Raw genomic sequence first — 55,912 nt, 5'->3', positions numbered from 1 at the left:
GCAACCGAACTCAGGCTGACGCCGCAGCAGACCATTCAGTCCGTCGAAGCCGCCGGGCTGAAACTCGTGAAGATGGTCGAACTGCCGTCCTATCACTATGGCGCCGTGTTCGCGTGAAGCGGCGTTATCAATCGAACCAGTCGGCGCGGTCGCCCGAAAACTTCCCGGGTCCGTTGGTCACCGCCTTGAACATCTCGCAGAGTTCGTACTCCAGAAATTCGTTGGCGAGGATCAGCGCGCGGATCGTTGAGCGCATGTCGCCGCCGCAGGCCGCGATGGCTTGATCGGCGGCAGCATCCAGCCGCTCGGATTCCGGCAGCGGGCCGGAGGCGAGTCTGTCCAACATGACGATGGTCCGTATTGATGAGTGGCGCGCATGTTCTCTTTTTGTTCTCGCGCCGTCAAGCAAACAATTTGCTGATCCAACACTTGTGTCGCGGCACAATGAACGCGTGATCACCTGCATCGGCGCGCGCGAGACGTCCGCGAAAATGCCCGCGCAAAAAAGCCCGGAGCAAGCTCCGGGCTTTTCGCATTCATGCGTTCGCCGTTACCAGGGATTGTACGGATTCATGTCCACCGGATTCGGATCGTTGCGGTGGTTATGCTGATAGGCGCGGGCGCGGTAATAGCCCGGTCCGTAAACCGGCTCGGCGTAAACAGGCCCGCCATACGCATATCCCGGTTCGCTGTAATAGACCGGTCCGCCGCCGTAATAAGCGGGACCGCCATAGTAGTTGTACGAGTTGGCGGCTGCGGCGCCGGCCACAAGCGCACCGGCGGCAATGCCGAGACCGATTGCGGCGGCGTTACGTCCGCCGCGGGCTTCGGCGGCGGGAGCGGACATCACGGCGACGGTGGCGACCGTGGCCAGTGCAACTGCAATCTTTTTCATGATCTCAATCCTTTCGTGACCACGCCATCAACCGGCCAGCCTTGGGAAAGTTCCATGCGCGGCGGCGGCAAGATGCCGGAAACAAGATGAACGGCGGTGGAACGAAATCCGCGCAGGCGGGCGCGGAGGTTAGTCGCAAATTCTTCGCGGGTGCCTGAAAGGAAAAAGCCCGGAGGTTCGCTCCGGGCTCTTTCATCAGTAGTAGTGATAGTATCTGGGCCGGTAATAGCGCGGCCCGTAATAGTAACGCGGCCCGCCGTAATAGACATAAGGCCCCGGTCCATAGACATAACGCGGGCCGTAATAGCCGTAGCCCGGTCCGTAGCCATAAGGTCCGTACGCGCCATAGGCGGCTCCGGCTGCGAGTGCACCGGCGGCAATGCCGAACCCGATGCCCGGTCCCCAGCCCCAGCCTCCGCCGCGATAGTAGCGGGCTTCGGCGGGAGCGGCGGCCAGCGTGGCACCCAGAGTGGCGACGGTCGCAAGAATGACTGCTGCTTTTCTCATGGTTCCGATCCCTTGTTGTCGCAGGTAGGTCAACGCGCGCGCCGGTAATTTGGTTGCCGGAAAAATGCGTGCTCGCGCGGAACAAAACCGCCGCCACTGTTTTGTCTTTTTTTACGGGGCAACCAAGGGCTCGCTCAATGAAGCTCATCGAGAAGATCGCGGAAGACCGCCCGCTGCGCTATGCGTTCGCCGGGCTGGCGGTTCTGCTCATGTTCGGCATGGTGATGAACTAGCGCGCGGCTTCCGCGTTAATGGTCGTCGGGATGCCGCCGGGACCACGTCTGCGCGGCGCGTCGAAGGAGCGAACCATGTCCTATGCGCTGTTTGTGGAAGACGTTCAGGTCAGCCGCGCGCTGCCGACCAGGAACGATGTCTGGCACTATGCCGACGTTGCCGGCCTCGTGGTCGATGCGCTGATTGAGGACGAGACCGGCACGCCCGAACGCGTGCTCGAGCAGGGCTACAGCATCCGTCAGGCCGAGCCGGATCAGGCCGAGAAGGAAGAAGCCACGCCGCTGCCGGGGCTGAAAAAGCCGAAACGCGTGGCTTGAAAAAGCGCGTGGCTTGAAATCCGCGTGGCTTGGAGCGCCTATCGGGGCCGGCGCCGGTTCGCGCACATTCACGAATTCCATGCCCCCAATCCCATGTCTTTAATTTCTTGTCTTTCCGCATGCCGTGATGATCGGCGCATGGCGATCCGTGGCGCGGGTGTGTAGGCTGCCCGGGTTTGAAATTCCGGGGCGGGCACCCATGATCCTTTTGACATGACGTTTCTGATCGTCGCTCTGTGGAGCATCATCGGCATGGCCGCCGGATCGGTGATCTTCGGCGAACTCGGCCCGCTGTTCGGCTTCCGCCATATGGAAGGCTCATCCGCCATCTTCGGCGTGTTTGTGGGCGCGCCGCTCGGGCTGATTGGCGGCGGGTTGTTCGGCTATCGGGTGTCGAAGGGCTACGGCGAGGACATCGCAAAGCGCAAACGTTTCTTTCTCATTACGCTCGGCGGCATCGCGGCGCTGATCGCGGGCGGTGTCATCTTCGAGATGATCCGCACCAGCGACTATATCGACACCAGCAACCAGAGCGCGATGTGGCTCAATGCGCAGATTCGCCTGCCGCCGGGCGTCGCCGCGCCGGATAAGAGCAAAAAGATCGTGATGGAGCTGCGCAGCGACAAGGAAACGCGCAAGTCGTCGCCCTACAGCGAGCCGGACTGGAAGCTCACGGACGGCCGCATGCAGGCCTATTCGAGCGTCGAGATTTATCGCGCCACCGACAACCGCACGCTGGCGGTGACCATCGGCGACGGCCCGACGTATCTGTTCAAGCTGAAAGTCCCCGCGCGCCCGAAGATCTATTCATACGAAGGCGACTGGCAGAAGCCCGATGCTGTCGAAGGCGCGGCCAGCGGCGCAGGCGAGGGGATGGAGATCAAGGTGGCGATGTAAGGGGCGATGCGGCAGTCACGACGCAGAGTCGCTCATCGCGAGTGGCCGGCCTGCGGGCTTCGAAGACGACACGGCGCTCGCAGGCATGTCGGGCAGAAACTCAAACCCCATCTGTCCGCCCTGACTCCAGATCAATCGCGACCGCCGCCGGACCGTTCCGTTCGGTGTCAGAACCAGAAAGCAGTTTTTTGAGTCGATCCGCGGATCAAGGGCCCCCGAGATAGACACCCTTGCGCCCGTAGCTGAGATATCCAGAACGAGGCAGGCCGTGGAGCGCGTGCCGTCGCTTGCAACGATCCGCGACTTGAAGGCGTGGCGAAACGTCACCCGGGGCTTTGCTCTCTGTTCCTTGCTCATCGTGTCCACCACATCATCTGTTCGGGTGTCAGCCGCGACGACAGATGCAGCGCGATGAATCGCGCAAGCACGACCTTGCACCAGAAGGCGCGATGTTCATCCAACGCGCGATCCGGCATGTCCGCGGAAATGCCGGTGTATGCCGGTTCGATATCGTCCAGAGCCTCGCGCAGGGTGTTGCTGGCCCGGGTCATGGCGACCGTAAGCCGCCGGTCGAGCGACTCGATCCGGTGAAGCGGGTCGTCGGCGTGAAGCGAGCTGCGATGGGCGGGTGTTTCCGGGAGATGTGTTGTCAATGCGGGGCTTCTTCGGGCTGGCGGAGCAACAGGTGCGATTTGTTCGAGCGATTGGCGAATGCTAACTTGGCCTATGTTTTAGGCGTGATTCGCGAATGGTGCTTTAATCCCGTCAGTGAAAGTGCTGCTCATGTCGCGTGCGCTTTATGAGTGGTGAGTGCATTTTTTGAGTAGTTGTCCACCTCTGTTGCCTCGAACGAGAGCCTCCAAATGTCCATCGCTGGACAGATCAGTCTCCTTCAAAAATTTCCCGTTGTGTCGACGCGCAATCCGGAGGAGATGGCGCATACTCTGAAGACGGTTTACGGAGCCGTTCGCTTCGATCTGATCACGAAGACGAACTTTGAGGCGCGCGCAAATTTCGTTCAGTTGCCGACGGTTTCGCTGGGCTTCTGTGCCTATGGCTCCGAAGTCGCGGTCGATTTTCCGGAAGCTGAATATGCCAGGCAGCAGATTTCACTGAGAGGCACAGCGCTGACATCGATCGGCGGCAAGGCTGTCGAGACGGACGGCGGAAAATCCTGCATCACATCGCCGGGGCAATCGGCGACGCTTGTGTTCGGCGAAGGTTATGAACAATTCGTCCTGCGCATCAGCAAACAGGGCATGATTCAGAAACTGCGGGCCATTCTTGGTGCGGAGCCGGCCGGAGCGCTTCGGTTCGAGGAAACGTCAGCGCGAGCCTCGCCCGATACACAAAACCTGCTGAGCGCGGTGTCCTTTCTGGCGCAGCAACTGGACTCCACCTCAGCGGAATTGTCGCCTCTTGTGCAGCATGAACTCGAACAGGTCGTTGTGGTCGCGTTCCTGTGTGCGAACCGCCACACGTTCAGTCATTTGCTCGAGCGCGGGGCAAAGGATGCCGCCCCGTGGACCGTTCGTCAGGTTGAAGCCTATATCGAGGCCAACTGGGATCAGCCTGTCCGCATCGAGGATCTGTCTGCGATGACGGGTGTCGGAGCGCGCGCGATTTTTGCCGCCTTCAGCCGGAGCCGCGGCTACACGCCGATGGCGTTTGCGAAATCGGTGCGGCTGAAGCACGCGCGCGCTCAACTCTCGCGTCCCGACGAGCATACATCGGTGACGGCTGTCGCATTCAGGTGCGGCTTCTCGAACCTCGGTCATTTCGCGCGGGACTACGGCAAGGCCTTTGGCGAGCGCCCCTCCGAGACGCTTCTCCGGTCGCGGCGGTCGCAACAGTAATCCGCGGCATGGGAGCATGCCGGGATCTGCCGCGCTGCCGACAACCGCACGCTGGCGGTAACCATCGGCGACGGCCCGACTCATCTGTTCAAGCTGAAAGCGGCCGCGCGACCGAAGATCTATTCATACGAGGGCGACTGGCAGAAGCCCGATGGCGTCGAGGGTGCAGCCCACGGAGTCGGGGAGGGGATGGAGATCAAGGTGGGCGATGTGCGGGGGTGGCAGCTTGTACTGCGTAGACGTGCTGACAAAAAAGCAAAAGCTCCTCGTGAGCTTGGCGACGATTAAAGCGTAAAGAGTTGGAGCGTACAATTTCAAAGGTTGAAGCATCTTGCCGATCAAAGGGAACGATAGCGTTGGCAAACACACAAACGGAATGGCTGACTCGGCTAACGGACAATGCAGTAGATTTTCTGAATCGCGCGATCGACGATTTCAGAGATAAACCAAAGTATTCAATCGTTAATTTCTATACAGCTGTAGAATTATTTTTGAAGGCGCGACTTTTGCATGAGCATTGGTCCTTGATTGTAGTCAAAGGACCCGACCGTCAGAAATTCGAGACGGGAGATTTTCAGTCGGTATCATTCGATGACGCCTGCGCACGACTTCAAAACATTGTTCAAAGCCCTGTTCCTGACGGAGCGCGCAAGAACTTTGACGCGATCCGTAAGCACCGTAATAAGATGGTCCACTTCTTTCACGAGGATGATGATCTTACCGGTCCAAAAATGGCAGCCATCGCGGGAGAGCAATTGCGCGCTTGGTACGATCTTCACAAGTTGCTGACGGAGCATTGGGCGCCGGTTTTTGCAAATCACGCCGAGCAGTTCTCATCAATTGAGAAAAGGCTGACGGGCCACCGAGAATTTTTGCAAGCGCGGTTTGACGATCTGAAGCCTGCGATAGAGACGGAAATTAGAAAAGGTGTGCAGTTCCGTAGGTGTGGCTCGTGCGGGTTTAAGGCTGCGCGCGCCAACTCAGTCTTAAGTTCTCTTTTCGAATCGGAGTGTCTGATTTGTCGATATAGAGACAAGTGGTTCGACTATGAGTGCTCTGATTGCAGCGCAGTTGGTACACTACGCGAGGGCGGAGATTTTGTCTGTCGCAAATGCGGGGCAGAAGATAATCAACACGCTATTTTTGATCGTATAAATCAGTTTGTTGTTACTTCCGACAACTATTTTGAAGCTCCGGTACCCGCGAATTGCTCAGAGTGTGATGGCTATCATTCGGTCGCTGAATACGAAGATAAATTCTTGTGTGTGGTCTGCCTCTCGGTCTCCGATGAGGTAAATGCGTGTGGGTGGTGTGGCGCGTTTGGCAATGGCGATATGGAGGATAGCAACATGGCTGGATGCACTGTTTGCGAAGGGAGCGTCGGACATCATATGAGTAAGGATGACTAGATTAGCGCTGGAGTATACCTTTCGTGTCGACTTAACGATCAACAATCAATCGTTGGGCGAGCAAAGGGTGACTTTAGGAAAGAAATCCTTGACATTCCTTTCCGCCTCATCCATCCTCACCTCATCCCGCCTCACTTGAGGGGCGTTGCCAGGGACGCTTGATAGCGCGGGGCGGGATGCGGCGCCTGCGCGCGCGAGAAGGGACGTCCTTCTCCGCTCCCGGGAGGCCTCGGGTCACCGTCCGGGCTCACTATGGGGCTCTGCCGTTCGCCGGCTGGACGCGGTGAGGACGAAGGCGGCGAAAGCCGGCCGGATCAGGGGTCGAGTTTCTCCCCCATCCTCACCCGGAAGTGCGGTCCCGAGGACAGAAATCGCCGCGGCGGAGCGTCGAAAGGCGTTTCGCGGCCAGCCTCTCGTGGCGACACGATGCCGGCCGCGCACTTGAATTGAAGGCGCGTCTTTCGGCGCTCCTCCTCCCTCTCTTCTTAGAGAGGCGCACGGTCTGACGACATCGCTGATCGGACATCCGCGTTTTCGCGCGGGAAAACGCTCACGCGTGCCCGCAAGCACATCTGCTCACAGGAAAGGGACCCCCATGCAAAAGACGAGACCCCAGACGGCAAAAGGGACGACGAACGAGGACGGCGACGCGCAGGAGGCGTTTCCCGAATTCTCCGACGAGACGCGCGCCTATCTTCTGTCCGACGCTGGCATCGAAAACATGATGCGCAAGCTGTCGGATGCTTGCGAGAACTGGCTCGACTGTCCCGTGAAGCGTTGCCGCCGCGCGCGGCGCTGCCAGGGCCCCGACATGGTGTGCCAGCTCAAGGAGCCGAGCCGCACCGCGCCGCCGGAGGAGCTTGCGCGCGTCAACGCGCGGATGCGGGAGATCGTTTTGCAGCGGCTGGAGCGGATCGGTGTCTGGTGAACGCGGCGGCACGATGCGCGCGGCTCGCACCGCTCGCGCGAAACGCTCACGGCGCAGTGATGAAGGCCGGGCCGGGAACTGTGAGCTGCCTCACACACGCTCACTTGCGGTCATGGGTAAATGCGAGGTGCGGGCTGAGCGAGACAGGGGCCGATTTCAGGACCGGAGATTTTCAGGAGAAGGAACAGCACCATGTCGACGGCCATCGAACGGGAGCAGGGCTCCCTCACGGCATTTGCCAACTTTATCGGACGGACACTGGCGCTGTGTTACGGCGGCGTGTCCTACCTGATTTTCTTCGGCACGTTTCTCTATGCCATCGGTTTCGTCTCGGGCCTCATGGTGCCGAAGACGGTCGACACCGGCGCCGAGACCTCGGTGCTGAACGCGGTCTGCATCAATCTCGCGCTGCTGACCCTGTTCGCCGTCCAGCACAGCGGCATGGCGCGGCAGGGCTTCAAGCGGCTGTTCGCGCGGTTCGCCTCGCCCGCGATCGAGCGCAGCACCTATGTGCTGCTGGCGAGCCTCGCGCTGGCGCTGCTGTTCTGGCAGTGGCGGCCGATCCCGGCCATCGTCTGGGACATCGAGAGCCCGCTGCTGGCCAACCTCGCCATAGGCGGCATGGGGCTCGGCTGGCTGATCGTTCTCTACAGCTCGTTCCTGATCAGCCACTTCGAGCTGTTCGGCCTGACGCAGGTGGTCAGCCACTTCGCCGGACGCGTGGTCGCGCCGATGACGTTCAAGACGCCGGGCCTCTATCGGCTGATCCGGCATCCGATCTATCTCGGCTTCCTCATTGCGTTCTGGTCGACGCCGACCATGACGGCGGGACATCTGCTGTTCGCCGCGGTGACGACGGCCTATATCTTCGTCGGCATCTATCTCGAAGAGCGCGATCTGGTTGCCCTGTTCGGCGACGACTACCGCCGCTATCGCGCACGCGTGGCGATGCTGATTCCCGGCATCAGATAGCGACCATCGGGCACGGGGGGCCGCAAGCCTCCGCGGGCCGCAATGCCGCTCACGTCTCCGTGATCCCGCTTTTTCCAAAGTGCACCGACACGGAAAGAGGAGTTTTGAGCTATGTCATACAGGTGCACAGGCAGCCGCGGTTAAATTCGAGCATCAGGTTTTGCATCAGGCCCGCCACTCGGAGGATTCAATGTCACGCAACGATCGCGCTGCCCCGCCGCTGGGTCTGGCCAGGATTCTGCGAGCCGGACTGGATGTTCAACGGCGGCGCGCGCAGGCCTTTTCAAGGCTTGAGGTCTTCCGTGCCACCGACAAGCGTTCCGGCCGTGACGACCGGCTGCGCCCCTGCCTGCCTGCGCAGACGGACAGCTCCCGCACGTCGGAAGATTAATTTGTGTGGCTGTGAGGAAGCCCGTTGGTTCGCGCGTCACAGCCGCGAAAAGGAGCCGCCTGGTTTGGCGGCTTCTTTCTTGGCTGAACGGATGCGGTAGATCATCCCGCAGCTGGGCATCTGGCGCGCCGCGCCGATGCGACATTTCGCCGGGTTACGGTTCGGTCACGCAACTTGCGCCGCAATCGGGCGTTCCTATGTAGGGCTGCTGTCCGTGCGTAGACCGCGCGGGTGTGTGCTAAACGAGGTGCCAGCAACCATGACGAGCGCCAGAATGACCGACGACATCTTCATAGACCGGACCGCGAAGCCCCGCACCGGCGGCAAGCGGCGGCCGCCGATCATCGATCAGGATGGCAACGAGGTGCATTCCGGCGGCTTCGGTGCCTCGGGGCCGTTCGGTGCTGGCGGATTCGATTTTCAGGGCGCGGATTTCCAGAACATCTCCGGCGCGCTCGGCGGAATTTCGTTCGGCCCGCTCACGCGCGAGCAGCGCTTTGCGCGCATCGAGGCCCTGTCGAAACTGCTTGATGTCGCGTTCGTCGTACCGGGCACCAAGATCCGCTACGGCATCGACGGCCTGATCGGCCTCGTGCCGGTGGTCGGCGATATTCTCACGACGGCGATTTCGCTGTGGATCGTGCGCGAGGCGCGTGCACTCGGCGCGCCGAAATATCTGGTGGCGCGGATGCTGGGCAATGTGGCGCTGGATGGCGTGGTGGGCCTGGTGCCGTTCGCCGGCGACGCATTCGACGTCATGTTCCGCGCCAACATGCGCAACATGCGGATCCTCAAGCGCTGGATGGACAAGCAGCCGCGCGGCGCATGATCCCGAAAAGTGGGAACCGGTTTTCGGATCGGATCATGCGCAGAAAAAAGCCTGAGCCCGGAACGGACGCGAGGGACGATCAGCCGGTCGCGGTCTGCTTCTCGTCTTCCGGTGCAGCCACCGGCTCCGGCCGGTTGCGCGCGAGCGGGAACGCTTCGCTTTCATACAGCGTGCGGATGCCGCTCTGGTCGAAACGGGCTTCGTCCACCTGGAGGTACGCCCCGTTCAGCGAGTCTGCGGGAAGCTGTTCGATCGCGAACTGCACGGCCTCGGCTGCGGTCGGGAACCGGCGGTACGCAAAGCCTGCGCGCTTTTTCTTGCGGATCGCCGCAGGAAAGAGTTCGGCTTCGGTGTTGTAATTGAACGCAGCCATGGTCTCGGCCTTCTCGATTTGGGATTCGATGGAAACGGACGGCCGGAGGCGGGTCCAGAGGAGAGCCGCGCGGCCAGAAGTCATTCATTCCAGAAGAAACTCTAATATAGGCCTTTTTTCGCCAATTGCGACCCGTCATGAGGCCTATGATGAATGGCATGGCGGGCCCGCGGGCGGGCCGAATAAGCGCTTGAATTTCAATGCATTAGGGAGCGCCAAAACCCGCGTTACGGCGGGTCCGGCTTCGCATGGCGGCCTGAGTGTTTTGCAGGGCGCGATTTTCCCGGATTTTCCCCGGCGCAAGCCGGACAACGACAAACGGCGGAAGTCCCCGCCGGTGCGCTACTGGATCGCTTCGGTCAGGATCTCATCGGTGACCGACACCACCTTCAGCGACGACGTGTAGTGTTCGATGTGGGTGTCAGGGCCCGCGGAAATCTCGATCTTGCGGACCGGCGCCTGCTCCGGCACGCCGCTGACGCCGCGGCGGACGCCGTACTGCCAGACCTGCAGCGCGCCTGCGCCGCGCAGCGCCTTTTCAACCGCATCGGGAGTCCGGCCATTCATCTGTGCCAGTTCGGCCTTGGTGAGGCCGATCACGATTTCAGTCTGCGGCGAGACGACCTTGAACAGCGTGACCTTGTTCGTGGCGAAGGCGGGATGGGACGAAACAGCGTCGACGAGAAGGCCTACAAGGCCGAGTGCCAGCACGGTCTGGCGCGATCTGGTGGACATCGTGAATTCCTTAAAATGCGGAAGTTCTTTGGAAACGTTTCTTGTTGGCGCTTTTTACCGCTCGCAACGCGAACGGAACGGAGAGATAGGAGCCGCGCGGCCTGAGACAAGCCGCGCGGATTTATTTTTTCTCTGAGGAAGGGCGCGCGTTGACGCGAGGTTTATTTGGGCTCGAGCTTCAATGCCGCGGAGTTGATGCAGTAACGCAATCCCGTCGGCCCCGGTCCGTCGGGGAAGACGTGGCCGAGATGGCCCTGGCAGTTCGAACACAGCACTTCGGTGCGAATCATGCCGTGCGAGATGTCGCGCTCTTCCGCGATGCTGCTCTCTGCGGCGGGCGCGGAGAACGCCGGCCAGCCGCAGCCGGAATCGAACTTGTCATCGGACTCGAACAGCGGCTGCCCGCATCCGGCGCACACATAGGTGCCCGGATCGAACGAATGGTCGTATTCGCCGGTGAACGGGCGCTCCGTCGCCTTCTCGCGCAGCACGGCGTACTGCATCGGCGTCAGCTCGTTGCGCCACTCGCTCTCGGACTTTTGAATCGTGCCGGAGCCGGTCTTCGTCTTGATGTCGGTCACTTCGCTAGCTCCTTTCGTGGCTTCGGTTGGTGTCTCACATCAAAGCGGCGAACCATCCGGGTCCGCCGCTTGTATCTCGCTTTTCGAAACGCCGCGATGGTCCGCGCGTTTCAGTTATTCGCCTTGTTCAGTTCGTCTTGGCCTCGCGCACCAGCGCGGGCTTTTCGCGATAGCTCTCGGCGAAGATCTTTTTCAGATTCTCGATCTTCGGCAAATCGTTGAACACAATATAGGGCTGGTTCGGGTGCAGCGTCAGGTAGTCCTGATGATAATCCTCCGCCGCATAGAAGCCCTGCAACGGTTCGAGCGTGGTGGCGATGGCCTTCTTGTAGACCTTCGCGGCGTTGAGCTGGGCGATGTAATCCTGCGCCAGCTTTTTCTCCGCCGGATCGGACGTGAAGATGGTCGAGCGATACTGCGTGCCGGTGTCCGGGCCCTGGCGGTTGAGCTGGGTCGGGTCGTGCACCACCGAGAAATAGATCTGCAGCAGCTTGCCGAGCGAGACCTGCTTCGGATCGTAGGTGATCTGCACCGCTTCGGCGTGCCCGGTATTGCCGCGCGTCGTTGCCTCGTAGTTCGCGGTCGAGGCCTTGCCGCCGGCATAACCCGACACGGCGTTGGTCACGCCCTTGGTGTGCTGGTAGACGCCCTGCACGCCCCAGAAGCAGCCGCCTGCGAGCACGAAGGTTTTCAGCCCCTCGCTGGGTGCGATGTCGGAGGCGGGCGGCGGAATCACCACCGCGTCCTCGGCGGCGACGCTCGGCGCGATGTACCACACCAGCGCGAGCATGAAGGCTGCGGCCAGGGCGAAGGTCCGTTGGAATGGCTTGCGATCCATGATGGTCCTCTGAATGGTCCTCTTGGCGAGTTCCGGCAATTGCGCCGTATGGGTGATACGCGGATAAGACCCCGCCGTTACGGCAAAATTCCACACAAAAACGTGAGCATGAACCTTGGTGCGCGCCCGCGCGTTGTTCCCTGCATGCGCCGGGTGACAACCGGCCGCAACGGGGACGATGGACGCAGCTTCTTTTGCCGGTTTCTGGCTGCGGCACCAACGCATCGGTACGCGTTTTGTCTAACCCGTTCCCGGCGCGTGCGCTGTTCGTCATGACCGGGCTCGTCCCGGCCATCCACGTTTTTCTTACCACGAAGAAAAGTCGTGGATCACCGGGTCAAGCCCGGTGATGACGATTGAGGGTGGGGCGAGCTGTGATGGTGCGGAAAAATCATCAACGTCATTGCGAGTAGCGGAGCGACGAAGCAATCCAGCTTCAAAAATCGATTGCTTCGCTTCGCGTAATGACGGCCGCGACGGCGGGGCTAGAACAGCTTTGGCCGTCCGCCCGCCGCCTTTTCCGTCGCCGTCATCAGCGTCGCCACCGCAATCATGACAGCGATGCCGAGCGCGCTGATGGCGAGCTGCATGGCAATGCCGCCGGACCACGCCTTCAGCATTTCCCCCGCGACAAAGGCCAGCGGCACGCCGAGGCAATAGATCGCCAGCGATTGCTCGCCGCAGCGGATCGCGCCACGCGCGGCCAGCGACGGCAGCCAGCGCCAGTCGTGCGGCATCAGCCGCAGCCCGACCACGGCCAGCGCCGCGAAATGCATGACGCGCAGCGGATCGAGGCCGCTCTTGTCGATCGGATAGATCAGCGCCTTGATGGCTTCGGGAATGAACGCTTCCAGCGGCTTGATATGCCAGCTCAGCACCACGACGAAGCTGAACAGCAGATAGGCGACGGCGAGCGCGAAGACCGCGCGCGAGCGCAGCAGCAGCGCCAGCCGCTGCGCGCCGCCCATCGCCGCCCATGCGCCGAACACGAACAGCAATTGCCAGGCCAGCGGATTGAAGAACCATTCGCCCTTCGGCCAGGTGGTGAGGTTGAATCCCGAGACCTGAACCAGAATATAGAGCACCAGCGATCCCGCGAACGCCACGAGCGTCGCGGCGCGCGACATCAGCCACAGCAGCGGCGCGCACAGGATATGCAGCAGGGCGAAGGCCGGCAGCACGTCGGTGTTGACCGGCATGTAATGCAGCAGGGCCGCGTGCAGCAATGCTTCGCCGGGGGCTGCGAACAGCACGGCGGTGTTGGTGTCGTCCAGCGTCGCGCGGTCCGCGCCGTTCACCGCATAGATGGTCGCGACGAAGACCACGACCAGCAGCAGGAAGGCGGCATAGATTTCAAGCCCGCGCCGCACGCTGCGGGCAAGAGCATGGAGAAAACCCCGTTGCGACAGGTCGCGGCCATAGGCCAGCGCGCAGGTATAGCCCGACACGAAGAAGAAGATTTCGGTGGTGTCGCTGAAGCCGTAATTGCGCAGCGTCAGCCATTCGCCGATGTTGTTCGGGATGTGATCGAGAAAGATGAACCACAGCGCGATGCCGCGGAACAGATCAAGCCGCAGGTCGCGCGGCTGCGTCGCGGTCCCGCCGTGTGATTGCGGGAGCGCGGCGCGGCTAGCCATCGCGGCGGCCTGTGGCAAAAGAGACTGCGGCGCGCGGCGCGCTCACAGATATTTCTTCATTTCCGCGCGCAACTCGTCGCGCAAATCCTCCCGGTCCATCGCATAGGCGATGTTCGCGGCCAGGAAACCTGACTTCGAGCCGCAGTCGTAGCTCTTGCCCTTGAACTTGAAGCCGTAGAACGGCTGTGACTTCGCAAGGCCTAGCATCGCGTCGGTGAGCTGGATTTCGCCGCCCGCGCCGCGCTCCTGCGTTTCCAGCACCTTGAAGATTTCCGGCTGCAGGATGTAGCGCCCGGTGATCGAGAGATTCGACGGCGCGACTTCCTTCTTCGGTTTCTCGACCATGCCGTCGAGTTCGAACAGGTCGCCTTTGCTCTTGCCGACGCCGACCACGCCATACATGTGGACTTGGTCCATCGGCACTTCTTCCACCGCGATGATGTTGGCGCTGGAAGCGCCTGCGGCGTTGGCCGCGTCGATCATCTGCTTCAGGCCGCTCGGTTTATTTTTGACCAGCACGTCCGGCAGCAGCACGGCGAACGGCTCGTTGCCGATGATGTCGCGCGCGCACCACACCGCATGGCCGAGGCCGAGCGGCGCCTGCTGGCGGGTGAACGAGGTCGCGCCGGCTTCCGGCTGGTCGCGCTCGAGGATGTCCATTTCCTTCAGCTTGTTGCGCTCGCGCAGCGTGTCCTCAAGCTCGTAGGGCCGGTCGAAGTGATCCTCGATCACGCCCTTGTTGCGCCCGGTGACGAACACGAGGTGTTCGATGCCCGCTTCCAGCGCCTCGTCCACCACATGCTGGATCAGCGGGCGGTCCACCACGGTGAGCATTTCCTTGGGCATGGCCTTGGTGGCCGGGAGGAAACGGGTGCCAAGACCGGCGACGGGAAACACGGCTTTGCGGATTTTCATGAGGCTCTTTGAGGCAGGAGAAACGGTGAAGGCGGGCTGGAGGGGGTGTTAGCAGGTTTTATCGGGCCGAAAAACGGCGGGGCGGGTCATGAGTTCCGTAAAGGTGTGCGGATGAACGGTGCGTGAGTGCCGTGTGGATTTTTTGGGGCGGTTTTCTTTATCCCTCCCCCTTGTGGGGAGGGTCGGTCGAGCGAAGCGAGGCCGGGGTGGGGGTCTGCGAACTTACCCCCGCCCGGCTTGTTGCGCGCAAGCGCTCGCAACGCGCCACCCTCCCCGCAAGGGGGAGGGAGAAAAGCCGCGTCATCTCGCCGCCGAAAAATGCTGCGTTGTTAATCGGGTGGAAACCCTGTCCGGGCCTCCTGTATCCGGGATAGTCTTGAGCGGGTGAAACGTAAAATGGCACGGATCGAGCGTGAAGAGAGCGCGTGGCGGATGGCCGCGGGCGCAATCCTGACCATGTCGGTGATCGGCGCGGCGTCGATGCTGGCAGGCCCGGCCTATGGGCAGACCGCGTCGGGGCGCGGCGGCTTCACCCTGCCGTTCACCATGCCCTGGAGCGACGTCACCGGCTCGATCCAGCAGCAGCCATCACAGGCGCCGCGTCAGACGCAGCCCGCGCCGCGCCGCATGGCGCAGGCCGGATCGCCAAAGGAATGGAGCGGCGAGGACGGCGCGTCCGGCCATCCCCTGATGACGGCGGATGCGATCCGCAATTCGGCGGCGAATTTCGACCGCTGCGTCGCCGGGATGTGGCCAGAGGCGGCGCGGCGCGGCGTTTCCGAGGCGAGCTTCCGCCGCTTCACCGCCGACCTGTCGCCGGACCTGCGCATCATGGACCTGATGGACTCGCAGCCCGAATTCACCAAGTCGGTGTGGGATTATCTCGACATCCTCGTCACCGATGCGCGGATTGCGCGCGGCCGCGAGGTGCTGGCGAAGAACGCGGCGACCTTCGCGGCGGTCGAAAAGGCTTACGGCGTCGACCGCTACATCATCGCGGCGATCTGGGGCATCGAGTCCAACTACGGCACGCAGGGCGGCGACCGCAGCGTTTTGAATTCGACCGCGACGCTGGCCTGCGTCGGCCGCCGTCAGGGCTATTTCAAGGACGAGTTTCTGGCCGCGCTCGAGATTTTGCATCACGGCGACCTGACGCCGCAGCAGATGCGCGGCTCATGGGCCGGTGCGTTCGGCGCGACGCAGTTCATGCCGACCGCATTCAAGAAGTTCGCGGTGGATTTCGACCGCGACGGCAAGCGCAACACCGTGGACGACATTCCGGACATCATCGCCTCCACGGCGGCGAAGTTCAAAAAGGACGGCTGGGTGCCGGGACAGACCTGGGGCTATGAGGTCGAGGTGCCGCAGGGCTTCAACTATCTGCATGCCGACCGCGCCAAGAACTACACCATCGCGCAGTGGGAGCATCTCGGCGTCAAGCGCGCCGGCGGCAAGCCGTTCCCGCGCACCAGCGACAAGGCGTTTCTGCTGGCACCGGCCGGGGCCGATGGTCCGGGATTCCTGATGCTCGGCAACTTCCGTTCGATCATGCGCTACAATCCGTCGGAAGCGTATGCGCTCGCCATCGGGCACTTCGCGGATCGTCTGCGCGGCGGTGCGCCGTTCGTGCAGGACTGGCCGCGGCAGGAGCGGGTGCTGTCCCGCGCCGAGCGGCAGGAAATGCAGCAGCTGCTGGCGCAGCGCGGCTTCTATCGCGGCGAGCCGGACGGCAATCTCGGCGGCGAAACCAAAAAGGCGCTGCGCAGCTTTCAGGCCTCGATCGGGGCGCCTGCCGACGGGTTCGCCTCGTCCGGCGTGCTGGAGCGGCTGCGCGGGCGGTAAAACCGGTATTTTCCGGGGCCGGGACACAGTTCCGGCCCTTGACGGGCTGGCGGCATCCCCTGTTTATGGGCGGCGATTTCGCCCTGCTGGGGCCTGAATCTGCTACTATTTTGCAGTATCGCCTGAGACAGCCGTGACCCGCATGCCGACACCGAAATCCTTTCTGCGCATGTTCACCGAACGTGGGCCCCTGACCGTTCTGGCGGTCGCGGGCGCGCTGCTGTTCGGGATCGCGGGACCGGCCTCGGCGCAGTTCTTCGATTTCGGCTTTGGCCGCCCGCAGCGGCCCGCGCCGCCTCCGCAGCGCGGCGGCGGTTTTTTCGCGCCGTTTGGCGGTGGCGGATATTTTCAGGAACAGCAGCAGCCGCCGCGCCCGGTGGATTCTTCCCGCGCGCCAGCGGCCGCCAAGCGCGATACACCGGCCGATCGCAATGTGCTGGTGCTCGGCGACGCCATGGCGGACTGGCTGGCCTATGGTCTTGAAGATGCATTGTCGGAAACGCCGGATCTCGGCGTGATCCGCAAGCACAAGACCGTCTCGGGCCTGATCAAATATCAGCCCAAGGGCGACCCGGCGGACTGGGCCGCGGCGGCGAAGGGAATCCTCGCAACCGAGAAGCCCGATGTGATCGTGGTGATGCTGGGCCTGCACGACCGCATTCCGATCCGCGAGCCGGTTGTCGAGAAGAAGGCCGACGCCAAGCCGGGCGAGAAGCCAGTCGACACCAAGAAGAATGCCAAGAAGGATTCCCGCGCCAAGCCGAACGAGACAAAGCCGAACGAGACAGAGGCGGCGAAACCGGCGGACAAGCCCGCCACCGATGCCGAGAGCAAGACCGCGGACAACAAGCCGTCCGATACGGACGTTGCGCCGGACGACGACGATCAGCCGCAGATCCTGGCGCCGGAGAAGTCGCGCGCGGGCGGTGGCATGTATGACTTCCGCGAAGAACGCTGGGTCGAGCTGTATGCCAAGAAGATCGAGGAGATGATCGCGGTCCTGAAGTCCAAGGGCGTCCCGGTGCTCTGGGTCGGTCTGCCCGCGGTGCGTGGTCCCAAGGCGACATCGGACATGCTGTTCCTCGATGCGCTTTACCGTGACGGCGCCGGCAAGGCGGGCATCACCTATGTCGATGTCTGGGACGGCTTCGTCGATGACGCCGGGCGTTTCGCGCAGCAGGGCCCGGACTTCGAAGGCCAGATCCGCCGCCTGCGTTCAAGCGACGGTGTGTTCTTCACCAAGGCCGGCGCACGCAAGCTCGCGCATTATACCGAACGTGAAATCCGCCGCGTGCTCGCGGCCCACACCGACGGTCCGCTGGCGGTGCCGAGCGAAACCTTTGCGCCGGATTCCAACATCCGTCCCGGCGAAGCGGGACCGCGTCCGCTAATGGGACCGGTGATGCCGCTCGTGGCCTCGCAGGTCGGCACCGACGAACTGCTTGGCGGCGTCGGCACGCGGCCGGCGTCGGTCGATGCGCTTGCCGCACGCACCCTGGTAAAGGGCGAACCGCTCGCGGCCCCTGCCGGACGTGCGGATGATTTTTCCTGGCCGCGCCGCGAAGTCGGCGCGCTCAGCGCGCCGCCCAGCGATCCGGTGGTCGCCGCCGCGCCGTCCGACGGGACGACGGTTCCGCCGAAGCCGAAACCCAAGAAGCAGCAGGTGGTGGTCCAGGGACTGTTCAATCCGTCCGCGCCGCCGCAACAGCAGCAGCGTCAGCGCGCCGCGCCGCGCGACGGGTTCTTCCGGCCTCCGGGGAATTTCGGATCGCCGTTCTCGGGCCTGTTCGGGCGCTGGTAACCAGCGCTTGCTCCACGGCTGGATCGCATCCATTCGATGCAGTAGTGTCCGCGCGGCTGAAACTTCCCTCAGGTCGAGATCGTGAACAGAAAGCAACGCCGGGCTGAAGGAAAAACCGGCAAGGACGCCGCGCGCTCGTCGGGATTTCTCGAGGAAACCCTGTTCCACCAGGCCATGGCGCATCATCAGGCCGGACGGCTGCGCGAGGCGGAAGCGAACTATCGCGACGTGCTCGCCGCCAATCCCCGTCACACCGGCGCCCTCGGCTATCTCGGTCTGCTCGCGCATCAGATGGGTCACAGCGAGGCCGGTATCGATCTGTTGCGGAAAGCCATCGCATCGGACAAGCGCAGCGCCGAGCCGCATTACAATCTGGCGCGCATCCTGTCCGACTGCGGACGCGACGACGAAGCCATCGTGCACAATCGCAAGGTGCTGGAGATAAGCCCCGACTTTCCCGGAGCGCGCAACAATCTCGCCGCTCTGCTGCTGCTTCACGGCCGCTCAGGCGAAGCGTTGACGGTTGCCGCCGAAGGATTGCGGCGGGAGGATAGCGCGGGGCTCAAGTCGACATTCGTGATGGCGCTTCGCTCGCTCGATCCTGCGGTGGTCAAGCTTGATCCGAATATCGTCCAGCTTCTGGTGCGCGCCTTGCGCGAGCCTTGGTGCCGCCCGCGCGATCTGTCGGCTGCGGCGGGAGTGATCCTGCTTCGCAGTCCGGCGATGACGCGCTGTGTCGAGCGGCTATCGCATGCAGGCTCCGCCCGGTTGGCTGAGCTATTTACGCGTGACGATCTCGCACTGTTGCATGGCGACGGCCTGCTGGAAGCGTTGCTCGGCACCTCGCCTGCTACGACCGTTGAAATCGAGCGGGTTCTGACAGCCGTCCGCCGCGCATTGCTGAGCGCGATTGCGTCAGGCACGCTTGAGGCTGATGAGGCGTGGCTGCCGTTGGCCGCCGCGCTCGGACGACAGGGCTTCATCAACGAATACGTCTTCGATGTTTCCGAAGGCGAGGCTGCCCGGATTGATTTACTTCGCGGCGACATTGCCGGAGCCATCGCGCGGAACGAGACAGTTGCGCCGATCAAACTCGCGACTCTCGCGAGCTATCTGCCGCTGCATTCGCTTCCCGGCGCTGAACAACTTGCGGAACGATCCTGGCCTGACGCCATGGCAGGACTGATCAAGCAGCACATCACCGATCATCGCGAGGAACTGAACATTCGGTCCTCGATTGAACGGCTGACTGCAATCGAGGATGACGTCTCGGAAAAGGTGCGCGCGCAGTACGAGGAGAATCCCTATCCGCGATGGAGCAGGATCTTCGCGGAGACCCAGCCGCTACCGGTGGATCACTATATCGGGATGCGGTTTCCCGGCGTGCCTTACAAGCCGCTCGGACATCGCGCGCTCGATGTTCTGGTTGCGGGGTGCGGCACCGGGCAGCATGCGATCCAGCGCGCGCTGCAGTTCAGGTCCGCCAACATCCTCGCCATCGATCTCAGCCTCAGCAGCCTCAGCTACGCGATCCGAAAGACGAAAGAACTCGGATTGACCAACCTGCGTTATGCGCAGGCGGACATTCTGGCGCTGGAGAGCGACAGGACGTTCGACGTTGTCGATTCAAGCGGCGTGCTGCATCACCTCAAAGACCCGCTGACGGGCTGGCGCAGGCTTGCCGGTCTGGTGCGTCCAGGCGGGCTCATGCACATCGGACTTTACAGTGCGACCGCGCGCGCCGACATCAATGCCGCGCGGGCGTATCTTGCGCAGCAGGGCAGGGACTACTCAGTATCCGAAGTGCGCCGCCTGCGGGCAGAGTTCGCAAGCCGCGCGTCGGGCGATCCGCTGCACAACATCACCGGGTTCAGCGATTTCTTCAGCGCGAGCGAATGCCGCGACCTGCTGTTCCATGTGCAGGAGCACCAGTTCTCGATCCCGCAGATCGCGGATTTTCTGACGCAGAGCGGCTTCACGTTCCTCGGCTTCGAAACGCCATCGCGCACCAGCTATCTCCAGCGCTTTCCAAACGACAGGGCTGCGACCGATCTCGCAAACTGGACAGAGTTCGAAGCCGAAAATCCCTCGACCTTCGCGACGATGTATCAGTTCTGGATTCAGAAAAACTGAAAGCCGGGACCGCTCGGGTTCCGCAGTTCCGCCTCCCTGCAATCGCTGCCAAAATTTTCTCCGGTTCCGGCATCTCCGATTTGGAACGGTCATTGCCATTAGCGGTTGATGACCGTCTCAACGTGAAGAGGAGGACGACATGAAGATTCGTACGGCCATGGCAGTCGCGGCGATCGCACTGACGCCGGGACTGGCGCTTGCGCAGACCGCCACAGAGCAGGGCGCGCGCGACGGCGCGGCGACGGGTCACGCCATTGGTGGGCCGGTCGGCGGAGCTGTTGGCGGCACGGTCGGCGCAGCGGTCGGGACCGCGGTCGATATTCCGGCGGCTGTGATTTCCGCGGTCACGGGCCTGCCGGGACCGTCGGTCGTGGTGAAGGAGCGTGTGGTGGTCGGTGAACCGCTGCCGGAATATGTCGAATTGCGTCCGGTGCCGAGCCACACCGAGTATCGCTATGCAGTCGTGAACGATCGGCGTGTGCTCGTCGAGCCGCGGACGCGCCGCGTCATTCGCGTCATCGAATAAGGGCGTGAAACGAAAGGGCCCCGTCCTCGTGGCGGGGCTTTTTCTTTTGCACGTGATGCCGCGCCTAAACCGAACGGGGCCCGAACAGGATGACGGCCGCGCCGATCAGGCAGAGCGCCGCGCCTGCGATGTCCCAGCGGTCGGGCCGCACGCCTTCCATCGCCCATAACGACATCAGTGACGCGATGATGTAGACGCCGCCATAAGCGGCATAGGCGCGTCCTGCCGCGTCACTGGGCACCAGCGTCAGAAGGTAGGCGAACAGTACCAGCGAGACGACGCCGGGAATAAGCCACCAGATGGATTTGCCGAGACGCAGCCAGGCCCAGAAAGCAAAACAGCCCCCGATTTCGGCGAGGGCTGCTGCAACGTAGACAATAATGGTCATGTTCGATTAGCGCGGCAGCGTGGTCGATCCCATCAGGAACTGATCGATCGCGGCGGCGCACTGGCGGCCTTCGCGGATCGCCCAGACGACGAGAGACTGTCCGCGGCGCATGTCGCCTGACGAGAACACCTTTGCCACCGAGGTCTGGTAGTTGTTGGTCGAGGCGCGCACATTGCCGCGCGGGTCTAGCTCGACGCCGAGCTTCTTCAGCAGGCCCTCGTGCACCGGATGGACGAAGCCCATCGCCAGCAGCACCAGTTCGGCCTTGATTTCGAACTCGGTGCCCGGCACCGGCTGGAACTTGTCGTCCACGCGAACGCAATGCAGTTTCGCGACCTTGCCGTCGTGGCCTGAAAACTTCTGCGTCAGCACGGCGTATTCACGGATCGCGCCTTCGGCCTGGCTTGACGAGGTGCGCATCTTCAATGGCCAGTTCGGCCAGGTCAGGCCCTTGTTCTCACGCTCCGGCGGGGCCGGCATGATTTCAAGCTGGGTGACGGAGGTCGCGCCCTGGCGGATCGAGGTGCCGATGCAGTCGGAGCCGGTATCGCCGCCGCCGATCACCACCACGTCCTTGCCGCCTGCGAGAATCTCGCGGACATCGCCGAGCGGCTCGTTGCCGACGCGGCGGTTCTGCTGCGGCAGGAAGTCCATCGCGAAGTGAATGCCGTCGAGGTCGCGGCCGGGAATCGGCAGGTCGCGCGAGGCTTCCGCGCCGCCGGTCAGCGCCACGGCGTCGTAGGCCTTGACGAGGTCCTGCGGTTCGACCGCGCCGGCGTAGCTGCCGCCGACCGGCGTGTTGTAGTGGAAGACGACGCCTTCAGCTTCCATCTGCGCCACGCGGCGGTCGATGATGCCCTTTTCCATCTTGAAGTCGGGAATGCCGTAGCGAAGCAGTCCGCCGGCCTTGGCGAACTTCTCGAACACATGGACCTCGTGGCCGACGCGCGCGAGCTGCTGCGCGGCGGCAAGGCCGGCCGGGCCGGAGCCGACCACGGCGACCTTCTTGCCGGTCTTGGTCGCTGAAATTTCCGGCTTGACCCAGCCGTTGTCCCACGCGCGGTCGACGATGGCGCATTCGATGGTTTTGATGGTGACCGGGTTGTCGTCGATGTTCAGCGTGCACGAGGCTTCGCACGGCGCCGGGCAGATGCGTCCGGTGAATTCGGGGAAGTTGTTGGTCGAGTGCAGGTTGCGCGAGGCTTCTTCCCAGTTGCCGTTGTAGACGAGATCGTTGAAGTCCGGGATCTGGTTGTTGACCGGGCAGCCGGGCGTGCCGGGCTGAACCGAGCCGGTGCCATGGCAATAGGGGATGCCGCAATTCATACAGCGCGCGGCCTGATCGCGCGTGTCTTTCTCGCTCAGCGGAATGACGAATTCCTTGAAATCCTTCACCCGCTCCGCGACCGGCTCGTACTTGCGGTCGTGACGCTCGATCTCAAGAAAACCTGTAGGCTTACCCATTTTAAACCCGACGCCCCTTCAAAGTTTCGTTGTCATTGCGAGGAGCGTAGCGACGAAGCAATCCAGCTTTTGCTTTGAGAGTGGATTGCTTCGCTGCGCTCGCGATGACGTGGATTCGTTTCTTACGCCCCGATCGCGATTTTCGGCTCTTCCGGCTCGCGCGATTTCATTTCCTTCAGCGCGCGGCGGTATTCGACCGGCATCACCTTGCGGAACATCGGAAGATACTTCTTCCAGTTCGCGAGGATGTGCTGCGCCCGCGCCGAGCCGGTGAGCTTGGCGTGCCGCGTGATCAGGACATGCAGCCGTTCGACGTCCTCGCCGAGCAGGTTCGAGAACACGTCGACGCGGCCATGCGCCTCGAGATCGCCGGACGAATGGAAGGCGTTCTGGTTGATCATCTCCTCGGACAGCACCGGCTCGAGATCGACCATCGCCATGTTGCAGCGTTTCTCGAACGTGCCGTCCTCGTCGATGACGTAAGCCACGCCGCCGGACATGCCGGCCGCGAAGTTGCGCCCGGTCTTGCCGAGCACGACGACGATGCCGCCGGTCATGTATTCGCAGCAATGATCGCCCGCGCCTTCGACCACGGCGACCGCGCCGGAGTTGCGCACCGCGAAGCGCTCGCCGGCGACACCCTGGAAGTAGCATTCGCCCTCGATGGCGCCGTACATCACGGTGTTACCGACGATGATCGACTCTTCCGGCACGATGCCGGAAATCTTCGGCGGCCGGACGATGATGCGTCCGCCCGACAGGCCCTTGCCGACATAGTCGTTGCCTTCGCCTTCGAGATCGAAGGTGACGCCGCGCGCCAGCCACGCGCCGAACGCCTGTCCTGCGGTGCCCTTGAGGCTGACATGGATGGTGTCGAGCGGCAGGCCGGTGTGGCCGTAGGTCTTGGCGACGAGGCCGGACAGCATCGCGCCCGCGCTGCGGTCGGTGTTGTGAATTTCCGCCTCGATCTTCACCGGGGCGCCGCGGTCGATCGCCGCCTGCGCTTCCTTGATCAGCGTGCGGTCGAGCACGTTCTCCAGGTGATGGTCCTGCGCCTCGGAGTGATAGATCTTCTGGCCGGGCAGGGCGGGCTGCTTGAAGAACAACTTCGAGAAGTCGAGGCCCTTGGCCTTCCAGTGCGCCACCAGCGTTGCCTGGTCGAGCATCTGGCTCTGGCCGACCATTTCCTGGAAGGTGCGGAAGCCCATGGAGGCCATGATCTCGCGCACTTCCTCGGCGACGAAGAAGAAGTAGTTGATGACGTGCTCAGGCTGGCCGGTGAAGCGCTTGCGCAGCACCGGGTCCTGTGTCGCGACGCCGACCGGGCAGGTGTTGAGATGGCACTTGCGCATCATGATGCAGCCGGCCGCGATCAGCGGCGCGGTGGCGAAGCCCATTTCATCCGCGCCGAGCAGCGCGCCGATCACGACGTCGCGTCCGGTGCGGAAGCCGCCGTCGACCTGAACCACGATGCGGCTGCGCAGGCGTTCACGCACAAGAGTCTGATGGGTTTCGGCGATGCCGAGTTCCCACGGCGAGCCCGCGTGCTTGATCGAGGTCAGCGGCGACGCGCCCGTGCCGCCCTCGAAGCCGGAAATGGTCACATGATCCGCACGCGCCTTGGCAACGCCGGCGGCAACCGTGCCGACGCCGATTTCCGAGACGAGTTTGACCGAGACCTGACCGTCCGGATTGACGTTCTTCAGGTCGTAGATGAGCTGCGCGAGGTCTTCGATCGAATAGATGTCGTGATGCGGCGGCGGCGAGATCAGGCCGACACCCGGCGTCGAGTGGCGCACGCGGGCGATCGTCGCGTCGACCTTGTGGCCGGGCAACTGGCCGCCTTCGCCGGGCTTTGCGCCCTGCGCCATCTTGATCTGCATCATGTCGGAGTTGACGAGGTATTCCGTCGTCACGCCGAACCGTCCCGAAGCGACCTGCTTGATGGCCGAGCGCATGCTGTCGCCGTTCGCCATCGGCTTGAAGCGATCCGCCTCTTCGCCGCCTTCGCCGGTGTTGGACTTGCCGCCGATGCGGTTCATCGCGATTGCCAGCGTGGTGTGCGCCTCGCGCGAGATCGAGCCGAACGACATCGCACCGGTGGCGAAGCGCTTGACGATCTCCCTGGCCGGTTCGACTTCATCAAGCGGCACAGGCTTGCGCTTGTCTTCCTCGGCAGTCTTGAGCTTGAACAGGCCGCGCAGCGTCAGCAACTTCTCGGACTGCTCGTTCAGCACCTTTGCGTAGGCGCGATAGCGCTCCTGCGAATTGCCGCGCACCGCGTGCTGAAGCAGCGACACCGTCTCAGCGTTCCAGGCGTGATCCTCGCCGCGCGAGCGGTAGGCATATTCGCCGCCGACATCGAGCGCGGTCTTGTAGATCTGCGCATCGCCGAACGCTTCAGAGTGACGGCGCACGGTTTCCTCGGCGATTTCGGCAAGGCCGACGCCTTCGATCCGGGTATGGGTGCCGGCGAAATACTTCGCGACGAAATCCGCCTTCAGGCCGACGGCGTCGAAAATCTGCGCGCCGCAATAGGACTGATAGGTCGAGATGCCCATCTTCGACATGACCTTGAGCAGGCCCTTGCCGATCGACTTGATGTAGCGCTTGACGATTTCCTTGTCGTCGAGCTTGGCCGGCAACTGGTCCTTCATCGCGATGATGGATTCGAAGGCCAGATACGGATTGATCGCTTCCGCGCCGTAACCTGCAAGGCAGGCGAAGTGATGCACTTCGCGCGGCTCGCCGGATTCGACCACGAGACCGACCGAAGTGCGCAGGCCGGTGCGGATCAGGTGATGATGCACGGCGGCGGTCGCCAGCAGCGACGGGATCGGAATCCGGTCCGAGCCCGCAGCGCGGTCCGACAGGATGATGATGTTGACGCCTTCGCGCACCGCAGCTTCGGCACGGCCGCACAGTTCTTCCAGAACCTGCTCCATGCCCGCGGCCCCGAGGCCGGCGTGGAACGTGGTGTCGAGCGCGCGCGACCTGAAGTGATTGTCGGCGACGTCCGAGATCGAACGGATCTTTTCCAGATCCGCGTCGGTCAGGATCGGCTGGCGCACTTCGAGGCGCTTGGTCTTGGACAGGCCTTCGATGTCGAACAGGTTCGGGCGCGGGCCGATGATCGAGACAAGGCTCATCACCAGTTCTTCGCGGATCGGATCGATCGGCGGGTTCGTCACCTGCGCGAAGTTCTGCTTGAAGTAGGTGAACAGCGACTTCGGCTTGCTCGACAGCGCGGAGAGCGGGGTGTCGGTGCCCATCGAGCCCGCGGCTTCCTCGCCGGTGGACGCCATCGGCGTCATCAGCACGGTGAGGTCTTCCTGCGAGTAACCGAACGCCTGCTGGCGATCGAGCAGCGACAGGTTGGAACGCGCAGCCTTGGCCGGCGCGTCTGCCATTTCCTCGAGCACGATCTGGGTGTTGTCCAGCCACTTGCGGTACGGGTGGCTCTTGGCGAGCTCCGCCTTGATTTCGTCGTCGGGAATGAGGCGGCCCTGCTCGAGGTCGACCAGCAGCATCTTGCCAGGCTGCAGGCGCCACTTGGTGACGATCTGATCCTCAGGAATCTTCAGCACGCCCATTTCGGACGCCATCACGATGCGGTCGTCCTTGGTGACGAGATAACGCGCCGGACGCAGGCCGTTGCGGTCGAGGGTCGCGCCGATCTGGCGGCCGTCGGTGAAGGCAATCGCGGCGGGGCCGTCCCACGGCTCCATCAGCGCTGCGTGATATTCGTAGAACGAGCGGCGCTCTTCGCTCATCAGCGGATTGCCGGCCCATGCTTCGGGCACCAGCATCATCATCGCGTGCGACAGCGAGTAGCCGCCCTGCACGAGGAATTCGAGCGCGTTGTCGAAGCAGGCGGTGTCCGACTGGCCTTCGTAGGAGATCGGCCACAGCTTCTCGATGTCCTCGCCGAACTTCTCGGAGGAGACCGAGGCCTGACGCGCGGCCATCCAGTTGACGTTGCCGCGCAGGGTGTTGATTTCGCCGTTATGGGCGACCATGCGGTAGGGATGCGCCAGCGACCACGCCGGGAAGGTGTTGGTCGAGAAACGCTGATGCACCAGCGCCAGCGCGGATTCGAAATCCGGCTCGTGCAGGTCGGGATAGTACTTGCCGAGCTGGTCGGCGAGGAACATGCCCTTGTAGACGACGGTGCGGCACGAGATCGACACCGGATAGTAGCCGGCCAGCGCGCGTTCGCGGCGCTGATAGATCGCGTTCGAGATGGACTTGCGCAGAATGTAGAGACGGCGTTCGAAATCGTCTTCGTCCGCGCAGTCGCCGCAGCCGATGAACACCTGCATGCAGGTGGGTTCGGTCGGCTTCACGGTCACGCCGAGCGAGGAGTTATCGGTTGGCACTTCGCGCCAGCCGAACAGCTTCAGGCCTTCCGACTTGATCTTGTCCTTGATGATGCCCTTGATGACTTCGCGCCAGGATTTCTCGCGCGGCATGAACATCTGGCCGACGGCGTACTCGCCGGGGCCGGGCAGGGTGAAGCCGGCTTCCTTCGCCTTGCGTGCGAAGAAGGCGTGCGGAATCTGCACAAGGATGCCCGCGCCGTCACCGGCGCGCGGGTCGGCGCCGACCGCGCCCCGATGCTCGAGATTACAAAGGATGCTGATCGCGTCGGACACGATCTGGTGCGATTTCTTGCCCTTGATGTTGGCAATGAAGCCGACGCCGCAGGAATCCTTTTCCAGCGCAGGGTCGTACAGACCGGCGGCTTCCGGACGCCAGTTATGTTCACGCGGTTTCAAGGCCGGGTCCGCCATCGGCGCATCCACCTCGATTTCATTCCGCTTGAACTCTGACCCGCTCATTCTCATCCTCACGCCTCTTTCGATTTAGAGGCAGTCTATTTTTACCCATTTTGGCCGCAGCTTCGGCGTTCGCGGAACCCTTCGGAATTTCCCACTCTCAGGAAGTCCTCGGGGCCACCGCTCGCGATGTCACGAGCCTCGCTTTAGAAAGTGCAGTTCGCGCGTGCCGTTTCCGGCTGCCATGCGGCCTGCTGATATTACCGGCGCTGCAAACGCCGTGCCGAGATTACCCGGAAATTGGGACAGTAGTCCTGTCCTAATGCCGAGATTGCCAAACTTTTTCCTATCACACAAGCGCGTGAGAGTCCTCCCAGTGTGGTGGTTCGCAAGTCCACGAAAACTCTGATGCGGGCTCCGTTCGTGGACTTGCGAACCGAAACCACACTGGAATCAATATCGTCCAGTGTCCTTCGAATCCGCAGCTCGCTACGGCAGCGCGGCGGAAGGCGGCGAGCAGCGGATTCGGGACACTGGGATGCGCGGCAGACGCGTGGCAGCGGCCGGTGAACGCCGCTGGATTAAGGCATTTGCCGCCGCCGTCCGGTCCTAGCTCTGCCGAAATCGGAAATCACGTTTGCCCCGGATTTTTGGGAATCCGGGGACGGATTTGGGACCCAGAACGGGGAGGCCTGCGAGATGACGTCGTTTTCCAGAAAGCAGTTGGTCGGATGCGCGGTGTTGGCCGTCGGCGTAACTCTGGTGTCGCCGGCGTTCGCTGCCGACGATTTTCCGATCGTGGGTGACATCCACATTTCCATGCCGCGAATCCTGGATGACGAAGACCGGCCTCTGCCGCCCCCCGCCTATGACAGGCCCCCTGTCGAGCGGCCTTCCTATGAGGAGCGGCCTTATTCGCAGCGGCCCTACATGCCGGGACCTTACGCTGCGATTCCCTCGACCCGCTTCCAGCGCTCGACACTGGGGGCGCGTCCGATGCTGCCGCCCGAGCAGGTTGTGACCGTTCTGCGATCGCGGGGCTATTCGCCCCTCGGCCGGGTCACACAGCGCGGCTGGATCTACACCATCGCGGCCATCGACCGGAACGGTGAGGACGGCCGCCTGATCATCGATGCTCGCACCGGGCAGATCATGCGCTTCATTCCCGTCGAGGCCGTCGATGAGCGTCTGATGGCGGTTTATGGCCCGCCCGGTCCGCCGCCCGCGGTCTATGCGGGTTATGAAAACCGCCGGGGAGCGCTGCTCGACCTGCGAAACGTGCCGCGTCCGCCGAACGCAGTGCCGAGAACATCGCAGCGTTCCGGCGCGAAGGCTGCGAGCCGGACTGCGGCACCTGCCGCAACCGCGACCACGCCGCAGGCAGCACCTCCGGCGCAGCAGGCTGCGGCTCCGCCTGCCGAAACTCCGGCGGCGGCGAAGCCGGCCGCAGCGGATAACAAACCTGCGACAACGGTCGGGGCGGCAACAGCGCCCTCAACACAGGCTTCGACGGTCAAGCTGTGGCCGACGCAGGCCATGCCGGACGCCCAGACACTGGAGTAACGACAGCTTACGAGCGCGTTGCGGTCCAGACGTGGTTGCGCGGCTGGAGGCGGTATTTGCCGCGCGGGTGCGCCCGGATTCGGCGTGCCTCAGTCACAGCCTGTGACTGTGAGGGCGTTTGCAATTCTAGATTGAAAAATACCCATTTACCTCCTGCCCCGGAAATGCCTTAATTCGCCGCATTTGGGCTGGGGATTTTCCAATGAAGTATTTTGGGTTGGTGATTTGTCTTGCGTGCCTTGCCGGTTGTGCAGGCCTTCCTGAGGCGGAAAAAGCCTCTCAACTTGGCGATGCGATCACAGCCACCGGAAAGCTGGTGCGTGACTCGATCGCGTCGAACCGGACCAACGCCATCCGGAACGGGGAAGAAGTTCAGGCCAGCAATCTGCTTCGCAGCAAGGAGATCAGGCCGTCGCCATCGGAAGTTGCGATGGCGAGCAGGGCGAATGTGCAACAGGTGGCGGGAAGCCCTGAAGCGATCGGGGACGCCAGAGCCGCTTTCGAGAAGGCAAAAGCGCAACAACTGGCGGCAAAACAGGCAGGGCTGGCCTTTACGCTGGCCGATGCGCCGACGAGCCAGATCAACGGCCTCCAGAACAGTGCCCAGATGCAGGCCGCGAAAGCGCTGGAAGGATACGGCGACGCGCTGAAGAAGGCGATCGACGAAGGCACGATCGAGAAACTCGAGCAGGCCTCGGTCAAGCTTGGCGATGCTGCCAGCAATGTCGTCACCGCCGCTTCGCCGCTGTCCGCTCCCATCGCCGGGCCCGCCCTGAAGGTCGGGTCGCGCATTGCCGGATTTTTGATGGGGAACGCCTATGCGAACGAAATCCAGGCCATCATCGTGGCGCGGAACAATGATGTCGTCGCGGTCGTGAAATTGCTCAAGGAAGATATGGCGCTGGTCGCGGACTCGGTGAAGCGGCAGGCGGATTTCTTCGAAATCCAGCGAAAAGCGAATCTCCAGTTGATCGGCCAAGATCCGAACGTCACGCGGCTGCAGCTCTACAACGAGTATTACACGGCGCGGAAGGAAGCGGGCACCATGCGCGCGACGGCCGTCGCCGCCGCAAAATACGCGGAGGTCCTGGATGCGCTGGTCGAAGCTCACGCTGCGGTCGCCGCTGCCGATCCCAACTCCGAACTTTTCCTGAAACGCTTTGTCGTGCTGGCTGACGATCTTGCGGCGCTGATCAAGGCCGCAAAGAAGGAGGCCTGAGATGGCTACTCTCGAGGAAGCAAAAGCCCGTCTCGCTGCGGCATCGCAGCGGTTTCACGACACCGAAATCAAATGGCAGCCCTCGCTGTGGGACAGCTCGGATTTCGGGCTTCAGCCGCAGGGCAACGATCTGTTCGGCAATATCTTCTCGAACATTTTCGGCACTCGGCCGCTCTCGCCTCCGGCGCCGCGAATCTTCAGCCAGAGGGACGCGCCGCGTGCCCTGCGCGCCTGTTTCGATGTTCTCTATGCCCTGGGCAGCCGCTCGACCGATGCCAATGAAACGCTGGCCTATGCCGCTGCGATGGACGCCGTCTCGACGGAACTCGATTTCATCGCGGAAAGGCGGCTGCTGAGCAGAACAAAGGAGTACGCTCCGTTCACGGCCGCATTCAAGTCAGCAGCGAAGACGCTCAAGGAGGCCAAGGCGAAGGCCGATGAGCTGGCCCAGAATCTGGGCCTTGCAGCGGATGTCCTGACGGCATTCTCCAAGATCATCGCGGTGGTCTGATCGCCGCCGGCGTTCAGCGTGCCGATCAAGAAAAAAACGCCCCGGGTCACCGGGGCGTTTTGCAGTTTGGGAGGTTCGATAAGCCGGAGATTTAGGCCGCGACCTGCTCGGCGACCTTCGGCGCGGAGACCGAGGTGGTGATCGGAATCTGGCGCGGCTTGGCGGCTTCGGGAATCTCGCGGACGAGATCGACGTGGAGCAGGCCGTTCTCGAGCGAGGCGTTCTTCACCTGCACGAAATCGGCAAGCTGGAACTGGCGCTCGAAGGCGCGCGACGCGATGCCGCGATAAAGCACTTCGCTGGACTGGCTGTTCTCGTTGGCGGCTTTCTCGCCCTTGATCGTCAGGGTGTTTTCCTTGGCGACGATCGAGATTTCATTCTGCGAAAAGCCGGAGACAGCGACGGAAATCCGGAAATTGTTCTCACCGGTGCGCTCGATGTTGTAGGGCGGATAGCCCGGCGAGCTTTCGCTGGCGGACTGATCGAGCAACGAGAAGAGGCGGTCAAAGCCGACGGTGGAACGGTAGAAGGGGGTCAGGTCAAACGTACGCATGTTAGTCCTCCAAAGTGAGCGACCAGCGCGTTTTTCAGGCGGGACGGACCATTGCATGAGCAACGTCGTTGAAGACCGTCTCGCTTGCACAACGCGCCACTCTTTTTCAAAGAGCAGACAACGCGCCATTGGGCCGGGTTTTCGTTCTGCGTGCAGCCTTAACTGGCCTGCACGAAACTGATATGGGAGGGGCCTTGCGGGGTTCAAGAGGGTTCCCGGCCCCTCTTTTTGCCCGCAATATCTTTTTCCGAATTTCATGATTCCTTTCGCCTGATCGGCCCCGCATGACGCTTGTTTCCATCCCCGCCAATCCCGTTCCCGACAATGTTGTCTCAGGCACCATCAAGACGCCCGACGGCGCCGAATTGCGCTTTGCCCGCTGGCAGCCGCCGGCTGGCCGCAAGGGCACTGTCTGCGTCTTCACCGGGCGGGCCGAGAGCATCGAGAAATACTTCGAGACCGTGCGCGAACTGCGCGAGCGCGGCTTCGCGGTGGCGATGATCGACTGGCGCGGGCAGGGACATTCGTCGCGGCAGTTGCGCGATCCCCGCAAGGGCTACGTCCACAGGTTTTCCGATTTCGAGGTCGATGTCGAAACCTTCGTAAAGCAGGTGATGCTGCCGGACTGTCCGCCGCCTTACTATGCGCTTGCGCATTCGATGGGTGGCGCTGTGCTGCTGCGGGTGGCGCATGCCGGCAAGCGCTGGTTCGACCGCATCGTGCTGTCCGCACCGATGATCGATTTGCCGGGCTATGCCACCAAGCTTCCGACGCGGATGTTTGTGCGCACGCTGCGCTGGCTCGGGATGGGCGGCCGCTACGTGCCCGGCGGCACCGGCGAACTCACCGGCACCAACAGCTTCGTCAACAATCCGCTGACATCGGACCCGGTGCGCTATGCGCGCAACGCCGCGATCTACGAGGAAGATCCGACCCTCGGGATCGCGTCGCCGACGGTGGCCTGGGCCGACAGTGCGTTCCGTGCGATCGTTGAATTCCGCGAAGCGAGTTATCCGTCGCAGATCAGGCTGCCGATCCTGATGATGGCCGCCAGCAGCGACACCATCGTCTCGACCGCCGCCATCGAGGAGTTCGCCTATCACCTGCGCGCCGGATCGCATCTGGTGATCGCAGGCTCCAAGCATGAAATCCTGCAGGAACAGGATCGCTACCGGCAGCAGTTCTGGGCCGCGTTCGATGCTTTCGTGCCCGGCACACCGCTGTTCAAGTAAGGCGGACCACGAGGGAACCGCTCCCTCCTTGCCGCGATCTTTTTTCCGGCGGCGCTGAGGCGGTGCTATGGTGGCCGCCTGCGGGCTGCCGCCGCCCGCGCTCGATAGGCCATTCTCTTTCTGCTTCTGCACTTTCTGCAAACTCGTTTCCGCGTGTCGTGTGGCATTGCGGGTCGACACAGGGAGGTAGTGCGATGACAATGAGGCCCGATCCGACCTTCCACGCATCACCGAAGCTTGCGATGGAGGCTCCCCCCGAAAACTTCGCTTATACGCTGCTGCTCAGCCCTGACTTCTCGAAGCCCGATGCGCTCGCGGTGATCGACGTGAAGCCGGGCTCGTCCAGTTACAGTCAGGTCGTCCATACGGTGACGATGCCGAACAAGGGTGACGAGTTTCATCATTTCGGCTGGAACGCCTGCTCGTCCGCTTTATCGCCGCTCACGGGTCATGCGTTCGTCGAGCGGCGCTATCTGATCATCCCCGGAATCCGATCCTCGCGCATCTACATCGTCGATACGAAACCTGATCCGACCAAGGCGAGGATTCACAAGATTATCGAGCCCGAAGAGATTTTCAAAAAAACCGGTTACTCACGGCCTCACACCGTTCACTGCGGGCCGGAAGGCATCTACGTCAGCACGCTCGGCGGTGGCGGCAAGAACGGCACCGACGGGCCGCCCGGCGTGTTCATCATGGACTGCGAGACCTTCGACGTTCTCGGGCGCTGGGAAATCGATCGCGGGCCTCAGACGTTGCACTATGATTTCTGGTGGAACCTGCCGCGCGACTACATGGTGACCAGCGAGTGGGGGCTGCCGCCGCAGTTCGAGAATGGAATCGTGGCCGAGGACCTGCTGTCCAACAAGTATGGCCATCGAATCCACTTCTGGGATCTGCGCGCCCGGCGCAACGTGCAGACCATCGATCTTGGCGCCAACCATCAGATGGCCCTTGAAGTCCGGCCCGCGCATGATCCTGTTCGCGAGTATGGCTTCCTTGGCGTTGTGGTCGATACCACCAATCTCGAAGGCTCGATCTGGACCTGGTGGCGCGAAGGCGGAAAGTTTCACATCGAGAAGACGGCGACGATTCCGGCTGAACCGGCGCCCAAGGAAAAGCTTCCACCGCTGCTGCAGGGCTTCGGCGCCGTGCCGCCGCTGGTCTCGGACATCGATCTCTCCATGGACGACAGGTTTCTCTATGTGTCCTGCTGGGGCACGGGCGAGATGCGTCAGTACGACGTCAGCGACCCGCGAAAGCCGAAGCTTGCGGGCTCCGTGCATATCGGCGGCATCGCGCGCCGCACGCCGCATCCGAACGGCAAGGCGTATGCGGGCGGGCCGCAGATGGTCGAGATCAGCCGGGACGGCAAGCGCGTGTACTGGACCAACTCGCTCTATTCGACATGGGATGACCAGTTCTATCCCGACGGAATCCCCGGCGCTGAGGTGATGGCGAATGTGAAGCCGGGCGGCGGTCTCGAACTCGCAAAGGACTACTGGCTGAGTTTCCCTGACGGCTACCGCGCGCATCAGATCAGACTCGATGGCGGCGACTGCTCGACGGATTCATTCTGCTATCCGTCGGTTTAGTGTGGCGGTTCGCAAGTCCGCAACATTTTCTCGGCACTTCCATTTGCGGACTTGCGAACCAAAGCCACACTAAAATTATAGGTTGCTAGTGTCCTTTTGAATCCGAAGTTCGCTATGGGAGGTGCTGCGAAATGATGCGAACTTCGGATTCAGGACACTAGCTTTGAGCGTTGCGGACTGGACGCCTGCGGGACTTTGGCTCGCTGTTGTGGTGAGCGGCATCTATCACGGGGTGAGTCCCGGCATGGGGTGGCCGCTGGCCGTCTCGGCTGGGCTCATGGACAAAAGCCCGCGCGCACTGGCCGCGGCGCTGTGGCCGCTCTCGATCGGTCATCTGCTGGCAGTGCTTCTGATCATGCTTCCCTTTGCGGTGCTCTCCGCGCTGGTCGAGTGGCAACGGCAGATCCAGATCGGCGCAAGTCTTCTGGTGATCGGGTTCGGCATTTTCCGCCTGATCAACCGGCGTCATCCCCGGGCACTGGCGCGGATACGGCCGACGCAACTTGGGCTGTGGTCCTTCGTCGTTGCGATTGCGCATGGCGCAGGGTTGATGCTGGTGCCGATCTATCTCGGGCTTTGCAGCAGCGCGAAGATCGACAAAGGCCATGCGGCGGCCAGCGCGCTTGTCAGCACCAACCTTGGCACCGCGGTGCTGGTCGCCGTCGTCCACTCTGCGGCGATGATTGCCGCAGGCGGATTATCGGCGTGGCTTGTCTACCGGTATCTGGGACTGAAATTCGTGTCGCGGAGCTGGTTCAATCTCGATGCCGTGTGGGCCACGAGTCTCATTCTGGTGGGTGCCCTCGCGCTTGCGCTCAATCTTGTTGGCTAGCACTAGGCGCGGATCAGCGCACATCAAACCCGTCGCGCAGTTCTGATGCGATCCGATCGGCTGGAGGGCTGCGCGCCCCGGCACAAACTTGGGCGCTTTGATGGCCCCTCAACCAAAATTGCAGTCCGGATGTGGACTTCGTTGAAAACGCTCAGCTGGGTTGTATCCACCCCAATACCGTCGGGTTCTGGCGCTTCCTTCACAGGTAACGAGGAGATGATCGATGAACATCCACTTTTTGCCGCCAGAGTCAGATGCATTTGAGATCGCGGTCGATGACGCGATTGCCGCGTGTGGTGGCGATTTACGAGGTGCCCTCAAGGCGTTGCTCATGGTGAACGATCTGCTTGAGCGGGAACTATTCAGGATGCGCGAAATGCTGGCGAAGTAGCCACAGCCCGCTCGGCCAGACAGCAATTCTCGCCGACGTGGGCCGCTGCCGGCAGGCATAACGCAATGTCAGGTTTGAATCTGTGCAACCCTGATGGCGAACGTCGCCGGAGGTTTCTGATGAAACCGATTTGTGCGCATACCTAGTTCGCTTTCGGAGCGACACCGGTCGCGGGCGGAGGCGCCGCCGCCTGTGCCGCGCGGCCGACGCTGACACTCAGGAGCCCCTGGCCCCAGATGCGTTTTGCGACACGTTTGGTGTCCTCCAGCGTCACCGCATCGACGAGCGCGTTCCGCTTCTCGATGTAGTCGATGCCGAGATCGTCGAGCTGGTATTGCAGCAGCGCGGTGGCGAATTTCGACGAGGTGTCGAGCGCCAGCATCTGCGAGCCCTTGAGGAAGGATTTGGCTTCGTCCAGTTCCTGCTGGGTCGGGCCTTCGTTGCCCATGCGTGCGATTTCGGCGGTGATGGTGTCCAGCGTCTCCTTCGCCTTGTCGGCGCGGGTGGCGGTGGAGCCTGCAAACAGCGACGACTTTTTCATCCAGATCAGGGATTCCGACACCGAATAGACCAGCCCCCGTTTCTCACGGACTTCCTTGTAGAGCCGCGTCGAGAGCGTGCCGCCGCCGAGAATGTGGTTGACGATGTAGGCCGCCATGAAATCGGGATCGTTGCGGGCGATGCCGGGGCCGCCGAAATTCACCGAGGTCTGCGGCACGTCCACAATGGCGGATGTATGCTGCGGCGGCTTGACGGCCGCGACTTCCGGGACCGGCGTCAGATTGCCCCTGGCGGGCAATGAGCCGAACGTGTCGTCGAGCAGTTTGCCGAGCGCTTCCGGCGTGAGGTCGCCGACAACGGCAATCTTCAGCGAATCCTTCGCGATCACCCGCTGCGCGTAATCCTTCAGGTCTGCGGACTGGATCGCAGGAAGGCTTTCGATGGTGCCGTTCGGCGGGCGTGCATAGGGATGCGTGCCGTAGGCCTGTTCCCAGAACTTGCGGCCTGCGATCGACACCGGATTGGTGGTCTCGCGGCGTGCACTGGACAGCATCTGCGCACGGACGCGCTCCAGCGGCTCGCTGTCGAAACGTGCGGAGGTCAGCGCCAGCTTGAGCAGGCCGAAGGCTTCGTCGCTGTTTTCCTTCAGCATCCGCATCGAGCCGCGCAGATAATCGCGGGTCACCGAAAAACTCATCTCGATGGCGCGCCGTTCGAGGCGCTCATGAAATGTCTTCGAATCGAGATCGGCGGCGCCCTCGTCGAGCATGTTGGCGGTGAAAGCGCCGATGCCGGGTTTGTCGGCGGGGTCCTGCGACGAGCCGCCGGCGAAGGCGTATTCCAGCGCGACCAGCGGCACAGTGGCGTCCTGAACGAACCAGGCTTCGATACCGCCGGGCGACACCACGCGCTGAACTTTTGCAGCGGCGGATGCCGGCGTCACGAATGCGGCAAACGAGGACGCGGCGATGAAAGCGGCAGCCGCGAGACGCGGCAGATGACGGCGGGTGACAATCACGAGCGTTTCTCCTCGCGCTTCGCGGTCGTCGCGGCGGTGTCCTTGATGAGATAGCCGGTCACGGAGCGTTTTTTCTCAAGCCAGGTTCGCGCGGCGTCACGCACCTGTTCGGCGGTGACGGCCTTGATGCGATCAGGCCATGCCCTGACGTCGTCGACACTGAGGCCGACAGTGACCGCGGCGCCGTACCAGCGTGCCAGCGTGGTCTGGCTGTCCTGCGCGTAGACCGCCTGGGCGATCATCTGGGTCTTGATGCGTTCGAGTTCTTCAGCCGGCACCGGATCGGTCGCAAGCTTTGCGATCACCTCATCGATGGCCTGCTCCACCTGCGGAAATTCCACGCCGGGTTTCGGCGATGCCGAAATCCCGAACTGGGTGGGATCCACTCCCGTCCCCTGGTACCAGGCGCCGGCACTCACCGCGAGCGGCTTGTCCACCACGAGCGCGCGGTAGAGCAGCGAGTTGCTGCCGGTGCCCATCAATTGCGCCAGCACGTCGAGCGCGGAGCTTTTGTCCGGCGCAGCCGTGACCGAGGACGGAACGAGATAATAGCGGCGCAGGCTGGGTTGTTCGACGCGCGGATCGGCGAGCGTCACGGTGCGCGGCCCGGCGGGCTCGGGCTCCTGCGGCCTGATCCGCTGTGCCGGGATCGCGGGCTGCGGTGGAATCTTGCCATAGGCCGCCTCGATCATCGGGCGTACTTCCTCGGCGCTGACGTCGCCCGCGATCACGAGGGTGGCATTGTTGGGTGCGTAAAACCGTTTGTAGAAGGCGAGCGCGTCCTCACGGTTCAGCTTCTCGATCTCCTGATGCCAGCCGATCACCGGGCGGCCATAGGGATGGTTGAGATACAGCGCCGCCATGATCTGTTCGGTCAGCCGCGCGTCCGGGCTGTTGCCGACGCGCATGTTGTACTCCTCGAGCACCACGTCGCGCTCCGGCAGCACATTCTCGTCCTTGAGAATGAGGCCGGTCATGCGGTCGGCCTCGAACTCCAGCATGGTCGCGAGCTTGTCGCGCGACACGCGCTGGTAATAGGCGGTGTAGTCGTAGGAGGTGAAGGCGTTCTCGTTGCCGCCGATGCGCGCCACCAACTGGGAGAACTCGCCGGCCGGATGTGCACTGGTGCCCTTGAACATCAGGTGTTCAAGGAAGTGCGCGAGGCCGGATTTCCCCGGCGTCTCATCGGCGGAGCCGACCTTGTACCAGATCATCTGCGTGACCACCGGCGTGCGGCGGTCCGGAATGACGATGACATTGAGGCCGTTCGAGAGCGTGAAGGTCGTTGGCCGTTGCGGTGCGGTCTGCGCCGTGGCGGGTTGAATGGAGACCGGCGCGAGGCCAAGCGTCACAAAAGCCGTCGCGAAGGCCATGGCGGTGAGGTGGCGGGAAATCATCATGATGCTCTACCGGATCGCAGATTTATCGCCCGGAAAACATTCAAATCCGCGAGAGGCGACACTGCGGGACCTGAAACGATCGCACCTCGAAAAAACATGGCGATCGCAATCATGGGGCCGCAGGTGTCAGCGAGACGCTGCGGCCAGCAAACAAATCAATCCCAGGTCTTTTCGCACCGGCCGCTGGCGGCGTCGCACTTTTCCCGCGGCGGCTTCAACTGGCCGACGCCGTAGGCGTAGTTCGACGACGGTGTCTGGTAGCCGGTCGGAGGCTGCGTCAGCTCGGTGCGCTCGGGCTCGGAGGTAAATTTCTCGGTTTCGGTCTTCGTGTTGCTGCTGAACGGATTTGAGAACAGTCCGCCGGTATAGCCGAGTTCCGACGGCAGCATCATCAGCGGTGAGTTGGAATTGTTGTTGCCCGGCGCGTTGCTTTCCGCCGTCTTGCTGCGCGGAGCGCGCTTGTTGAGTTCGCTCGGCATCAGCGGCATGCGCGCTTCTTCCGGGCTCATCGCCTTCTGCTTGGCCCGCTCGCGCGCGGCCGCGCGTTCGGCGACGTCCGGGTCCTTCGGCCAGTTCGGCGCGTACTTCGGCTTGCCGCTCTGCGGCGGGGGAAGATCGATCTTGGAGGGAACCACCAGCGGCGAGCGCTCGCGGTATTCGATGGAGCCGTCCTCAAGCTTCTTGCCCCCGAGGCCGCTCATCAGGTTGTCCATCAGCTTTTCTTCAAACGTCTTGTTCTCGTCGCTATCCGGATCCTGCGCGTGAACCGGCCCGGTCCCGAGCACCAGACCAACGCCCAGCAGGAGGGCGGCGAGCCGCAGCACGCGCGTCGCGCGGCGCGAGAAGGGATGCAAACCTGAACCGATGGCGCCCGTCATTGCGTTCATCCTGATCCACTATCAAAGGGCGCGGGCATGTCCCCGGGGACATGTCGCCGCAGGCCAGATTGCCAAGGGCCGGATGGCGAGCCAACCGGCGGATAACTCACGCGTATCCCCGGTTATCAGGGCCTTTTTGCGGCGCTCGGGGTTACAAAGGAGTCATACAGGAGGGCGGCAACCCCGGCAACGATGGCCACGTCCGCAAGGTTAAACACGTACCAGTTGTAGGTTTTTCCGCCGATCTGGACATGAAACAGCGCGAAATCGACCACCGCGCCATAGGCCAGCCGGTCGATGGCGTTACCGAGGGCCCCGCCGATGATGAGCCCGAGGCCGATGACGGCGAGACGGGTGCCGGATTTCGCCATCCAGACCGCCAGCACGATCACCGCCGCGGCCTTGATCGCCAGCAGGATGGCCTGACCCACCGGGCCCGAATCCTGGAACCAGCCGTAGCTGATGCCGGTATTCCAGGCGAGCACCAGATCGAAGAACGGTGTCACGGCGACCGTGCCCCGCGGGCCGAGTTCGAACACGTTCAGCAGCCAGAGCTTCGACGCCTGATCGAGCACCAGGGCTGTGACAGCGGCGATCACACCGGAGCGGAGGAGAGGGCTCACACACCGACTCCTAGCGCCTTCCACTCCCGCAGCGCCTGAGCGTCGCGCGGCGAGACATCCGGATAGTCAGGATCGCTCCCGACGGTGGGAAGAATCTTCCACGACCGCGCGCACTTGGTGCCAACAGCCTTCTCGACCACGACGGCAACACCCGGCACATCGCCGAGCGTGAACGCGCCCGCCGGAGCATCCTCGTTCGTGACCATCGCATTCGATGTGATGCAGACTTCCGCAAGATCGACATCGAACAGCGTGGCGAACACCGCCTTGTCGGTCACGTAGACCAGTGGTGAGGCTTCCAGCGACGAACCGATGCGCTTGGCGGCGCGCTCGACCTCCAGCGCGCCGGTGACGACACGGCGCACCTCGCGGATGGTTTCCCACTTCTTCGCGAGGGCCTCGTTGTGCCATGCGGGCAGCGTCTTCTGGAACAGCTCGAGATGCACCGAGACGGCGGCATCGCCGTAGCGCGACATCCAGGCTTCCTCTGCAGTGAAGCTGAGGATCGGCGCCAGCCAGGTCGTGATCGCGCGGAACAGATAGTCGATCACTGTCAGCGCCGACTTGCGCGCCACCGACGACGGCGGATCGCAGTACAGGGTGTCCTTGCGGATATCAAAATAGAACGCCGACAGTTCCGTGTTCATGAAATTCGCCAGCGTCGCGACCACGGTCTTGTAGTCGAAGTTCGCGTAGGCGGGACGTACGATGGCATCGATCTCCACCAGTCGGTGCAGCATCAGCCGCTCGAGTTCCGGCATGTCGTCGGCCTTGATGCGGTCCTTGTCCTGGAAATGCGCAAGACTGCCGAGCATCCAGCGGACCGTGTTGCGCAGCTTGCGATAGGTCTCGATGGTGTTCTTGAGGATTTCCGGGCCGATGCGCTGGTCGTCGGCATAGTCGGTGGCGCAGACCCACAGCCGCAAGATATCCGCGCCGGAATCTTTGATGACCTTCGCCGGATCGGTGGTGTTGCCGAGCGATTTGGACATCTTGCGGCCGTTCTCGTCGAGCGTGAAGCCGTGGGTCAGCACCACGTCGTAGGGCGCGCGGCCACGGGTGCCGCAGCTTTCCAGCAGCGAGGAATGAAACCAGCCGCGATGTTGGTCGCTGCCTTCGAGATACATCACGGTGTCGTTGCCGCCATCGACCTTGCGCTTGATCCCGGCGAGGCCGGGGAAGTGCACCGGGTCTTCCAGCACGAAGGCGTGGGTCGAGCCGGAGTCGAACCAGACGTCGCAGATGTCGTTGACCTTCTGCCATTCCTCGTTGGCGTGCGAGCCGAGGAAGCGCTCGCGCGCGCCGTCCTTGTACCACGCATCGGCGCCTTCCTTTTCGAATGCGTCGGCGATGCGCCTGTTCACGGTCTCGTCCTGCAAAATCTCGGCGGAGCCGTCGCCCTTCTCGCGCACGAACACGGCGATGGGCACGCCCCAGGCGCGCTGGCGCGAGATCACCCAGTCCGGGCGGCCTGCGATCATGCCGGTGATGCGGTTCTGGCCCTGCTCGGGCACCCAGCGCGTGACACTGATCGCCTGCAGAGCGCGGGCGCGCAGCGTGTCGCCGGGCTTCGCCTTGCCGTGGTCGGAAATATCCTTGTCCATCGCGATGAACCATTGCGGCGTATTGCGATAGATCACCGGCTTTTTCGAGCGCCACGAATGCGGATACTGATGCTTGAGGCGCGAGCGCGCCAGCAGCATGCCGCGTTCGATTAGCGCCTTGATGACAGCCTCGTTGGCGTCGCCCTTTTCGCCCTTGTCGGTGAGCACGCGCTTGCCGGTGAAGCCCGGCGCATGTTCGGTCAGCGCGCCGTCGGCATCGACGGTGTAAGGGATGACCGAACTGATGCCGCGCGCTTCGAGTTCGCGCGCGTTGGCGGTCCAGACATCGAAGTCTTCGCGGCCGTGGCTGGGTGCGGTGTGTACGAAGCCGGTGCCGGTGTCGTCGGTGACGTGATCGCCGGCCAGCAGCGGCACGGTGAATTCATAGCCGCCGGCAAAGCCCTTGAGGGGATGGCTGCACTCGATGGCGTCGAGAATATCGGCGGAGACATCGCCGGCTTTCTCATACGACGTCACGCGCGCCTGCTTGAAGACGTCTTCGGCCAGCTTGTCGGCCAGGATCAGAAGATCGCCGGTCTTCGCCCAGTTGTCGGCAGGCGCGTCGGTGATCTTGTAGAGGCCATAGGAAATCTTCGGCGAGAAGCTGATGGCGCGGTTGCCGGGCAGCGTCCACGGCGTCGTGGTCCAGATCACCACCGAGGCCTTGGCGAGGCGGCCGTGCGCGGCGTTGACCGGAAACTTCACCCACACCGCGTCCGAGGTATAATCCTCGTATTCGATTTCAGCCTCGGCCAGCGCGGTCTTCTCGACCACGCTCCACATCACCGGCTTGGAGCCGCGATACAGCGTGCCGTTGGCGGCGAACTTCATCAGCTCGCGCGCGATCTGCGCTTCGGCCGGAAAGGTCATGGTCATGTACGGATGCGACCAGTCGCCGACCACGCCGAGGCGCTTGAATTCCTCGCGCTGGATGTCGACCCACTTCTGTGCGAACGCCCGGCACTCCTGACGGAATTCGACGATCGGCACTGCGTCCTTGTTCTTGCCCTTGGCGCGGTACTCTTCCTCGATCTTCCACTCGATCGGCAGGCCGTGGCAGTCCCAGCCCGGCACGTAGTTGGAATCGAAGCCGAGCATTTGCTGGCTCTTGGTCACCACGTCCTTGAGGATCTTGTTGAGCGCGTGGCCGATATGGATGTTGCCGTTGGCGTAGGGCGGGCCGTCATGCAGCACGAATTTCGCGCGGTCCTTCGCGGCCTCGCGGAGCTTGCCGTACAGGTCGATCTCGTTCCAGCGCGCCAGAATTTTGGGTTCCTGCTGGGGCAGGCCCGCACGCATCGGAAACTCGGTCTGCGGCAGATAAAGAGTGCTGGAGTAATCGTTGCCGTCGGCTTTGGGGGCAACGGACTTTTGGGGCTTGTCGGACATGATGCTCTGGCTTGGCTCGAATGGCGCTGGCGCGCACGTAATGTGCAGCGATGAAAATCGATCCCGGTCTTGCGCCGAGCGTGTGCTCAGACGGAAGCCGGGCCGCTAATGCCGATTATGGTGCGCTGCGCCAACATGACGCCTAGATAGCAGGCATGGGGGGCATCGGAAAGGCCCGCAAGCTGCTCAATTCGTGACAATTCCGAGCTTCGGAAACGCATCCGGGGCCGCGGCGAGCATGGCGCGGGCCTTTGCGCTGTCGTCATCCATCTGGCGCACCAAGGCGTCGATCCCGTCGAACTTCAGTTCGTCGCGAATAAAGCCGACGAATGCGACATCGAGCTTCTGGCCGTAAAGGTCGCCCTTGAAGCCGAACAGGAAGATTTCCAGCAGCGGCGCGCCGTTGTCGAAGGTCGGACGGCGGCCGAACGAGGCCACACCATCGAACCGCTTGTCGCCGATCCCGACCCGCACGGCATAGATGCCATGCTTGAGGCCGCAGTTCTTGTCGAGACGGATGTTGGCGGTGGGATAGCCCATATCGCGGCCGCGCTTCTCGCCGTGAATGACCTCGCCCGAAATGAACCACGGCGCGCCCAGCATCGCGGTCGCTTCGGTGACCTGGCCTTCGGCCAGCGCCATGCGGATCGCGCTCGAGGAGACCGGGCGATCCAGAATGTCGACATGCGACTGGATGTGGACCTCGACACCGAGCTTCGGCATCTCGCTGGCAAGCAGTGACGGCGATCCCGCGCGTCCCTTGCCGAAATGAAAGTCGTAGCCGACGGCGATGCCGCTGATTCCGAGCCGGCCGATGAGATCGTGGTTAATGAAATCCTGTGCGGTGGTGCCGGCGCGGGCACCATCGAATGTCATTACCACGGCGCCGTCGAGGCCGGTGCCCGCCAGCAGGCGAAGCTTCGCGGCCTCGTCGCTCAGTCTGAACTGCGGCGTGTTGGGGCTGAAAAAGCTGCGCGGGTGCGGCTCGAATGTCACCGCATAAGCGGGCTTGCCGAGCTTGCGCGCCATGTCGATGGCCGCTGAAATCACGACACGGTGGCCGAGATGGACGCCGTCGAAGTTGCCCATCGCCACCACAGCGCCTTTTACAATTGCGCTGGTTGGAGTGGCGTCGCGAATGACGGAAAAGCTTGTCGTCATGGGTACCGGAAGGAGGACATTGAAGAAATCGGGCGGACCTGACCCCGGCCCGCCATCGGAGTCAAGCTGCTGAATCAGGCCTTAACGGCGCAACTTAAGATAATCCCGATGTGGTCCGATTAACGGGCTGTTTAAGCCGCCGGTGCTAGGTTCGCCCCGACTGCGGGTGGCAGAAGCCGCCCGCAAAATGTTGATAAACGCACGCCGGTTGCTGCGTTCGAGGGAGAAAAACAGCGATGGCCATGGATTTGTCGATGCCGGTTCTGGTTGTGGACGACTACAACACGATGATCCGCATTATCCGCAATCTGCTCAAGCAACTCGGTTTCGAGAATATCGATGACGCCAGCGATGGCTCGGCAGCGCTCAGCAAGATGCGCGGCAAGAAGTACGGACTCGTGATCTCCGACTGGAACATGGAGCCGATGACCGGATACGACCTGCTCAAGGAAGTGCGCGGCGATCCGAATCTCGCCACCACGCCTTTCATCATGATCACGGCTGAATCGAAGACGGAAAACGTCATCGCCGCCAAGAAGGCCGGCGTGAACAACTACATCGTCAAGCCGTTCAACGCCGCGACGCTCAAGACCAAGATCGAGGCGGTGTTCCCCGATCACGCGCCGGCGTAAGCGCCGATTACAGGATTTTAGAATTTCGATGCCCGGCATTCGTGCCGGGCATTTTGTTGCGGGTCATTCCGCTTGCGGTCACCGCCGGATGAGAATGACGCCGCCGATCAGCATCGCGACGCCGATCAGGCGCGGCAGATCGATTGAACGCTGTGCGAGACCCAGCCAGCCGAAGTGATCGAACGTCACCGACGCCAGCATCTGTCCGGTGACGAGGAGGGCGATGAACGTCGCGGCTCCCAGAGTGGGTATCAGCACGATCGCGAGCCCGATGAAAATCGCGCCGAACAGACCGCCGCTCCAGGCCCACCAGGGAATTCGCGCCATGGTCGCGATCTGCGGCACGGGATCGCGTAATGCTATGGCGAGAACCACCATGCAAACGAGCCCGACAAAATAGCTCGTGAAACCCGACCATACCGCGGAGCTCAGCGCCGTTCGCAGGTTGGTGTTGAGAACCTGCTGGATCACGATGCTCGCGCCGGCTGCGACGGTCAGAAAGATCGGGAAAGCCAATTTCATCATGCTGCACCTTAGATCACGAACCGCCGGGCATCCGATCTTGCCCGTGCGGATTCACCACGTCAGGTCGCGCATCAGCGCGAACGGCGGCTTGGCGTCTCCGAACAGCCGCCGCACCGAGAATTCGTCCGCGACGTCGAGCCCCTCGAAATCCACCGCATGGATGCCGCGGGTCAGGAACAGGCAATCCAGTCCCATTCCGTTGGCGCCGTTGAGATCGGTACGGACGGAATCGCCGATCGCGAGCACGCGGTCGAGCGGCGTGGACGTGCCGCGCTTCTCCGCAGCCAGCTCCAGCGCGCGATCGTAGATCGGGCGGTGTGGCTTGCCGTAGAAGATCACCTCGCCGCCCATGTCGCGGTACAGTTCGGCGATCGCGCCCGCGCAATAGATCAGCCGGTCGCCGCGCTCGACCACGATGTCCGGATTGGCACAGACGAAGGTGAGATTGCGCGCACGCGCCTGCTCCAGCACGCCGCGATAATCCTCGGCGGTTTCGGTCTCGTCGTCGAACAACCCGGTGCAGGTGACGTAGTCGGCGTTCTCGATGGTCGTGAACTTCACGTCGAGTCCGCGAAACACCGGATTGTCGCGCTCCGGTCCGATCTGGAAAACCGCCTGCTGGTGGTGTGACGCCACGAAGTTGCGGGTGAGGTCGCCCGACGACACGATGGCGTCATACGTCTCGTCGGAAATGTTCATCCGGCGGAGCTGGCGCTGCACGGAATCGGCCGGGCGCGGCGCGTTGGTGATCATGATCACCGTGCCGCCCCGCTTGCGGAAGGTTTGCAGCGCCTCGCAGGCGGGAACGAAGCCGGTGAGGCCGTCGTGAATCACGCCCCAGACGTCGCTGAGAATGACATCCACGCCGGTGGTGAGGTCGCGCAAATGATCGGCGAATCGCAGCGCGGCGGCGTCAGGCAGCTTCATGGAAAAAGATCACTTCTCTGTGCAGAGGCTTTGGCTATTTCTGCGCAGATGCCCGGCGGACCAGCGCAGCGGTGCCCGTCGCACGAGGGGGCTCGGCCCGGACGCCGGCTTTTTCTTCCTTCCGGGCGGGGGCGTCAACCGCCGAAGGGGCAGATGCGGCATGTTCCGTTGACGAGGCTGCGCCTTCCGGCCGCAGCGGCCGCGGCGGCGCGAACAGGAAGCCCTGGCCGAAGCGGACATCGTAATCGAGCAGGTCGACCACGGCGCGCTCGCCTTCGATCCGCTCCGCCACGAGGTCAATTCCAAAACGCCCGAGCAGATCGGACAGGTCGGCGGCGTGAATGTCGGCGGATGACAACTGCTTCTGGTCGAGCAGCATCGCCGCCGGGACCTTGATGAACTTGACGCCGCGATCAGCGAGTTCGCGCGGATCGAGCCGCAGGTCGGCGACGTTGTCGATCGAGAAGCCGTAGCCGAGCCGCTGCAGCGTTGCGAGATGCTCGCTCTCCACCGGGCCGAGATGGCGGAAGGTGCTCTGCTTGAATTCGAGAATGAGAGACGGCGCCAGGATGCGGTTGGCTTCGAGAAAATCGAGGCACTGGCCGAACACCGAGGGATTGCTCAGCGTGGTGCCCGAGATGTTGCAGAACACGCCGACATCCTTCGAGCGCACCATCAGCCGCCGCAACACCTGCACACAGCGCAGCAGCACGGTGTGGTCGATCTGGCCGATCAGGCCTGCGGTTTCCGCCGTGCCGATGAATTCGCTTGCGGTCAGCAACTGGTCCTTGTCGTCGCGCACGCGCGCCACGGCTTCATAGAACCGCACCTTGCGCTGGGGCAGCGTCACCATCGGCTGGAGAAACAGGTCGATGCGGTTGGCCTCGATGGCGTTTCTCAGGGCGATGAGAAGCTGGGTGTTGTTGAGATTGGCGGTTGCGGGCCGTGCGTCGGCTGGCTGAGCGGGAGCAGGCGCGCTGATGCCGGCCGCCGGAGCAACATGGTCCGTCTCATTCGCCGGAGCGCTGACAGGTTCTGCAACCTGCTGTTCGGTAAGCGTGCTGACGGCATTTGCGAGAAGCTCGTCATGGGCCGCGACGGACGAGGCCAGCTGCTTGACCAGCGAGCCCAGTTCGCTGATTTCGCCTGCCACGGTCTGGACGCGTTCCTGTCCGCTCGCATCGATCGCCGACAGGCGGATTTCGATGGCGCTCATGCGGCGTCCGAACTCTGCGACCTGGCGTGCGAGGTCCGCCGTGCCGCGCGACAGGTCGGCGATCTGGCTGCCGACGTCGGTGCGATCGCGCAGCCGCATCGACACCGCGTTGTAGAGGATCAGGAAGGTCAGCGCGGTCAGCGCGACAATGGCGGATTCGGAGATGCTGAGGCCCGCCAGCGAATACAGCAGCAGGCCAAGCGACGCTGCGATCAGCACCATGCAGATGGCGATGAAAATCGTCGAAATGCGGATCATGAAGCCTGCCCAACCCCGAACGGGGCTGAGCTTAGCATCAAGTTTGATTCGGCGCGAAATTCTTAAGGCAGCCGCGAAGGTTGCCTTAATTCAGGGAGCGGAAATCACGCACGGTCAGGCGACCGCGCGGATCACCTTGGCGATCTTGTCCATGATCTCGCCGATCTGGCTCTCCGAGATGATCAGCGGCGGGGTCAGGCAGAGGGTATCGCCCGCCACCCGCATCATCAGGTCGTTGTCATGGAACGCCGAGTCCAGCGCCTCGAAGCCGCGCTTGCCGGGCCCCTCCTTGTTAGGCGCCAGATCAATGCCCGCGGTGATGCCGACGGTGCGGATATCCACCACGTTCGGCTCCTTGCGCAGCGCCATCACGGCGTCGGCCCATTTCGGTTCCATCGCCCGGGCGCGCTCGAACAGGCCTTCCTCGCGGTAGATGTCGAGGGTGGCGAGACCGGCCGCGCAGGCCAGCGGATGGGCCGAGTAGGTGTAGCCGTGGAACAGCTCGATGACGTGTTCCGGGCCCTTCATGAAGGAATCGTAGATCGCGTCGCGGATCAGGACACCGCCCATCGGCACCGCGCCGTTGGTGACGCCCTTGGCGAAGGTGATCATGTCCGGCAGTACGCCGTAGCGTTCCGCCGCAAAGGCATAGCCGAGGCGGCCATAACCGGTGATGACTTCGTCGAAGATCAGCAGGATGCCGTGCTTGTCGCAGATCTCGCGCAGCCGCTGCAGATAGCCCTTGGGCGATGCAATGACGCCGGTGGAGCCCGCCATCGGCTCGACGATCACGGCGGCGACGGTGCCGGGACCGTGGATGCCGACAATGCGCTCGAGCTCGTCGGCGAAATGCGCGCCATACTCCGGCTCGCCCTTGGTGAAGGCCTGCTTGTCGCGGTCATAGGTGGTCGGCAGGTGATCGACGCCGGTCAGCAGTGTGCCGAACATCTTGCGGTTGTTGACCATGCCGCCGACGGAAATGCCGCCGAAGCCGACGCCGTGATAGCCGCGCTCGCGGCCGATCAGCCGGGTGCGTCCGGCCTCGCCACGGCCGTTGTGATAGGCCAGTGCCACCTTCAGCGCGGTATCGACTGCTTCCGAACCGGAGTTGCAGAAGAACACATGCTCGAGGCCTTTCGGCGCCAGCGCGGCGATGCGGCTGGCCAGTTCGAAGGCTTTCGGATGAGCGAACTGGAACGGCGGCGCGTAATCGAGGGTCGCGGCCTGCTTCTGGATCGCGTCCACGATCGAGTCGCGGTTGTGGCCAGCGTTGCTGCACCACATGCCGGCGGCGCCGTCGAGGATGCTGCGGCCATCGGCGGTGAAGTAGTGCATGTCCTTGGCGCCGGCGAGCATGCGCGGTCTGGCCTTGAACGCCCGATTGGCCGTGAACGGCATCCAGAAGGCATCAAGGTCGTTCGGTGTCGCGACGTTCGGGCGGGGGTGCTGAATATTCAAAGGTCGTTCCTTCCGGCAAGGAGCAAGTTTCTTTGTTAGGCGCAGAGTCTATCAGGTTCCGCAGGCATCCGGAACGCATTGCGGCGCATGGTCGCCCGTAAGTGAAGGCACGGATCACAGTCGGAAAATACTACTACCAATAGTAGTTGTATGAATTAGTTTGCCCTTAAAGGTTGTGTGCGCAAATGCCCGTCATGAAACAGGCCCGCACACTGTTCGAAAAATTCCGCGCCGCCCACGAGGGCGCCATCGCCGTCGAGTTCGCGATGATTGCGCCGGTGTTCCTGATGATGGTGTTCGGCATCATCATGTACGGCTCCTATCTCGCAGTGGTTCACGGTGTGCAACAGCTTGCTGCCGAAGCCGCTCGGTCCTCGGTCGCGGGATTGAGCGAAAGCGAGCGCAGCACGCTCGCCAGCAGCTATGTCACCGGCAACGTCAATACCTACCCGCTGATCGATCCGGCAAAGCTCACCGTCAGCGCCGCGACGTCGGTCTCCGACGCCAACGTCTTCGTCGTCTCCGTCAATTACGACGCCTCCGGCATGTTCATCTATTCGTTGCCCACATTCGTGCCGATGCCGTCGCCTGCCATCGTGCGCTCGGCGGCGATCCCGCGCGGGGGATACTGAACAGAAGAAGTCTCGGGAGGTTGTGATGCGCAGCTTGCTTCGACGTTTCTCCGCCGATGAGCGCGGCAATATCGCGATCATGGGCGCGGCCAGTCTGCTGCTCGTGATCGCCTGCGCGGCGCTCGGCGTCGATGTCGGCGCCATCTTCGCCGACAAGCGGCGGACCCAGAGTGCTGCCGACCTCGCGGCGCTCGTCGCCGCGAGCGACCTGACCAATGCGTCCCGCGCTGCTGCGGCGACCGTCGCCAAGAACAACTATCCACCGGAGTCGCTCGTGGCTGTCGAACCCGGTGTTTACACGGCGAATGCATCCCTGACGCCGCAGCAGCGCTTCGTGGCGGCGGCCACGCCCGCCAATGCGGTGCGGGTCACCATGCAGACCAGGACGCCGCTGTATTTCGGCAAGGCGCTGACCGGCGACAGCCAGTGGAATCTCAAGGCGACCGCGATCGCCAGCACCACACGGCTCGCCAGTTTCGCGATCGGGTCGCGGCTGGTGTCGCTCAACGGCGGTCTGCTCAATTCGCTGCTCGGCGGGATGCTCGGCACCACGCTGTCGCTGTCGGCGATGGACTACAACGCGCTGCTCAGCGCGAAGATCGATGCGTTCGATTTCCTCTCGGCGCTGGCAACGCGGGTCAACCTGACCGGTGTGAGCTACGACACGTTGCTGAACAGCAACCTGAAGGTGACGGATATCGTGGCGGCGCTCCAGACCGCAGCGGCCGGCAACAACGGCGCGCTTGCAGCGCTCTCCAGCCTGTCGTCGGCGATCTCGGGCCTCACCACCCGCATCACGCCGAAGGCGCTGATCAGCGTCGGGCCGTATTCCGGTCTTACCGTCGGGCAGAAGCCGAAGGTCGGCGCAAACGTCTCGGCGCTCGATCTGCTCTCGGCCATGGCGGCGCTGGCCAACGGCACCAACCAGATCGCGGCCAATGTGAACCTGTCGCTGCCGGGCATCGCCGGCGTCACATTGCAGGCCACCGTCGGCGAGCGGCCGGTGGGAACAAGCTGGATCACCGTCGGATCGCTGGGCGCCAGCGTGCATACCGCGCAGACGCGCGTGCTGCTGAAGATCCAGCTTGTCGGCTCGGGCGCGGTGTCGGTGGTCAACCTTCCGGTCTATGTCGAGATCGCGGCGGGCACCGCGACGCTTAACGCGGTGTCGTGCGGCTATCCCAACGTCAACACGTCGTCGGTGACGCTCGGCGTTTCACCCGGCATTGTCGATGCGTGGGTCGGCGATGTGACGTCCAGCATGATGACGAATTTCTCCACCAAGCCGAATCCGCCGGCGGTCAACATCGTCAATCTCGGCGCGATCCAGGTGACGGGCCGGGCGCATGCGACGATGGCGAACGCGTCGCCGACCAGCGTGACCTTCAGCTATGCCGACATTCAGGCGCAGACCAAGAAGACCGTGAACACCACGTCGTTCACATCGTCGCTGACAACCAGCCTGCTGGGCGATCTGCAACTCGGTGTGCAACTCGGGCCGCTCGGCCTGCCGATCCCCGGCATCGGCGCGCTGGTCGCCAGTATCATCGGCGGCGCGACCGGATCGATCGATACATTGCTCAATTCGGTGTTGCAGACGCTGGGCGTGGGTCTTGGCCAGGCGGATGTCTGGGTCACCGGCGTGCGCTGCGACGGCGCGGTGCTGGTGAATTAGTTTCTCCGTCCTTTGATGCACGACGATTGAACAATCCCTCCCCCTTGTGGGGAGGGTCGGCCGAGCGCAGCGGAGGCCGGGGTGGGGTCCTTCGTCCGCGCGTACCCCACCCGGCGCATCGTTCGCTTCGCTCACAACGCGCCACCCTCCCCACAAGGGGGAGGGATAAGAGAGCACGGTTGCTCGCTTGCGCCTCGGCTGATAACCCGTGGGCCAATATCCAGATTATTTGGATATCGGAACGCACGAAAATCTATGTCCGACAAAAAGCCCAAGAAGCCCCAGAAACTGCGCGCGCGCCTGCCGCGTGGCCTTGTGGACCGCACGCCCGCCGAGATCGCCGCCACGCGGCAGATGGTGGAGACAATCCGCGAGGTCTATGAGCGCTACGGGTTTGAGCCGGTGGAAACCCCGGCAATGGAATACACCGATGCGCTCGGCAAGTTCCTGCCCGATCAGGACCGGCCTAACGAAGGCGTGTTCTCGTTTCAGGACGATGACGAGCAGTGGATCTCGCTGCGCTACGATCTGACCGCGCCGCTGGCGCGCTATGTCGCGGAGAATTTCGAGACGTTGCCGAAGCCGTACCGCTCCTACCGCAACGGTTATGTCTATCGCAACGAGAAGCCCGGTCCCGGCCGCTTCCGGCAGTTCATGCAGTTCGACGCCGACACCGTTGGCAGCGCTTCACCTGCCGCCGACGCCGAGATGTGCATGATGGCGGCGGACACGATGGAAGCGCTGGGCATTCCGCGCGGGCAATACGTGGTGAAGGTCAACAACCGCAAGGTGCTCGACGGTGTGCGGGAAGCGATCGGCATTGAGAGCGACGGCCAGTGGCTGACCGTTATGCGCGCGGTCGACAAGCTGGATAAATTTTCGGCTGCTGAAGTTAGCAAGCTGCTCGGCGCTGGCCGCTGGGACGGCGGCGAAGAAGGCAAGGGCGATTTTACCAAGGGCGCGAACCTGACGCCGACGCAAATCGAATTCGTGCTGGGGGCGGTTGGCCAGCCGTCTCGCGGCGATAACTTCGACGGGCTGAATGAGCTGCAAAGCCGGTTTGAAACAACCAGGTCCGGGCCGGAAGGCCAGCGCGAGTTGAGAGAAATCGCCGCGCTTGTGCGTGATTACGGTGATCGCATTCGCATCGATCCGACTGTCGTGCGCGGCCTCGAATACTACACCGGCCCGGTCTACGAGGTTGAACTGCTGCTCGACACCAAGGATGAAAAGGGCCGACCGGTGCGCTTCGGTTCGGTCGGCGGCGGCGGACGTTATGATGGGCTTGTGTCGCGCTTTCGCGGCGAACCTGTCCCTGCGACAGGCTTCTCCATCGGCGTATCGCGGTTGCAGGCTGCGCTGACGCTGCTCGGCAAGATCGACACCACACCGGAATTCGGCCCGGTCGTCGTTGTGGTGATGGATCGCAACGAGATCGCGCAATACCAGACATTCGTCGCGACGCTGCGCGGCGCGGGTATTCGCGCGGAAATGTATCTCGGTAATCCGAAGAACAACCTCGGCGTCCAGTTCAAGTATGCCGACCGGCGCAACTCCCCGTGTGTGGTCATTCAGGGGGGCGACGAGAAAGCGAAGGGCGAGGTTCAGATCAAGGATCTGATCATCGGCGCGGAGCTTGCTGGAGATACCGGCAATCGCGACGACTATCTGCAGAAGCAGACGCAGGCCCAGATCGCCTGCAAGGAAAGCGAACTGGTCGGAAAGGTTCGCGAAATTCTCGAGCGCCACAATGTGCCCTGGGCCAACGAAAAATAAGAACAGTAACGGTCGCGCATGCAGTTCGACACCAAGGTTGCCCTTGTCATCCGCACCGATCTCGAAACATGGCAGAAGCTGAACGTCGCGGCCTTCCTCGCCAGCGGCATCGCGGCGGCGTTTCCCGAATGTGTCGGCGCGCCTTACGAAGACAAGTCCGGCACGAACTATCATGCGCTGATCGGTCAGCCGATCCTGATCTACGGCGCGGACCGGCCGGCGCTGTCGCGTGCGCTCGAACGCGCCCTGGCGCGCGACGTGAAGCCCGCCGTCTATACCGAGGACATGTTCAAGACCACCCATGACGCCGCCAACCGGGCGGCGGTGCAGGCCGTCATCCGCGCCGATCTCAATCTGGTCGGGCTGGCGTTCCGTGCCGAGCGCAAGGTGGTTGACAAGATCGTCGATGGATTGAAGTTTCACGTCTGACAATTTCTGTCGCAAAGAAAAAAGGGAAACGAGCATGCCTGAGGTAATCGTGAACATGGCCGCCGGACGGACCGACGAGCAGAAGAAGGGCATGATGCTGGACATCACCCAGGCGCTGGTGAAGAACCTCGGCGTCGATGCGGAGGTCGTGACGGTGCAGATCAACGAGGCGCCGCTGACCCACAAGATGAAGGGCGGCAAGACGTTCCTTGAGCGCAAGGCGGCGGCAAAATAGCCCGAAGCGAACTTCGGATTCAGGACGTTTGCATGAGCACGCTTGAGAAAGTCACCGTCGGCATTCCCGGTGAGAGGATCGTCACGGTGACGCACGACATGACCGTGCAGCATTTCCTGGCGACCATGCCGCCGGTCTATGCGACTCCCGTCATGATCCTGCACATGGAGGAGGCCTGCACCGCCTCCATCGCGCGCCTGCTGCCGGAAGGCCATGTCAGCGTCGGCATGGAGGTGAATGTCCGCCACCTCGCCGCAACGCCGATCGGACGCACCGTGCGCGTCACGTCACGTGTCCGGCAGATCGATCCAAAGAGTGTGCTGTTCGATGTCGAGGCCTGGGATGGCGACCGCAAGATCGGCGATGGGACGCATCGGCGCGGCGCGATCAATGTCGCGGCTTTTGAAAAGCGGTTCGGCGTCGTCTGACAGGCGCCGCGCCGGATCTTGAGCATTTCTGATTGTTCTCGGCCCATGAACGGAGCTAGTTTCCGGCCGCCAGCCTCCTACGGAGATATCCGATGCGCCTCGTCCTGATTGCTGTTGCAGCCGCTGTGTTGTTTGCGGGGCAGGCCCATGCGCAGGGCAGGGGCCGTCCCGACACGAGCGGAGGGTCCCAGACCAAGGGCGAGGATCCGCAGAAGCGCATGGCCCGCGAAGAAGCCGCCGCCAAGGCCGCGATGAAGAACGTTCCGGATTCGAAAGAAAAGTACGATCCCTGGAAGATCGGGAAGTAACGAAATCCACACACCCTCGGTCGTCATCCCCGCGAAAGCGGGTATCCATAACCACCGAGCCATCCGATGAGATGCAGACGGCGGCGTCTCTTATAAAATTCGACGACGGGGAGTATGGGTCCCCGCTTTCGCGGGGACGACGCGCTTAGAGAAGGCCTTACGCAATCACTGCTTCGGCCGCATCGCCTTCATGTCCTTGATATTCATCTTCACGCCGCCGGGCATCAGGATGTCGCCGGGCTTCTGGTCCGGCTTGCAGGCACCGATCCATTTCGCTTCGAGCACATTGGTGGTTTCGGCAGGCATGCCCGCCGGGCCACCGCTGTTCTTCGATGTGGTGGTCACCGTGTAGGCCGAGTTGAAGTCGCCGCTGAACTCGGTGTGCGAGACGGACGTCATGTTGCCGATCTTGCAGGTCGACTCGACGACCAGGCCGGTCGCGGTCTTCTTCATGTCCTGCCCGGAGCACATTTCCTTCGCCATCGCCCCGAAGGTCGCCGCCATCTCTTTTTCGGTGGTGGCGTCGGTGCATTGTTGCATGGTCTGGGCACCGGCCTTGTCCAGCTTCAGTTCCCAGAGTCCCGGCTTGCGGCTCGGCATTTCGACCGGGTCGGCGAACGCCGGAACGGCGGCAAGACCGCTGCCGCAAATCGCCAGTGCCATGATGCGAAAGAGCGGAAGCATTCGCATCATGGATGTCTCCCTGATGGAGCCCTAGTAGCCGACGCGCAGCGGCCGGTTGAGATGACCCGGATGGACCCAGACGCAGGAGAAGGAAATGTAGCCGCCGTACTGGGCGTCGACGCCGGTCAGCTTCACCGACTTGCCGTAGCTGGCGCAGTGATTGAGGGCCATCGCCTTGACGTCCGCGCCTTCCTTGTAGAGCGAATAGGCGATGATGCCGCCGGTGTCGTTGCCCTTGAAGGGCGGCACCGTGTCGATGTCGAACCAGGCGGCGCTGGCTTGCGCGCTCATGAGCGCTCCGAAGACCGTCGCCAGAATCGCCTTGCCTGTTATCCGCATCGTCGTCTCCCATGGAATCTCGTCCGCACCATAAGGTGGTCGGGCTGTCATGGAAAGAATGCCGTGCGGTTCGGCGGGGGTTGGCGGCCAAGTGTTGCCGCGCTGCACTTGACCGGCTGGTGGCTTCGCGGCACCTTCCGGCACAACATCATCCCGGATTCCGGTGGACCGCTCCCATGCGCGACCTTTTCTCGACCCTTCGCAAACTGACTCTCGCCGTGGCGCTTGGCACCGTGGCTGGCCTGATGGCGCTCAGCCCGGCCGCCGAGGCAGCCAATGTGCTGGAGCGGAATTTCTGGCTGTCCGGCCCGCGCTATGATGGGAACATGCGTCCCTGCAACGAGGCGCTGGGCACCATTACCCAGCAGTTCGCTGAAAAAGAGGGCAAGTTCTGGAATTCCGCCCTTGAAATCACTGGCTTCGCCAACGTCCACGAGGTTGCTTTCCGGGCCTGGGCAAATGACAGCATTCCACGCCGCTTCTGCACCGCCAGCGCCATGCTGAACGACGGTCGCGCGCGTCAGGTGCACTACTCGATCATCGAGGACGGCGGCTTCGCCGGATTCGACTCGGGCGTCGAATGGTGTGTGGTCGGTCTCGACCGCAACTGGGCCTACAACCCTTCCTGCAAGGCGGCGCGCCCGTAAGCTTCGCGAATCATCCCATTATCATCG

At 62.8% G+C, this 55,912-nt stretch carries 55 protein-coding genes and 1 pseudogene (1 of these 56 running past the window's edge); 29 read left to right on the top strand and 27 right to left on the bottom strand.

Annotated elements, in window-relative coordinates; genetic code table 11:
- A protein-coding gene (locus tag AC1Q67_RS07185) for a class I SAM-dependent methyltransferase (RefSeq protein WP_492234667.1) crosses the window boundary here: on the top strand, window positions 1-117 show its 3' end. It extends 474 nt beyond the left edge of the window; the window shows 117 of its 591 coding nt (coding positions 475-591); its start codon lies off the left edge, out of view; its stop codon occupies window positions 115-117.
- Window positions 118-127: 10 nt separating this feature from the next.
- On the opposite strand, the gene AC1Q67_RS07180 is transcribed toward AC1Q67_RS07185, so the two are convergent.
- From AC1Q67_RS07180 to AC1Q67_RS07170, 3 genes are all read right to left on the bottom strand, one after another.
- Window positions 128-346 carry a hypothetical protein gene (locus AC1Q67_RS07180; RefSeq protein ID WP_024574369.1) on the bottom strand — a complete coding sequence of 73 codons (219 nt, stop codon included), beginning with the start codon at window positions 344-346 and terminating at the stop codon, window positions 128-130.
- Window positions 347-550: 204 nt separating this feature from the next.
- On the bottom strand, window positions 551-895 hold the full coding sequence (locus AC1Q67_RS07175) for a hypothetical protein (protein ID WP_492234668.1): 345 nt from the start codon (window positions 893-895) through the stop codon (window positions 551-553).
- A gap of 195 nt (window positions 896-1,090) precedes the next feature.
- Window positions 1,091-1,402, bottom strand: coding sequence for a hypothetical protein (locus AC1Q67_RS07170; RefSeq protein WP_492234669.1), 312 nt, complete (start codon window positions 1,400-1,402; stop codon window positions 1,091-1,093).
- Between the two features lie 308 nt (window positions 1,403-1,710).
- On the opposite strand from AC1Q67_RS07170, the gene AC1Q67_RS07165 reads away from it, so the two are divergent.
- Together AC1Q67_RS07165 and AC1Q67_RS07160 are read left to right on the top strand one after the other, a co-directional pair.
- On the top strand, window positions 1,711-1,953 hold the full coding sequence (locus AC1Q67_RS07165) for a hypothetical protein (RefSeq protein ID WP_492234670.1): 243 nt from the start codon (window positions 1,711-1,713) through the stop codon (window positions 1,951-1,953).
- Between the two features lie 213 nt (window positions 1,954-2,166).
- Window positions 2,167-2,850, top strand: coding sequence for a hypothetical protein (locus AC1Q67_RS07160; RefSeq protein ID WP_492234671.1), 684 nt, complete (start codon window positions 2,167-2,169; stop codon window positions 2,848-2,850).
- 15 nt (window positions 2,851-2,865) lie between these two features.
- On the opposite strand, the gene AC1Q67_RS07155 is transcribed toward AC1Q67_RS07160, so the two are convergent.
- Together AC1Q67_RS07155 and AC1Q67_RS07150 are read right to left on the bottom strand one after the other, a co-directional pair.
- The gene (locus tag AC1Q67_RS07155; protein WP_492234672.1) at window positions 2,866-3,207 is read right to left on the bottom strand and encodes a PilZ domain-containing protein; all 342 of its coding nucleotides are present in this window, start codon (window positions 3,205-3,207) and stop codon (window positions 2,866-2,868) included.
- Window positions 3,204-3,503 (bottom strand): hypothetical protein, encoded by a 300-nt coding sequence (locus tag AC1Q67_RS07150; RefSeq protein WP_492234673.1) that lies wholly within the window; start codon window positions 3,501-3,503, stop codon window positions 3,204-3,206. The genes AC1Q67_RS07155 and AC1Q67_RS07150 overlap by 4 nt, the downstream gene beginning before the upstream one ends.
- 210 nt (window positions 3,504-3,713) lie before the next feature.
- Here AC1Q67_RS07150 and AC1Q67_RS07145 point away from each other — a divergent pair, with 210 nt between their 5' ends.
- The 6 genes from AC1Q67_RS07145 to AC1Q67_RS07120 all read left to right on the top strand — a co-directional run bounded on the left by AC1Q67_RS07145 (window position 3,714) and on the right by AC1Q67_RS07120 (window position 9,235).
- A complete protein-coding gene (locus AC1Q67_RS07145) occupies window positions 3,714-4,706 on the top strand; it encodes an AraC family transcriptional regulator (protein WP_492234674.1) in 993 nt (330 codons plus the stop codon).
- 356 nt (window positions 4,707-5,062) lie between these two features.
- Window positions 5,063-6,115, top strand: coding sequence for a DUF3644 domain-containing protein (locus tag AC1Q67_RS07140; RefSeq protein ID WP_492234675.1), 1,053 nt, complete (start codon window positions 5,063-5,065; stop codon window positions 6,113-6,115).
- Window positions 6,116-6,710: 595 nt separating this feature from the next.
- A complete protein-coding gene (locus AC1Q67_RS07135) occupies window positions 6,711-7,043 on the top strand; it encodes a hypothetical protein (RefSeq protein WP_492234676.1) in 333 nt (110 codons plus the stop codon).
- 192 nt (window positions 7,044-7,235) lie between these two features.
- Complete coding sequence (gene mddA, locus AC1Q67_RS07130) at window positions 7,236-8,015, top strand: methanethiol S-methyltransferase (protein ID WP_492234677.1); 780 nt, start codon at window positions 7,236-7,238, stop codon at window positions 8,013-8,015.
- A 190-nt stretch (window positions 8,016-8,205) separates the two neighbouring features.
- Window positions 8,206-8,406 carry a hypothetical protein gene (locus AC1Q67_RS07125; protein WP_492234678.1) on the top strand — a complete coding sequence of 67 codons (201 nt, stop codon included), beginning with the start codon at window positions 8,206-8,208 and terminating at the stop codon, window positions 8,404-8,406.
- A 274-nt stretch (window positions 8,407-8,680) separates the two neighbouring features.
- Window positions 8,681-9,235, top strand: a complete 555-nt coding sequence (locus AC1Q67_RS07120; protein WP_492234679.1) for a DUF4112 domain-containing protein — start codon at window positions 8,681-8,683, stop codon at window positions 9,233-9,235.
- A 79-nt stretch (window positions 9,236-9,314) separates the two neighbouring features.
- Here AC1Q67_RS07120 and AC1Q67_RS07115 read toward each other — a convergent pair whose 3' ends face one another.
- The 6 genes from AC1Q67_RS07115 to galU all read right to left on the bottom strand — a co-directional run bounded on the left by AC1Q67_RS07115 (window position 9,315) and on the right by galU (window position 14,314).
- Window positions 9,315-9,608 carry a hypothetical protein gene (locus tag AC1Q67_RS07115; protein WP_024577671.1) on the bottom strand — a complete coding sequence of 98 codons (294 nt, stop codon included), beginning with the start codon at window positions 9,606-9,608 and terminating at the stop codon, window positions 9,315-9,317.
- Between the two features lie 342 nt (window positions 9,609-9,950).
- Window positions 9,951-10,343, bottom strand: a complete 393-nt coding sequence (locus AC1Q67_RS07110; protein ID WP_492234680.1) for a hypothetical protein — start codon at window positions 10,341-10,343, stop codon at window positions 9,951-9,953.
- Between the two features lie 161 nt (window positions 10,344-10,504).
- On the bottom strand, window positions 10,505-10,924 hold the full coding sequence (gene msrB / locus AC1Q67_RS07105; protein WP_492234682.1) for a peptide-methionine (R)-S-oxide reductase MsrB: 420 nt from the start codon (window positions 10,922-10,924) through the stop codon (window positions 10,505-10,507).
- Between the two features lie 127 nt (window positions 10,925-11,051).
- Window positions 11,052-11,762 (bottom strand): peptide-methionine (S)-S-oxide reductase MsrA, encoded by a 711-nt coding sequence (gene msrA / locus AC1Q67_RS07100; RefSeq protein WP_492234684.1) that lies wholly within the window; start codon window positions 11,760-11,762, stop codon window positions 11,052-11,054.
- Window positions 11,763-12,247: 485 nt separating this feature from the next.
- A complete protein-coding gene (locus AC1Q67_RS07095; protein WP_492234685.1) occupies window positions 12,248-13,399 on the bottom strand; it encodes an OpgC domain-containing protein in 1,152 nt (383 codons plus the stop codon).
- Between the two features lie 42 nt (window positions 13,400-13,441).
- Window positions 13,442-14,314, bottom strand: coding sequence for a UTP--glucose-1-phosphate uridylyltransferase GalU (gene galU, locus AC1Q67_RS07090; RefSeq protein ID WP_492234686.1), 873 nt, complete (start codon window positions 14,312-14,314; stop codon window positions 13,442-13,444).
- 396 nt (window positions 14,315-14,710) lie between these two features.
- Here galU and AC1Q67_RS07085 point away from each other — a divergent pair, with 396 nt between their 5' ends.
- From AC1Q67_RS07085 to AC1Q67_RS07070, 4 genes are all read left to right on the top strand, one after another.
- Window positions 14,711-16,156 (top strand): lytic murein transglycosylase, encoded by a 1,446-nt coding sequence (locus AC1Q67_RS07085; protein WP_492234687.1) that lies wholly within the window; start codon window positions 14,711-14,713, stop codon window positions 16,154-16,156.
- Between the two features lie 142 nt (window positions 16,157-16,298).
- Window positions 16,299-17,957, top strand: a complete 1,659-nt coding sequence (locus tag AC1Q67_RS07080) for an SGNH/GDSL hydrolase family protein (protein ID WP_492235692.1) — start codon at window positions 16,299-16,301, stop codon at window positions 17,955-17,957.
- A gap of 81 nt (window positions 17,958-18,038) precedes the next feature.
- Window positions 18,039-20,090 (top strand): class I SAM-dependent methyltransferase, encoded by a 2,052-nt coding sequence (locus AC1Q67_RS07075; protein WP_492234688.1) that lies wholly within the window; start codon window positions 18,039-18,041, stop codon window positions 20,088-20,090.
- 139 nt (window positions 20,091-20,229) lie between these two features.
- Window positions 20,230-20,616 carry a DUF1236 domain-containing protein gene (locus AC1Q67_RS07070; protein ID WP_492234689.1) on the top strand — a complete coding sequence of 129 codons (387 nt, stop codon included), beginning with the start codon at window positions 20,230-20,232 and terminating at the stop codon, window positions 20,614-20,616.
- 64 nt (window positions 20,617-20,680) lie between these two features.
- On the opposite strand, the gene AC1Q67_RS07065 is transcribed toward AC1Q67_RS07070, so the two are convergent.
- From AC1Q67_RS07065 to gltB, 3 genes are all read right to left on the bottom strand, one after another.
- Window positions 20,681-21,004 carry a YnfA family protein gene (locus tag AC1Q67_RS07065; protein ID WP_492234690.1) on the bottom strand — a complete coding sequence of 108 codons (324 nt, stop codon included), beginning with the start codon at window positions 21,002-21,004 and terminating at the stop codon, window positions 20,681-20,683.
- A 6-nt stretch (window positions 21,005-21,010) separates the two neighbouring features.
- Window positions 21,011-22,468: a glutamate synthase subunit beta gene (locus AC1Q67_RS07060; protein WP_492234691.1), complete on the bottom strand. Its 1,458-nt coding sequence runs from the start codon at window positions 22,466-22,468 to the stop codon at window positions 21,011-21,013.
- Window positions 22,469-22,590: 122 nt separating this feature from the next.
- Window positions 22,591-27,309 (bottom strand): glutamate synthase large subunit, encoded by a 4,719-nt coding sequence (gene gltB / locus AC1Q67_RS07055; RefSeq protein ID WP_492234692.1) that lies wholly within the window; start codon window positions 27,307-27,309, stop codon window positions 22,591-22,593.
- A 636-nt stretch (window positions 27,310-27,945) separates the two neighbouring features.
- Here gltB and AC1Q67_RS07050 point away from each other — a divergent pair.
- The 3 genes from AC1Q67_RS07050 (at window position 27,946) to AC1Q67_RS07040 (ending at window position 30,539) form a co-directional block, all read left to right on the top strand.
- Window positions 27,946-28,809 (top strand): hypothetical protein, encoded by an 864-nt coding sequence (locus AC1Q67_RS07050; RefSeq protein WP_492234693.1) that lies wholly within the window; start codon window positions 27,946-27,948, stop codon window positions 28,807-28,809.
- Between the two features lie 202 nt (window positions 28,810-29,011).
- The gene (locus AC1Q67_RS07045; protein WP_492234694.1) at window positions 29,012-30,028 is read left to right on the top strand and encodes a hypothetical protein; all 1,017 of its coding nucleotides are present in this window, start codon (window positions 29,012-29,014) and stop codon (window positions 30,026-30,028) included.
- 1 nt (window position 30,029) lies between these two features.
- Window positions 30,030-30,539 (top strand): hypothetical protein, encoded by a 510-nt coding sequence (locus AC1Q67_RS07040; RefSeq protein ID WP_492234695.1) that lies wholly within the window; start codon window positions 30,030-30,032, stop codon window positions 30,537-30,539.
- Window positions 30,540-30,630: 91 nt separating this feature from the next.
- Here the strand turns inward: AC1Q67_RS07040 and AC1Q67_RS07035 are convergent, their stop codons facing one another.
- Window positions 30,631-31,092 (bottom strand): Hsp20 family protein, encoded by a 462-nt coding sequence (locus AC1Q67_RS07035; RefSeq protein ID WP_024577690.1) that lies wholly within the window; start codon window positions 31,090-31,092, stop codon window positions 30,631-30,633.
- A 284-nt stretch (window positions 31,093-31,376) separates the two neighbouring features.
- On the opposite strand from AC1Q67_RS07035, the gene AC1Q67_RS07030 reads away from it, so the two are divergent.
- The 4 genes from AC1Q67_RS07030 (at window position 31,377) to AC1Q67_RS07015 (ending at window position 35,142) form a co-directional block, all read left to right on the top strand.
- The gene (locus tag AC1Q67_RS07030) at window positions 31,377-32,324 is read left to right on the top strand and encodes an alpha/beta fold hydrolase (protein ID WP_024577691.1); all 948 of its coding nucleotides are present in this window, start codon (window positions 31,377-31,379) and stop codon (window positions 32,322-32,324) included.
- Window positions 32,325-32,518: 194 nt separating this feature from the next.
- The gene (locus tag AC1Q67_RS07025; RefSeq protein WP_492234696.1) at window positions 32,519-33,919 is read left to right on the top strand and encodes a selenium-binding protein SBP56-related protein; all 1,401 of its coding nucleotides are present in this window, start codon (window positions 32,519-32,521) and stop codon (window positions 33,917-33,919) included.
- A gap of 163 nt (window positions 33,920-34,082) precedes the next feature.
- On the top strand, window positions 34,083-34,751 hold the full coding sequence (locus AC1Q67_RS07020) for a hypothetical protein (protein ID WP_492234697.1): 669 nt from the start codon (window positions 34,083-34,085) through the stop codon (window positions 34,749-34,751).
- A gap of 223 nt (window positions 34,752-34,974) precedes the next feature.
- Window positions 34,975-35,142: a hypothetical protein gene (locus AC1Q67_RS07015; protein ID WP_192817780.1), complete on the top strand. Its 168-nt coding sequence runs from the start codon at window positions 34,975-34,977 to the stop codon at window positions 35,140-35,142.
- A gap of 142 nt (window positions 35,143-35,284) precedes the next feature.
- Here AC1Q67_RS07015 and AC1Q67_RS07010 read toward each other — a convergent pair whose 3' ends face one another.
- The 6 genes from AC1Q67_RS07010 to AC1Q67_RS06985 all read right to left on the bottom strand — a co-directional run bounded on the left by AC1Q67_RS07010 (window position 35,285) and on the right by AC1Q67_RS06985 (window position 43,716).
- Window positions 35,285-36,661, bottom strand: a complete 1,377-nt coding sequence (locus tag AC1Q67_RS07010) for a M16 family metallopeptidase (RefSeq protein WP_492234698.1) — start codon at window positions 36,659-36,661, stop codon at window positions 35,285-35,287.
- Entirely contained in the window at window positions 36,658-38,061 is a 1,404-nt protein-coding gene (locus AC1Q67_RS07005; RefSeq protein ID WP_492234699.1) for a M16 family metallopeptidase, read from the bottom strand. Before AC1Q67_RS07005 ends, AC1Q67_RS07010 begins: the two co-directional genes overlap by 4 nt.
- Before the next feature lie 155 nt (window positions 38,062-38,216).
- Window positions 38,217-38,939: a hypothetical protein gene (locus tag AC1Q67_RS07000; protein WP_492234700.1), complete on the bottom strand. Its 723-nt coding sequence runs from the start codon at window positions 38,937-38,939 to the stop codon at window positions 38,217-38,219.
- 125 nt (window positions 38,940-39,064) lie between these two features.
- Entirely contained in the window at window positions 39,065-39,562 is a 498-nt protein-coding gene (lspA, locus tag AC1Q67_RS06995; protein WP_492234701.1) for a signal peptidase II, read from the bottom strand.
- On the bottom strand, window positions 39,559-42,555 hold the full coding sequence (gene ileS / locus AC1Q67_RS06990) for an isoleucine--tRNA ligase (RefSeq protein WP_492234702.1): 2,997 nt from the start codon (window positions 42,553-42,555) through the stop codon (window positions 39,559-39,561). The genes lspA and ileS overlap by 4 nt, the downstream gene beginning before the upstream one ends.
- A 186-nt stretch (window positions 42,556-42,741) precedes the next feature.
- Entirely contained in the window at window positions 42,742-43,716 is a 975-nt protein-coding gene (locus tag AC1Q67_RS06985) for a bifunctional riboflavin kinase/FAD synthetase (RefSeq protein WP_492234703.1), read from the bottom strand.
- A gap of 236 nt (window positions 43,717-43,952) precedes the next feature.
- Here AC1Q67_RS06985 and AC1Q67_RS06980 point away from each other — a divergent pair, with 236 nt between their 5' ends.
- Window positions 43,953-44,348, top strand: a complete 396-nt coding sequence (locus AC1Q67_RS06980; RefSeq protein WP_006022043.1) for a response regulator — start codon at window positions 43,953-43,955, stop codon at window positions 44,346-44,348.
- Window positions 44,349-44,426: 78 nt separating this feature from the next.
- On the opposite strand, the gene AC1Q67_RS06975 is transcribed toward AC1Q67_RS06980, so the two are convergent.
- The 4 genes from AC1Q67_RS06975 to aptA all read right to left on the bottom strand — a co-directional run bounded on the left by AC1Q67_RS06975 (window position 44,427) and on the right by aptA (window position 48,732).
- Window positions 44,427-44,873 carry a DMT family transporter gene (locus AC1Q67_RS06975; RefSeq protein WP_492234704.1) on the bottom strand — a complete coding sequence of 149 codons (447 nt, stop codon included), beginning with the start codon at window positions 44,871-44,873 and terminating at the stop codon, window positions 44,427-44,429.
- A 51-nt stretch (window positions 44,874-44,924) separates the two neighbouring features.
- Window positions 44,925-45,800 carry a TIGR01459 family HAD-type hydrolase gene (locus AC1Q67_RS06970; protein ID WP_492234706.1) on the bottom strand — a complete coding sequence of 292 codons (876 nt, stop codon included), beginning with the start codon at window positions 45,798-45,800 and terminating at the stop codon, window positions 44,925-44,927.
- Between the two features lie 34 nt (window positions 45,801-45,834).
- Window positions 45,835-47,274, bottom strand: coding sequence for an EAL domain-containing protein (locus AC1Q67_RS06965; RefSeq protein ID WP_492234707.1), 1,440 nt, complete (start codon window positions 47,272-47,274; stop codon window positions 45,835-45,837).
- Window positions 47,275-47,388: 114 nt separating this feature from the next.
- Window positions 47,389-48,732 carry an omega-aminotransferase AptA gene (gene aptA / locus AC1Q67_RS06960; protein WP_492234708.1) on the bottom strand — a complete coding sequence of 448 codons (1,344 nt, stop codon included), beginning with the start codon at window positions 48,730-48,732 and terminating at the stop codon, window positions 47,389-47,391.
- A 185-nt stretch (window positions 48,733-48,917) separates the two neighbouring features.
- Here aptA and AC1Q67_RS06955 point away from each other — a divergent pair, with 185 nt between their 5' ends.
- The 7 genes and pseudogenes from AC1Q67_RS06955 (at window position 48,918) to AC1Q67_RS06925 (ending at window position 54,215) form a co-directional block, all read left to right on the top strand.
- A complete protein-coding gene (locus tag AC1Q67_RS06955; protein ID WP_492234709.1) occupies window positions 48,918-49,364 on the top strand; it encodes a TadE/TadG family type IV pilus assembly protein in 447 nt (148 codons plus the stop codon).
- Between the two features lie 25 nt (window positions 49,365-49,389).
- The gene (locus AC1Q67_RS06950; RefSeq protein ID WP_492234710.1) at window positions 49,390-51,039 is read left to right on the top strand and encodes a TadG family pilus assembly protein; all 1,650 of its coding nucleotides are present in this window, start codon (window positions 49,390-49,392) and stop codon (window positions 51,037-51,039) included.
- Between the two features lie 255 nt (window positions 51,040-51,294).
- Window positions 51,295-52,681: pseudogene (hisS, locus tag AC1Q67_RS06945) on the top strand (histidine--tRNA ligase); the annotation flags it as partial.
- A gap of 152 nt (window positions 52,682-52,833) precedes the next feature.
- Window positions 52,834-53,244, top strand: a complete 411-nt coding sequence (locus tag AC1Q67_RS06940) for a DUF2000 family protein (RefSeq protein WP_492234711.1) — start codon at window positions 52,834-52,836, stop codon at window positions 53,242-53,244.
- A 34-nt stretch (window positions 53,245-53,278) separates the two neighbouring features.
- The gene (locus AC1Q67_RS06935) at window positions 53,279-53,479 is read left to right on the top strand and encodes a tautomerase family protein (RefSeq protein WP_024577707.1); all 201 of its coding nucleotides are present in this window, start codon (window positions 53,279-53,281) and stop codon (window positions 53,477-53,479) included.
- Between the two features lie 32 nt (window positions 53,480-53,511).
- Window positions 53,512-53,907: a thioesterase family protein gene (locus AC1Q67_RS06930; RefSeq protein WP_492234712.1), complete on the top strand. Its 396-nt coding sequence runs from the start codon at window positions 53,512-53,514 to the stop codon at window positions 53,905-53,907.
- A gap of 92 nt (window positions 53,908-53,999) precedes the next feature.
- A complete protein-coding gene (locus tag AC1Q67_RS06925; RefSeq protein ID WP_024577709.1) occupies window positions 54,000-54,215 on the top strand; it encodes a hypothetical protein in 216 nt (71 codons plus the stop codon).
- A gap of 165 nt (window positions 54,216-54,380) precedes the next feature.
- Here AC1Q67_RS06925 and AC1Q67_RS06920 read toward each other — a convergent pair whose 3' ends face one another.
- Window positions 54,381-54,908: a DUF3617 domain-containing protein gene (locus AC1Q67_RS06920; RefSeq protein ID WP_492234713.1), complete on the bottom strand. Its 528-nt coding sequence runs from the start codon at window positions 54,906-54,908 to the stop codon at window positions 54,381-54,383.
- A gap of 21 nt (window positions 54,909-54,929) precedes the next feature.
- Entirely contained in the window at window positions 54,930-55,238 is a 309-nt protein-coding gene (locus tag AC1Q67_RS06915) for a hypothetical protein (protein ID WP_492235693.1), read from the bottom strand.
- Between the two features lie 176 nt (window positions 55,239-55,414).
- Here AC1Q67_RS06915 and AC1Q67_RS06910 point away from each other — a divergent pair, with 176 nt between their 5' ends.
- Window positions 55,415-55,885, top strand: a complete 471-nt coding sequence (locus AC1Q67_RS06910) for a hypothetical protein (protein WP_492234714.1) — start codon at window positions 55,415-55,417, stop codon at window positions 55,883-55,885.
- The last annotated feature ends 27 nt before the right edge of the window (window positions 55,886-55,912 follow it).

It is taken from the genome of Afipia sp. GW823-FHT06G09 (genome assembly GCF_058794875.1).
This window is presented reverse-complemented; position numbering and strand designations above follow the sequence as displayed.

Coding starts and splice junctions, on each gene's coding strand:
- AC1Q67_RS07180 (WP_024574369.1), bottom strand. CDS start 346: ATGTTGGACAGACTCGCCTCCGGCCCGCTGCCGGAATCCGAGCGGCTG.
- AC1Q67_RS07175 (WP_492234668.1), bottom strand. CDS start 895: ATGAAAAAGATTGCAGTTGCACTGGCCACGGTCGCCACCGTCGCCGTG.
- AC1Q67_RS07170 (WP_492234669.1), bottom strand. CDS start 1,402: ATGAGAAAAGCAGCAGTCATTCTTGCGACCGTCGCCACTCTGGGTGCC.
- AC1Q67_RS07165 (WP_492234670.1), top strand. CDS start 1,711: ATGTCCTATGCGCTGTTTGTGGAAGACGTTCAGGTCAGCCGCGCGCTG.
- AC1Q67_RS07160 (WP_492234671.1), top strand. CDS start 2,167: ATGACGTTTCTGATCGTCGCTCTGTGGAGCATCATCGGCATGGCCGCC.
- AC1Q67_RS07155 (WP_492234672.1), bottom strand. CDS start 3,207: ATGAGCAAGGAACAGAGAGCAAAGCCCCGGGTGACGTTTCGCCACGCC.
- AC1Q67_RS07145 (WP_492234674.1), top strand. CDS start 3,714: ATGTCCATCGCTGGACAGATCAGTCTCCTTCAAAAATTTCCCGTTGTG.
- AC1Q67_RS07135 (WP_492234676.1), top strand. CDS start 6,711: ATGCAAAAGACGAGACCCCAGACGGCAAAAGGGACGACGAACGAGGAC.
- mddA (WP_492234677.1), top strand. CDS start 7,236: ATGTCGACGGCCATCGAACGGGAGCAGGGCTCCCTCACGGCATTTGCC.
- AC1Q67_RS07125 (WP_492234678.1), top strand. CDS start 8,206: ATGTCACGCAACGATCGCGCTGCCCCGCCGCTGGGTCTGGCCAGGATT.
- AC1Q67_RS07120 (WP_492234679.1), top strand. CDS start 8,681: ATGACCGACGACATCTTCATAGACCGGACCGCGAAGCCCCGCACCGGC.
- AC1Q67_RS07115 (WP_024577671.1), bottom strand. CDS start 9,608: ATGGCTGCGTTCAATTACAACACCGAAGCCGAACTCTTTCCTGCGGCG.
- AC1Q67_RS07110 (WP_492234680.1), bottom strand. CDS start 10,343: ATGTCCACCAGATCGCGCCAGACCGTGCTGGCACTCGGCCTTGTAGGC.
- msrA (WP_492234684.1), bottom strand. CDS start 11,762: ATGGATCGCAAGCCATTCCAACGGACCTTCGCCCTGGCCGCAGCCTTC.
- AC1Q67_RS07095 (WP_492234685.1), bottom strand. CDS start 13,399: ATGGCTAGCCGCGCCGCGCTCCCGCAATCACACGGCGGGACCGCGACG.
- galU (WP_492234686.1), bottom strand. CDS start 14,314: ATGAAAATCCGCAAAGCCGTGTTTCCCGTCGCCGGTCTTGGCACCCGT.
- AC1Q67_RS07085 (WP_492234687.1), top strand. CDS start 14,711: ATGGCACGGATCGAGCGTGAAGAGAGCGCGTGGCGGATGGCCGCGGGC.
- AC1Q67_RS07080 (WP_492235692.1), top strand. CDS start 16,299: ATGCCGACACCGAAATCCTTTCTGCGCATGTTCACCGAACGTGGGCCC.
- AC1Q67_RS07070 (WP_492234689.1), top strand. CDS start 20,230: ATGAAGATTCGTACGGCCATGGCAGTCGCGGCGATCGCACTGACGCCG.
- AC1Q67_RS07065 (WP_492234690.1), bottom strand. CDS start 21,004: ATGACCATTATTGTCTACGTTGCAGCAGCCCTCGCCGAAATCGGGGGC.
- AC1Q67_RS07060 (WP_492234691.1), bottom strand. CDS start 22,468: ATGGGTAAGCCTACAGGTTTTCTTGAGATCGAGCGTCACGACCGCAAG.
- gltB (WP_492234692.1), bottom strand. CDS start 27,309: ATGAGCGGGTCAGAGTTCAAGCGGAATGAAATCGAGGTGGATGCGCCG.
- AC1Q67_RS07050 (WP_492234693.1), top strand. CDS start 27,946: ATGACGTCGTTTTCCAGAAAGCAGTTGGTCGGATGCGCGGTGTTGGCC.
- AC1Q67_RS07045 (WP_492234694.1), top strand. CDS start 29,012: ATGAAGTATTTTGGGTTGGTGATTTGTCTTGCGTGCCTTGCCGGTTGT.
- AC1Q67_RS07040 (WP_492234695.1), top strand. CDS start 30,030: ATGGCTACTCTCGAGGAAGCAAAAGCCCGTCTCGCTGCGGCATCGCAG.
- AC1Q67_RS07035 (WP_024577690.1), bottom strand. CDS start 31,092: ATGCGTACGTTTGACCTGACCCCCTTCTACCGTTCCACCGTCGGCTTT.
- AC1Q67_RS07030 (WP_024577691.1), top strand. CDS start 31,377: ATGACGCTTGTTTCCATCCCCGCCAATCCCGTTCCCGACAATGTTGTC.
- AC1Q67_RS07025 (WP_492234696.1), top strand. CDS start 32,519: ATGACAATGAGGCCCGATCCGACCTTCCACGCATCACCGAAGCTTGCG.
- AC1Q67_RS07015 (WP_192817780.1), top strand. CDS start 34,975: ATGAACATCCACTTTTTGCCGCCAGAGTCAGATGCATTTGAGATCGCG.
- AC1Q67_RS07005 (WP_492234699.1), bottom strand. CDS start 38,061: ATGATGATTTCCCGCCACCTCACCGCCATGGCCTTCGCGACGGCTTTT.
- AC1Q67_RS07000 (WP_492234700.1), bottom strand. CDS start 38,939: ATGACGGGCGCCATCGGTTCAGGTTTGCATCCCTTCTCGCGCCGCGCG.
- ileS (WP_492234702.1), bottom strand. CDS start 42,555: ATGTCCGACAAGCCCCAAAAGTCCGTTGCCCCCAAAGCCGACGGCAAC.
- AC1Q67_RS06985 (WP_492234703.1), bottom strand. CDS start 43,716: ATGACGACAAGCTTTTCCGTCATTCGCGACGCCACTCCAACCAGCGCA.
- AC1Q67_RS06980 (WP_006022043.1), top strand. CDS start 43,953: ATGGCCATGGATTTGTCGATGCCGGTTCTGGTTGTGGACGACTACAAC.
- AC1Q67_RS06975 (WP_492234704.1), bottom strand. CDS start 44,873: ATGATGAAATTGGCTTTCCCGATCTTTCTGACCGTCGCAGCCGGCGCG.
- AC1Q67_RS06970 (WP_492234706.1), bottom strand. CDS start 45,800: ATGAAGCTGCCTGACGCCGCCGCGCTGCGATTCGCCGATCATTTGCGC.
- AC1Q67_RS06965 (WP_492234707.1), bottom strand. CDS start 47,274: ATGATCCGCATTTCGACGATTTTCATCGCCATCTGCATGGTGCTGATC.
- AC1Q67_RS06955 (WP_492234709.1), top strand. CDS start 48,918: ATGCCCGTCATGAAACAGGCCCGCACACTGTTCGAAAAATTCCGCGCC.
- AC1Q67_RS06950 (WP_492234710.1), top strand. CDS start 49,390: ATGCGCAGCTTGCTTCGACGTTTCTCCGCCGATGAGCGCGGCAATATC.
- AC1Q67_RS06940 (WP_492234711.1), top strand. CDS start 52,834: ATGCAGTTCGACACCAAGGTTGCCCTTGTCATCCGCACCGATCTCGAA.
- AC1Q67_RS06935 (WP_024577707.1), top strand. CDS start 53,279: ATGCCTGAGGTAATCGTGAACATGGCCGCCGGACGGACCGACGAGCAG.
- AC1Q67_RS06930 (WP_492234712.1), top strand. CDS start 53,512: ATGAGCACGCTTGAGAAAGTCACCGTCGGCATTCCCGGTGAGAGGATC.
- AC1Q67_RS06925 (WP_024577709.1), top strand. CDS start 54,000: ATGCGCCTCGTCCTGATTGCTGTTGCAGCCGCTGTGTTGTTTGCGGGG.
- AC1Q67_RS06920 (WP_492234713.1), bottom strand. CDS start 54,908: ATGATGCGAATGCTTCCGCTCTTTCGCATCATGGCACTGGCGATTTGC.
- AC1Q67_RS06915 (WP_492235693.1), bottom strand. CDS start 55,238: ATGCGGATAACAGGCAAGGCGATTCTGGCGACGGTCTTCGGAGCGCTC.
- AC1Q67_RS06910 (WP_492234714.1), top strand. CDS start 55,415: ATGCGCGACCTTTTCTCGACCCTTCGCAAACTGACTCTCGCCGTGGCG.